This window comes from Kurthia gibsonii (assembly GCF_006539985.1).
GTDB lineage: Bacteria > Bacillota > Bacilli > Bacillales_A > Planococcaceae > Kurthia > Kurthia gibsonii.
The window spans coordinates 1-47,550 of sequence record NZ_BJOB01000019.1 but is presented as its reverse complement, the minus strand read 5'-3'; the positions used below and the strand labels follow the sequence as shown (position 1 = coordinate 47,550).

41 protein-coding genes, 1 tRNA gene, 1 pseudogene and 1 other annotated feature are annotated in these 47,550 nt (G+C 36.5%); of the genes and pseudogenes, 10 read left to right on the top strand and 33 right to left on the bottom strand.

Annotation, left to right across the window (positions count from 1 at the left end; genetic code table 11):
• Nucleotides 1-42 precede the first annotated feature (42 nt).
• The 10 genes from minD to pilM all read right to left on the bottom strand — a co-directional run bounded on the left by minD (nucleotide 43) and on the right by pilM (nucleotide 7,838).
• Nucleotides 43-840, bottom strand: coding sequence for a septum site-determining protein MinD (minD, locus tag KGI01_RS07760; RefSeq protein WP_068452281.1), 798 nt, complete (start codon nucleotides 838-840; stop codon nucleotides 43-45).
• Nucleotide 841: 1 nt separating this feature from the next.
• On the bottom strand, nucleotides 842-1,513 hold the full coding sequence (locus KGI01_RS07755) for a septum site-determining protein MinC (RefSeq protein ID WP_141274223.1): 672 nt from the start codon (nucleotides 1,511-1,513) through the stop codon (nucleotides 842-844).
• Between the two features lie 18 nt (nucleotides 1,514-1,531).
• Complete coding sequence (mreD, locus tag KGI01_RS07750) at nucleotides 1,532-2,059, bottom strand: rod shape-determining protein MreD (RefSeq protein WP_068452275.1); 528 nt, start codon at nucleotides 2,057-2,059, stop codon at nucleotides 1,532-1,534.
• Nucleotides 2,059-2,961: a rod shape-determining protein MreC gene (gene mreC / locus KGI01_RS07745; protein ID WP_141274222.1), complete on the bottom strand. Its 903-nt coding sequence runs from the start codon at nucleotides 2,959-2,961 to the stop codon at nucleotides 2,059-2,061. The genes mreD and mreC overlap by 1 nt, the downstream gene beginning before the upstream one ends.
• A gap of 16 nt (nucleotides 2,962-2,977) precedes the next feature.
• Nucleotides 2,978-3,997, bottom strand: a complete 1,020-nt coding sequence (locus KGI01_RS07740; protein WP_068452268.1) for a rod shape-determining protein — start codon at nucleotides 3,995-3,997, stop codon at nucleotides 2,978-2,980.
• Nucleotides 3,998-4,090: 93 nt separating this feature from the next.
• Nucleotides 4,091-4,783 (bottom strand): RadC family protein, encoded by a 693-nt coding sequence (gene radC / locus KGI01_RS07735; RefSeq protein WP_141274221.1) that lies wholly within the window; start codon nucleotides 4,781-4,783, stop codon nucleotides 4,091-4,093.
• Nucleotides 4,780-5,349: a hypothetical protein gene (locus KGI01_RS07730; RefSeq protein ID WP_141274220.1), complete on the bottom strand. Its 570-nt coding sequence runs from the start codon at nucleotides 5,347-5,349 to the stop codon at nucleotides 4,780-4,782. Before KGI01_RS07730 ends, radC begins: the two co-directional genes overlap by 4 nt.
• A 217-nt stretch (nucleotides 5,350-5,566) precedes the next feature.
• Nucleotides 5,567-6,268: a hypothetical protein gene (locus KGI01_RS07725; protein ID WP_141274219.1), complete on the bottom strand. Its 702-nt coding sequence runs from the start codon at nucleotides 6,266-6,268 to the stop codon at nucleotides 5,567-5,569.
• The gene (locus KGI01_RS07720; protein ID WP_141274218.1) at nucleotides 6,268-6,861 is read right to left on the bottom strand and encodes a PilN family protein; all 594 of its coding nucleotides are present in this window, start codon (nucleotides 6,859-6,861) and stop codon (nucleotides 6,268-6,270) included. The genes KGI01_RS07725 and KGI01_RS07720 overlap by 1 nt, the downstream gene beginning before the upstream one ends.
• The gene (pilM, locus tag KGI01_RS07715) at nucleotides 6,858-7,838 is read right to left on the bottom strand and encodes a type IV pilus biogenesis protein PilM (protein WP_141274217.1); all 981 of its coding nucleotides are present in this window, start codon (nucleotides 7,836-7,838) and stop codon (nucleotides 6,858-6,860) included. Before pilM ends, KGI01_RS07720 begins: the two co-directional genes overlap by 4 nt.
• A gap of 358 nt (nucleotides 7,839-8,196) precedes the next feature.
• On the opposite strand from pilM, the gene KGI01_RS07710 reads away from it, so the two are divergent.
• A complete protein-coding gene (locus KGI01_RS07710) occupies nucleotides 8,197-9,741 on the top strand; it encodes a hypothetical protein (RefSeq protein ID WP_141274216.1) in 1,545 nt (514 codons plus the stop codon).
• A gap of 71 nt (nucleotides 9,742-9,812) precedes the next feature.
• On the opposite strand, the gene KGI01_RS07705 is transcribed toward KGI01_RS07710, so the two are convergent.
• A complete protein-coding gene (locus KGI01_RS07705; protein ID WP_141274215.1) occupies nucleotides 9,813-11,057 on the bottom strand; it encodes a bifunctional folylpolyglutamate synthase/dihydrofolate synthase in 1,245 nt (414 codons plus the stop codon).
• Between the two features lie 95 nt (nucleotides 11,058-11,152).
• Here KGI01_RS07705 and KGI01_RS07700 point away from each other — a divergent pair, with 95 nt between their 5' ends.
• Both KGI01_RS07700 and KGI01_RS07695 read left to right on the top strand, forming a co-directional pair.
• Nucleotides 11,153-12,019 (top strand): ATP-grasp domain-containing protein, encoded by an 867-nt coding sequence (locus tag KGI01_RS07700; protein WP_141274214.1) that lies wholly within the window; start codon nucleotides 11,153-11,155, stop codon nucleotides 12,017-12,019.
• A gap of 7 nt (nucleotides 12,020-12,026) precedes the next feature.
• On the top strand, nucleotides 12,027-12,848 hold the full coding sequence (locus KGI01_RS07695; protein ID WP_141274213.1) for an ATP-grasp domain-containing protein: 822 nt from the start codon (nucleotides 12,027-12,029) through the stop codon (nucleotides 12,846-12,848).
• 140 nt (nucleotides 12,849-12,988) lie between these two features.
• Here KGI01_RS07695 and KGI01_RS07690 read toward each other — a convergent pair whose 3' ends face one another.
• From KGI01_RS07690 to KGI01_RS07610, 17 genes are all read right to left on the bottom strand, one after another.
• Nucleotides 12,989-15,637 carry a valine--tRNA ligase gene (locus KGI01_RS07690; protein WP_141274212.1) on the bottom strand — a complete coding sequence of 883 codons (2,649 nt, stop codon included), beginning with the start codon at nucleotides 15,635-15,637 and terminating at the stop codon, nucleotides 12,989-12,991.
• 65 nt (nucleotides 15,638-15,702) lie between these two features.
• Nucleotides 15,703-15,916 (bottom strand) — a binding site (T-box leader).
• A gap of 99 nt (nucleotides 15,917-16,015) precedes the next feature.
• On the bottom strand, nucleotides 16,016-17,308 hold the full coding sequence (hemL, locus tag KGI01_RS07685) for a glutamate-1-semialdehyde 2,1-aminomutase (protein WP_141274211.1): 1,293 nt from the start codon (nucleotides 17,306-17,308) through the stop codon (nucleotides 16,016-16,018).
• Nucleotides 17,309-17,310: 2 nt separating this feature from the next.
• On the bottom strand, nucleotides 17,311-18,294 hold the full coding sequence (gene hemB, locus KGI01_RS07680) for a porphobilinogen synthase (RefSeq protein WP_141274210.1): 984 nt from the start codon (nucleotides 18,292-18,294) through the stop codon (nucleotides 17,311-17,313).
• 1 nt (nucleotide 18,295) lies between these two features.
• Nucleotides 18,296-19,054: a uroporphyrinogen-III synthase gene (locus KGI01_RS07675; RefSeq protein WP_141274209.1), complete on the bottom strand. Its 759-nt coding sequence runs from the start codon at nucleotides 19,052-19,054 to the stop codon at nucleotides 18,296-18,298.
• A complete protein-coding gene (gene hemC / locus KGI01_RS07670) occupies nucleotides 19,044-19,976 on the bottom strand; it encodes a hydroxymethylbilane synthase (RefSeq protein ID WP_087680357.1) in 933 nt (310 codons plus the stop codon). The genes KGI01_RS07675 and hemC overlap by 11 nt, the downstream gene beginning before the upstream one ends.
• Before the next feature lie 18 nt (nucleotides 19,977-19,994).
• A complete protein-coding gene (ccsA, locus tag KGI01_RS07665) occupies nucleotides 19,995-20,825 on the bottom strand; it encodes a cytochrome c biogenesis protein CcsA (RefSeq protein WP_141274208.1) in 831 nt (276 codons plus the stop codon).
• Between the two features lie 86 nt (nucleotides 20,826-20,911).
• Nucleotides 20,912-22,276: a glutamyl-tRNA reductase gene (hemA, locus tag KGI01_RS07660; RefSeq protein ID WP_141274207.1), complete on the bottom strand. Its 1,365-nt coding sequence runs from the start codon at nucleotides 22,274-22,276 to the stop codon at nucleotides 20,912-20,914.
• A 145-nt stretch (nucleotides 22,277-22,421) separates the two neighbouring features.
• Nucleotides 22,422-23,027 (bottom strand): precorrin-2 dehydrogenase/sirohydrochlorin ferrochelatase family protein, encoded by a 606-nt coding sequence (locus tag KGI01_RS07655; RefSeq protein WP_141274206.1) that lies wholly within the window; start codon nucleotides 23,025-23,027, stop codon nucleotides 22,422-22,424.
• A gap of 62 nt (nucleotides 23,028-23,089) precedes the next feature.
• A complete protein-coding gene (gene yihA, locus KGI01_RS07650; protein WP_068452215.1) occupies nucleotides 23,090-23,671 on the bottom strand; it encodes a ribosome biogenesis GTP-binding protein YihA/YsxC in 582 nt (193 codons plus the stop codon).
• A 1-nt stretch (nucleotide 23,672) separates the two neighbouring features.
• Nucleotides 23,673-26,000, bottom strand: a complete 2,328-nt coding sequence (gene lon, locus KGI01_RS07645) for an endopeptidase La (RefSeq protein ID WP_141274205.1) — start codon at nucleotides 25,998-26,000, stop codon at nucleotides 23,673-23,675.
• 108 nt (nucleotides 26,001-26,108) lie between these two features.
• Nucleotides 26,109-27,377, bottom strand: a complete 1,269-nt coding sequence (gene clpX / locus KGI01_RS07640) for an ATP-dependent protease ATP-binding subunit ClpX (RefSeq protein ID WP_068452210.1) — start codon at nucleotides 27,375-27,377, stop codon at nucleotides 26,109-26,111.
• A gap of 208 nt (nucleotides 27,378-27,585) precedes the next feature.
• A complete protein-coding gene (tig, locus tag KGI01_RS07635; protein ID WP_068452206.1) occupies nucleotides 27,586-28,872 on the bottom strand; it encodes a trigger factor in 1,287 nt (428 codons plus the stop codon).
• A 105-nt stretch (nucleotides 28,873-28,977) separates the two neighbouring features.
• On the bottom strand, nucleotides 28,978-29,976 hold the full coding sequence (locus KGI01_RS07630) for a tetratricopeptide repeat protein (RefSeq protein ID WP_141274204.1): 999 nt from the start codon (nucleotides 29,974-29,976) through the stop codon (nucleotides 28,978-28,980).
• A gap of 387 nt (nucleotides 29,977-30,363) precedes the next feature.
• On the bottom strand, nucleotides 30,364-31,557 hold the full coding sequence (locus tag KGI01_RS07625) for an NAD(P)/FAD-dependent oxidoreductase (RefSeq protein WP_141274203.1): 1,194 nt from the start codon (nucleotides 31,555-31,557) through the stop codon (nucleotides 30,364-30,366).
• Nucleotides 31,558-31,594: 37 nt separating this feature from the next.
• A complete protein-coding gene (locus KGI01_RS07620; protein ID WP_141274202.1) occupies nucleotides 31,595-32,020 on the bottom strand; it encodes a DUF1641 domain-containing protein in 426 nt (141 codons plus the stop codon).
• A 692-nt stretch (nucleotides 32,021-32,712) separates the two neighbouring features.
• Complete coding sequence (locus KGI01_RS07615; RefSeq protein ID WP_170214756.1) at nucleotides 32,713-33,753, bottom strand: AbrB family transcriptional regulator; 1,041 nt, start codon at nucleotides 33,751-33,753, stop codon at nucleotides 32,713-32,715.
• A 65-nt stretch (nucleotides 33,754-33,818) separates the two neighbouring features.
• Nucleotides 33,819-35,237, bottom strand: a complete 1,419-nt coding sequence (locus tag KGI01_RS07610; protein WP_255314760.1) for a SulP family inorganic anion transporter — start codon at nucleotides 35,235-35,237, stop codon at nucleotides 33,819-33,821.
• Between the two features lie 99 nt (nucleotides 35,238-35,336).
• Between KGI01_RS07610 and KGI01_RS07605 the strand changes: the two genes are divergently transcribed.
• Nucleotides 35,337-35,870 carry a recombinase family protein gene (locus tag KGI01_RS07605; RefSeq protein WP_141274199.1) on the top strand — a complete coding sequence of 178 codons (534 nt, stop codon included), beginning with the start codon at nucleotides 35,337-35,339 and terminating at the stop codon, nucleotides 35,868-35,870.
• Nucleotides 35,871-36,010: 140 nt separating this feature from the next.
• Here KGI01_RS07605 and KGI01_RS07600 read toward each other — a convergent pair.
• Nucleotides 36,011-36,084: transfer RNA gene (locus KGI01_RS07600), tRNA-Arg, on the bottom strand.
• Nucleotides 36,085-36,139: 55 nt separating this feature from the next.
• Entirely contained in the window at nucleotides 36,140-37,345 is a 1,206-nt protein-coding gene (sstT, locus tag KGI01_RS07595) for a serine/threonine transporter SstT (RefSeq protein WP_141274198.1), read from the bottom strand.
• Between the two features lie 404 nt (nucleotides 37,346-37,749).
• Between sstT and KGI01_RS14265 the strand changes: the two are divergent.
• Nucleotides 37,750-38,268 (top strand): annotated as a pseudogene (locus tag KGI01_RS14265) (protoglobin domain-containing protein); the annotation flags it as partial.
• Between the two features lie 138 nt (nucleotides 38,269-38,406).
• The gene (locus KGI01_RS14260; protein ID WP_458859446.1) at nucleotides 38,407-39,039 is read left to right on the top strand and encodes a methyl-accepting chemotaxis protein; all 633 of its coding nucleotides are present in this window, start codon (nucleotides 38,407-38,409) and stop codon (nucleotides 39,037-39,039) included.
• Between the two features lie 140 nt (nucleotides 39,040-39,179).
• Here the strand turns inward: KGI01_RS14260 and mqo are convergent, their stop codons facing one another.
• Nucleotides 39,180-40,658 carry a malate dehydrogenase (quinone) gene (mqo, locus tag KGI01_RS07585; RefSeq protein WP_141274196.1) on the bottom strand — a complete coding sequence of 493 codons (1,479 nt, stop codon included), beginning with the start codon at nucleotides 40,656-40,658 and terminating at the stop codon, nucleotides 39,180-39,182.
• A gap of 541 nt (nucleotides 40,659-41,199) precedes the next feature.
• Between mqo and KGI01_RS07580 the strand changes: the two genes are divergently transcribed.
• From KGI01_RS07580 to KGI01_RS07570, 3 genes are all read left to right on the top strand, one after another.
• Entirely contained in the window at nucleotides 41,200-41,700 is a 501-nt protein-coding gene (locus tag KGI01_RS07580; RefSeq protein ID WP_068452175.1) for an Lrp/AsnC family transcriptional regulator, read from the top strand.
• Nucleotides 41,700-42,872: an aminotransferase gene (locus KGI01_RS07575; RefSeq protein WP_141274195.1), complete on the top strand. Its 1,173-nt coding sequence runs from the start codon at nucleotides 41,700-41,702 to the stop codon at nucleotides 42,870-42,872. The genes KGI01_RS07580 and KGI01_RS07575 overlap by 1 nt, the downstream gene beginning before the upstream one ends.
• A 152-nt stretch (nucleotides 42,873-43,024) precedes the next feature.
• Entirely contained in the window at nucleotides 43,025-43,750 is a 726-nt protein-coding gene (locus KGI01_RS07570) for a 3-ketoacyl-ACP reductase (protein WP_141274194.1), read from the top strand.
• A gap of 115 nt (nucleotides 43,751-43,865) precedes the next feature.
• Here the strand turns inward: KGI01_RS07570 and KGI01_RS07565 are convergent, their stop codons facing one another.
• Both KGI01_RS07565 and pruA read right to left on the bottom strand, forming a co-directional pair.
• Complete coding sequence (locus KGI01_RS07565) at nucleotides 43,866-44,168, bottom strand: antibiotic biosynthesis monooxygenase family protein (protein ID WP_141274193.1); 303 nt, start codon at nucleotides 44,166-44,168, stop codon at nucleotides 43,866-43,868.
• 163 nt (nucleotides 44,169-44,331) lie between these two features.
• Nucleotides 44,332-45,876, bottom strand: coding sequence for an L-glutamate gamma-semialdehyde dehydrogenase (gene pruA / locus KGI01_RS07560; RefSeq protein ID WP_141274192.1), 1,545 nt, complete (start codon nucleotides 45,874-45,876; stop codon nucleotides 44,332-44,334).
• Nucleotides 45,877-46,057: 181 nt separating this feature from the next.
• On the opposite strand from pruA, the gene KGI01_RS07555 reads away from it, so the two are divergent.
• The gene (locus KGI01_RS07555) at nucleotides 46,058-47,386 is read left to right on the top strand and encodes an AAA-type ATPase lid domain-containing protein (protein WP_141274191.1); all 1,329 of its coding nucleotides are present in this window, start codon (nucleotides 46,058-46,060) and stop codon (nucleotides 47,384-47,386) included.
• Nucleotides 47,387-47,550 lie beyond the last annotated feature (164 nt).

Below are 47,550 nucleotides of genomic sequence, written 5' to 3'. Positions count from 1 at the left end.
GCCGAATTTCTAAACCTAAAACGGTGAAATTCGCTCGCATCTTTATTTTGAAAATAAAGCTTTAAATTTAGTGAAGATTCCTTGCTTTTCTTTTTCTAGTGTCATTAATGGTACAGACTCCCCCATTACACGTCTCACGATATTACGATAAGCTTTCCCCACTTGTGTAGATGGTTCTAACACAATCGGTTCACCCTTATTCGAAGATGTAATAACACGATCATCATCTGGAATAATACCAATTAAATCGAGTGATAGATGCATTGTAATCTCATTAATATCAAGTGTTTCGCCGCGATCCATCAGGTGCGTACGAATACGATTAATAATTAATTTCGGTGGCTCGATATTTTCTTGCTCTAATAAACCAATAATGCGATCTGCATCTCGAACAGCTGAAATTTCTGGCGTTGTCACAACAATCGCTCGTTCAGCACCCGCAATTGCATTGCGGTAGCCTTGTTCAATTCCTGCTGGGCAGTCAATTAAAACATAGTCAAATTGTTCTTTTAACTCATCGATTAAATCTTTCATTTGTTGCGGGTTAACCGCATTCTTATCCGCTGTTTGTGCAGCAGGTAATAAGTATAGTAATTCTTCAAATCGCTTATCTTTTACAAGTGCCTGATGAACTTTACATCGTCCTTCAATCACATCAACTAAATCGTAGATAATACGATTTTCTAACCCCAATATAACATCTAGGTTACGTAGTCCGATGTCTGTATCGACTAAACAGACGGACTTGCCTTGCAGTGCCAATGCAGTTCCTAGATTGGCAGTGGTTGTTGTTTTACCAACTCCACCCTTACCGGAAGTAATTACAATAGCTTCTCCCACATTAGCTTCCTCCCTTAAACGTAGACAAATTCGGTCTAATAATACGCAGTTCTTGAAGCCTTTTAATGCCAATTGTCTCGTCATCAAGTAAATAAGCACATTCCATTTCTGGTGTTTCAGCCAACTCTTGCTTTTCATTCGTCATGATTTCAAGAACATGACCAATTGCTAAATGTGTAGCGGATAAAAATGACGCTCCAATAACTGCCTCACAGTTGCCATTTTTCCCTGCATGTGCTCTTCCTTTTAACTTTCCTAAGACATAAATACTTCCGCCTGCTGTAACTTGTGCATTCGGATTTACATCTCCAACAATGACAAGATCTCCTTCTGAACTGACAGTTTGACCAGAGCGTACAATCCCAATATATGTAGAAGACTGACTTTCCATTATACGCTGGTTCGATTCTTCAATCGTAATGACGTCACTTTTCACTTTCGATACGCGAACATTTAATGCTTCCTGTACTGCTTGAAGCAATTCATTCATTTGTTCATCTGTACAATAACGGTTTCCGATTGCAATCTGGACCTCTACTTGTTCATCAAGACGATCTTCTGCAAGCTTTCCTTCCAATTCACGCAATAATTCCTCATAGCCACATTGGTCGTCTAATTTGAGGACAAAACCTTCTTTTGTCCCCTTTAGACTGATAAGTTGTTTCGTTGTCAAAAAAGCCACCTCACTCCATTAAATTATTGACTGATTTGCTTTTTCTAGAACCCTTGCTTCAAGTAAGTACTTAAACGTCCAACCAAGCATAATTAAAAATACAGAGTTGGCAATCATTGTCGGTACTAAACGATGATTTAAAAATTCTGTAAAAGAAATATCAGTATAACCTATGAGTAAGAAAAATTGATGCAACGCAATTTCCAGAAGTGCTACGAGCAGTAATGATAATGTTGTTGTGACAACTAGATGCTGATGTATATATTTTACTGTAGAACCAGCAATAAAACAAATGAACGGATAAAGGAAAGTGTACAAACCGATAATATCAATGTAAAAAATATCGTACACGAGTCCAAAAACAAGTCCATAAATCATCGCGCGCTTCTTATCATAATAGATAGAGAGAAAAATTAAATAAAGAATGACAAAGCGAGGAACTAAATATTCTCGTTGACCATTAATATCAATCGGTGAAAAAAGTGAGAATTCTGTTTCTAAAAAGAATAGAATGACGGCGACAGCAGGAATTAAATACTTCGCCATTACTTGTCATTCCCTTCTGAAGAAAGGTTTTTATTCGTAGCATCACCGTCTGAGCCATCCACTTGGATTGCTTGACGTTTTGCAATAATTACATGATCAATCATTTGGAAATCAGCTGCTGGTTTAACATACGCTAATTTTGTTAGACCGAAATCATCCGTTGTCACTTTTGTTACTTCTCCAATTAAAATACCTTTAGGGAAAATACCCCCTAAACCAGAAGTTGTTACTTTATCACCTTTTTTAATTTTCAATTTTGAATCAATACGTTTTAGCATTAATTCGCCTCTTTTTGCATCATAACCTTCAATTAAACCACGCGCTTCTTTGCCTTTACTTGAGACAGTAGCCGATACGCGGTAATTTGTATTATTCGTTGATAATAATTCTACTTCTGATGTGTAAGGTGTTGTTTGAACAACCTTCCCAACTAAGCCCTCAGATGTTAAAACAGCCATGTTATTTTTCACGCCATTTGAAGATCCTTCATTTAGAATTAACTTCTCTTCCCATTGGTCAGGATTTCGCGCGATAACATTCGCTTGAATTGGATCATATACGCGAAGATCTGTTTTTTTATCTAATAACTTTTGAAGCTTTTTATTTTCAACTTCTAACTCATTTACTTCTGCTTGAAGTGTACCAAACTCTTCTAATCGTGATTTAAGACGCTTATTCTCATCATATGTGTTCAATAAGTCATCTACACTATTAATAAGCCCTGTAACATAACCAGCCGGCTTAGCAACAATATTTTGTCCTAAGCCGACTGTATCTTTAATAATTTGTTCAGGGAGTGATACCTTATCGCGATCGCTTAAGGTCCAACTGATCAATGCCACTAACAGAATGACTCCGATAAGAAGAAATATTAATCGTTTATTCGATAAGAATTGTGGCATTGCCGATTTCCCTCCCTTAAATTGTTTGCTGTTGTTTTAATGTATCGATTTGGTCTAATGACATACCTGTTCCAATCGCTACACAATCTAATGGATTTTCTGCAATAAATACAGGCATGTTTGTTTCATCACTAATTACTTTATCTAAGTTGCGAAGTAATGCTCCGCCACCTGTTAAAACAATACCGCGCTCCATAACATCAGCTGAAAGCTCTGGTGGTGTTTGTTCTAAAGTTTTCTTTACACCATCAATAATTGCTGAAATCGATTCACGTAATGAATCTGCAATTTCAATAGAAGAAATTTCGATTGTTTTTGGTAAACCTGTTACAAGGTCACGTCCACGAATCTCCATTTTTTGCTCTTCATCCATTGAACTTGTCGCAGAACCAATCTCCATTTTAATTGTTTCAGCTGTACGCTCACCAATTGTTAAGTTATATGATTTACGGATATATGCAATAATCGCTTGGTCCATTGCATCACCTGCTACGCGTACAGATTCACTGATTACGATACCACCAAGTGAGATTACTGCTACTTCTGTTGTACCGCCACCGATATCTACAACCATACTACCTGTAGGTTCTGATACTGGTAAATTTGCGCCGATAGCTGCTGCAAATGGTTCTTCAATTACGAACGCTTCACGAGCACCCGCTTGACGTGCTGCATCAATGACTGCACGCTTTTCTACTGACGTAATACCATATGGTACACATATAACAACGTTTGGTTTTTTGAATGAACTACCTACTACTTTTAAGGCATTTTGTAAGTAATGCTTAATCATTGTTGTTGTAATATCAAAATCTGCAATAACGCCATCTTTCATTGGACGAATTGCTACGATTGATCCTGGTGTACGACCAATCATATTTTTAGCCTCGTTACCTACTGCTACTGTTGTGTTTGTTTGCGTATTTTTCGCTACAACAGATGGTTCACGTAGTACGACACCCTTCCCTTTAATAAATACAAGTGTGTTTGCTGTGCCAAGGTCAATACCGACATCTTTTCCACCTAATCCGAACACGTTAATTTCTTCCTTTCCTTAGCCGTTTATAATAACTAGCTGTCATAAAATCATACGTTTCATTATAACGGAAAAATATAAAAAGGAACAGTATCAGAAGAAACCTTTTCCTTTCATACTAATATACCGATAATCGCCGATGATAATATGATCTAGTAAATCAATTCCAATAATTCCTCCGGCTTCCGCTATTCTCTTCGTTACTTCTATATCTTCAGGGCTTGGAGTTGGATTTCCTGACGGATGATTATGCGCGCATATAATTGATGCTGCCGAGCGCTTTACCGCTTCACGAAAAATCTCTCTCGGATGAACAATGCTCGCATTTAAGCTACCGATAAAAATCGTCTGCTTATGTATGATTTCATTTTTCACATTGAGAAATAGAACGACAAAATGCTCTTGCATTAACTGTGCTAAATCAGACATTAGATAGTCTGCTGCATCATCTGGATGTTTCACAACCGTTCGCTCTAAACGATTCGGAAGATGACTTCTTCTTCCTAGTTCAAAAGCCGCCAATAAATACATCGCTTTAACGCGACCAATTCCATCGACTGCTTGCAGTTCTTCAATTGTGGCATGCTTCAAATTGAGTAATGTTTCAAACTGATTTAGTAATCGTGTTGCAATATCAAGAACAGATTCTTTTTTCGTTCCTGAGCCAATTAAAATCGCTAATAGCTCATGATTCGAAAGTTGTTCTGCACCAAACAAAACCAATCGTTCTCTCGGTCGTTCTTGTGTCGCTACTTGCTGGATACAATGATTGACTTTTTTCATCATGACATCACCTCATCAAGATGTTCCATTTCCGCCAACTTTCTCAGCATCATTTCAACCCTTTGGAATGGCAATTCAATTGCATGCGTGAAAATATATTCATTACCGTCTTTACAAGTTTGCCCTTCTCCTACCCTATTATAACTAACATCATCTAAAAAAGGTTCCTTAGTTTGAATATATTTTTGAAGGTTTTTTATTTGTGGTGGTAAAGAACGAACAGGCGTTTCGTAAACATCCGTTAAAATATATTGACGATATTTAAGTAAAATCATCGTCGTTACTTTTGTTTTTGCAAAAGGATGTTTTTTTACATAAAATAACCATTGTTCATACGTAAGCTTTTTCTTTTCTACTTCAAAAAAGTGGTGATAGGCTAAACGATATACATCATAAATACCTGTTAGTAATTGGTATAAATAAAGATGCACTTCACTTACTTGTTGATGTTCATGTATATACTCATTAGGCAATTCAAATGTTTGATATGACATATATTCAAAATATTTTTGCCATATACTCTTTTCATAAGGGTTAGAACTTATAATATGGATTGGTGTGGGGTTCATATAATTCCTCCTTTTTCCATAAAGTATAGCGTATGGTTAAAAAGGGCTCTTTGTACTATTCACTTTATTTACTAAAAACAACCCTTTATTTAACTCTTTTTTTATAAAAAACTTATTTTTCTTTTTAGATTTAAAATAAAGCGACTTTCAAAAAAGTACACCCTTGCATCATCTAGATTAATGAGGGGTGTACTTTTATAAATGCGCATAACATCAATTATTTACTCACGGTCTTTTGCTCATTCGCTATTTTAGTTGTTTCTTTTTTACTTTTTGTTTCTACATAAAATGTTGTCGCTTGTATTTTTGCTGTAACTAAACCTTCTTTTTCGTTCGTATTTTCATACTTAACTGCATCCACAATGAATAAACGCGACAAATTTTCTATTTTATTAATAAAGCGATTCAAATCTTTTACATCATATGCACTCACAGATAAATCCATTGTTATTAACTTCAAGTGTTCTGGCTTTTTCTGATTTGCTAATGGAGAAATTGGTAATTCATTTTCATCTGCTTGGAATAGCTCTGCTTCTGTTAGACTCGTGTTTTTTTCATCAAGCACCTCTTTCGTCTCTTCTTCATAGTTATTAAAACGAATATTTGTTACAGTTGCTGAACTTGCATACTCCACTTCATCTAAAGCATCTACAATACTTTGTAAATCCGCATTTGCAGGAATTTTCGATTCAAGTGACTTCATCGTATGTGCACGTTCAACTTCTTTTTTTGCTTGACTTTGTTCAGTCGATAATTTCGTTAAGTACTTTTGTTGTTCAGTATATTTTTGATTAAGTGAATCGTATAAAGCCATTTCTGGTTTCAACGCATAGTAATATAATCCCACACCAACCGCTATAACGAGGAGAATGGATAATGTGTACACAAATGAATTATTTTTCTTCTTTTTTGCACGCATTATTTCGCACCCCCTGTTTTAGTAGTTGCTGATGGATCTAATGTCGTAAGAATAATCGCTTTGTACTGTGCATTCTCATTCATTGTCTGTTCTTCACCAACATTATCCACATCTACTTTTGTAAAAGTCGAAGCTGAATCAAGTTTTACTGTTTTGAAGATTGACTCATTATCTAAATTACGAATAAATGTCGAAGCTTCATTTAAATTATCAAAATACACGATAAATTCAACCTGATCATCTTTATAATCTAACCCTGCTAATTCACCAGAACCTGGCATATATTTATTAGCGACTTCAATAATATTTGATATAGGTGTTTGGTATTTCTCAGCAAATTGTACAGACGTTGCAATCGCATAAGATGGATTACTTTGTACTTGTGTTAACGTTTTTTCTTCTGTTTGAATTTGTGTCGCTAACTGATCCGTTTTCTTCTCCATTTTCGCAATATCATTACTTAACAAATAATAGTTAATACCATAAAAAATAATTACGATAAGCAATAAAACAATAATGATTAGTTTCATTAAACTATTTTTTCTTTTGGGTGGATACTGATCTTGCGGCAGGAGGTTAATATTTGGAATCATACCATCGAAGCCTCCTTCATCTCTAATCCAAGTAAACTGCAATGTTTTAATTGATACGTTGTAAAAACTTCCCCTACTTGTTCATCTGTTATTTGAACTACTTCTAATGGGAATTTCACGCGCAATAACTCTGTAATCTTTGGCAACATTGGATGATCGCCTAATACAATGAGTTGTTGAACTTGCTTCATTCCTTTATTTAAAGATATTTCGTAAAACTGGCATATATGTTGAATTTCAACGAATGCATGACTGAGTTCATCCATATACATCTCAATATGATTAGACAATGTATGTGTAAAACTGTGTGCTTCTTGTTCTTTTAACATCCAATCTGACTGTGTTGTTGGAATTGTATGCGTGCGCAATAATTTAACATGATGATTTTCAACAATCGACATCGTCACTTCATTGATGGACCAATCTAATATCATCGATGTTTTTTCAGTATAAGAAGGCATTACTTTTTCTAATGTACGTAAGTTTGCTAAAGATTTAATATCGACTACTTCTGGGATTTGACCTAGCGATTCCACAACTTCAATAATTTTATCGACTTCATTACGCTCTGTTGCAAAAAGCATCGCCTCACCATCCGTTGGATCTTCATCATAAACATCTACAACAGGAGCTTCAAATGCTAAATGAATCGACTTGCCAATCTCGTTAAATATATAATTATCAATTTCGTCGAACGTTGTTAAATTCTCTGGAACTGCAATACGCTTCATCTCAACATCACGATTCGGTACAATAACACGCACATGGTACTTTTTAATTTTTAAGTTTTTTAAAGGCGTTTGTAAAGCGCGATAAAAAGCATCTGGGTCTAAAATACGTCCATGCTGTACGATTCCTTCCTGCAGAGGAATCTGATATGTAATTCCCTTACTCAAATCGCTGCCTACCACCGCTAATATACTCACCAAAAAGTCATTGTAAACAATAGATAAACTCTTTTTCTTATTGCCTAACATTTTGGGTACCTCCTCTTTTTCTCTCTTTTAATTATACACTTTACATGTTATCACTCGGATACATACCCTATTTTTTACATAACGAATACATTTTCAGGAAAAAAGTAGAATTTATTTTTTCTTTCATATATTTTTTCATTATAATACTTTTGGAGTGTAAAATAAATATATTGCCCTAAAAATTAACAAGAAAGCTATTGAGTACATTTTTTGTAAATTGTATGATAGTTACGTGAGAAAAAACGATTATTACTATAATACATCAAAAAAGAGCTGAAATAGAAAAAAATGGGTATATTATAAATAACATGACTTTTTACATACACAGAAATCAAATTGATTAACCGGGGTGAATTACGTGAGAAAAACAAACAAGCGACCTTCACAGAAATCAAATAGGTCGCTCATTGCGATGTTATTGATTAGTTTATTCATTATTTCTGCCTTTATTGTGAATAAAGCAGTTGAAGGAAAACAAGTTCCTCTTGTCACAACAGCAAATACAAAAGGGAGTTATCTAGTTGCGACTGAAGGATTAGACTATGCAAGACTAGAAATAAAACAACAAATGATTCAAATTTATCAAGATGTTCAAAAACGATATGAACGATTAAGTCCATCTGAAAAAGCGGCGTTTGATGTAAAAAAAATTACGCTTTATAAAATTCAAACTTTATTAAACCGTAAATCAGGTATCCCGAAAACATGGGATACACATCAAAAAGTAGATGATATACAGCCGATCTCTACCACACTCATTATAAAAGATTCAAAACCAAATCAATATACAATTCAATCGACTGGACGTATCGGTGGAGAGCAGACAAAATTAAAGCAACCCCTTCAATTAGACTTAGAAATGGATACAACGATGAGGCAAGGTCGCTATGAGCCACCTTATGCCATTCATGCATCCAAGGAAATTGTTGTCCAGAATGCTTCAAAAGTATGGGGATTAATGGCGAGTAAAAATCCACGTAACATTCAAATAGATGGTTCTTCTTGTCAATATGAATTGACTGGAACAAGCTTTTTGAATGAATGTTTCAATGATGGGAATACAGAAGCATCGGATTTAAAAATTTGGAATGAACAAAATTTCAATAATTTTCTACCAATCTTCCCGATGAATGAATTAAAAACAATTGATGAACAACCATACAATGAAGAAGAAAAATATGTAACTGAAATTATTCCAAATCCAGACCCTGAAAAAAAAGATAAGAAAATCAATTACTATTATTTACAAAATAGCACTATGACCGTAACGGATAAAACACAAGAAGACTTTTCAATAGACACACCTTATCAATTCACGTCTTCTGAAGAACGCCTTCAAGAGTTAACACTAGATGGTGTAGATGCTTATATTGACATTGGTGACGGTGTTCAAACACTTCGCTTGGATACACTGAATTTAAATGGTGGTGCAAAACTACATATTTTAGGTAGTGGAACACTCAAATTATTTATTCAAGAAATGGGTGAATCTGAAGGTGAAATTGTAGCAGAAGAAGCAAAAATTGCTACTTATTTTGATGGTGATGCAACATTAGAATTCTCACAAAACTTCCGTAGTAGCGGGTTTATCTATAGTAAAAAAGCAGATATTACTTTACGCACAAATACGTATAAAGGCAATATTTTATCAGGTGGAAAGCGTGTTGTAATCAATGGCGGCAAATCAAATACAGGGAAGTTATTACTTGCACCGAAAGCAAATATTGAATTAAAAGACAAAACAAACTTTAAAGGTTCTATTCTTGGTCAAGCCATTGTCGTTACTGACTCAACTGTGCAGCATAAACCGTTAAAAGACAATGTTAATATTCCGATTCAATATGCAGTATATGATAAACCGAAACATTTTGCTTTGTACGGACAAATTAAACAGTTTGAATAAAAGACAAAAAGTCAACACCATGCTACAAGCGTGATGTTGGCTTTTCTTATATTCAGTTAGAATAAAATTCTTCATCCTAATACTCGCTGTAAAATCGGACGCCACTGCGCTAAAAGATAGAGTGAACCTGTTACGACTACAGGCCCTTCTTTTTGCTTCTCTTGAACAGCTTGTAAAACAGATGGTGCAATTCGTTTGCGCTTTGCATGACTCAACTTCATTAATTCTTCTGGAGGCATTAATCTCTCTTGTTCACGCTCAACTGCTACAAAAATAAAATCATTTGACACTTGTTCAAGCTCACGTAGTACCGCTTCTACATCCTTGTCTTTTAAAATCCCAACAACCATTGTCACTTTTTCGCCTTTCAATACTTGTTGAATGGTTTTTCGCAAGCTCCTTGCACTTGCTGGATTATGCGCTCCATCTAACCAAACTTGTGGAGCGAGTTGTTCAAAACGCCCTTCAAGATTAGTAGTTGCTACAGCTTGTTGAACTCTATCTTCTACTAATTCAATATGCAGTACTTTCGCCACCTCTATAAATGCTTGAATCGCGAGTGCCATATTCCCTTTTTGGTGTTCGCCTTTTAAGCTTGGATGTAATCCTGACATACAGATTACTTCATTCGACCACGTATCATCTAACACTTTAAAATCTTTGCCATTTATTTTAATCGTTGCTTGTTGCATATGCGCTTCTTCTTCGATTACTTTTTGTGCAGCTTCAGGTATTTCACCTATTACAGCATAGCCATTCTTTTTAATAATCCCAGCTTTATGCCATGCAATCTTTTCTAGTGTATCACCTAAAAAATTCGTATGCTCGAGTGCAATACTTGGAATGACTGATACAATGGGCTCAACCACATTCGTACTATCAAAACGCCCACCCATACCACTCTCGATCATCGCAAGGTCTGGTTTAGCTTGGCGAATGGCAATAAAAGCGATAGCTGTTAATAATTCAAATTCTGTCAATAAGCCACTTAGCCCTGCTTTTTTTGCTTCTTCGAACGCTCGATTCATCTGCTCTGGTGTAATCGATTGTCCATTCAACCGAATTTGATCGTGGACATTTTCGATACAGGGTGACATAAATGTTGCAGTCGTCAAACCATGTTCCTGTGCGATTCGTTCTATCATGCGAATTGTAGAACCTTTGCCATTTGTACCTGCGACATGAATGGTTGGTATAGCAAGTTGTGGATTGCCTAACTTCTCCATCGCTACTTGAATCGCTTCAAGACCAGGCTTAATCTCATTTGCACTCTCAATTTTGTATGTATTTTGATATTCTTCAAACATTGGAATCATGGAATTTTCCCTACCTATTCATTTTCTACGTAATTCGTGCTAAAATTTGTATTGATTGTTTTTATTATAACACTGTTATTCGGAGGTTTGAACGTATGAAGACATGCTGGATTATTTACAATGGTAGTCTTGTATCGGATAAATTTTTAGACCAAGCAAGACTCATGGCTGAAGCCTGTCAAAATCATGGCGTTCAACCGTTTATTTATAAAAATTATGAAATTCAAATGCATTCCGCTAAAAAGTTAGAACAAGCACCTGACTTTGTCATCTTTTTAGATAAGGATATTTTGCTCGCTACGTATTTAAAAAATCAAGGAATTCCCGTTTTCAATGATCCTGAAGTGATTGAAACATGTGACAATAAAGCAAAGCAATACATACAATTAGCCAAAGCAAATATTCGTATGCCAAAAACGATTATCGCGCCGAAAGTCTACCCTAAATTCACAATTCGTGAAAGTGGTTATTTTGAAGGTGTATTAGAAGAACTTGGACTACCCCTTATTATTAAGGAGGCACATGGTTCATTTGGTATGAAAGTGTATTTAATTGAAACACAAGAGGACTTTTTCGAAAAGGTAGATACACTACGTGGTGTTGACTTCATCTTCCAACAATATATCGCATCAAGCTATGGACGTGATATTCGTGTCAATACGATTGGTAATGAAGTCGTCGCTGCGATGTATCGTCACTCTGAAACAGATTTCAGAGCGAATATTACAAATGGTGGTAAAGCCGAAACGATTACATTAACAAAAGAACAGGAACAATTAGCGCTCGCAGCAGCCAAAGCTATTGGTGCTGACTTCGCTGGTGTTGACTTACTGTTTGATGAACAAGAACAGCCACTTGTATGTGAAGTCAACGCAGCTTCACATATTCGAAACATTTACAATGTAACAGGTATTCACGTGGGCGATGCATTCGTTCAGTATATTTTAAAAAAGTTAGGATGAGAAGATTTTGAAACGCGCATATCTTGTATATGACGCAGCTGATGCAAAAGTGAATATAGCCTTTATCGATCAGCTCGTCGTATCTGCAAAAAAACAGATGATTGACTTGCAACTTGTGCTGTTAAATGACTTCTCTGTTCCAGAATTAGTCGAACATTGCCAAGATGCTTGTTTTGTATTTTATCGTGCTCGTAACTGTGACTATGTTACTTCATTGGAACAAGCAAATATTCCGGTTGTAAATAGCAGTCACGTGAACGCACTCGCAAATAATAAATATATGACTTTACAATTTGCTCGAACACTTGGCATTCCAACTGTTCCACTCTATCAACAAGCTTCAGATTATGAGTATCCACTTGTATTTAAAACAATTGATGGACATGGTGGCTCAGAAGTCATGCTTTGTCAGGATGAACAAGAGTTAAATGCTTATCAAAAACAGTTTGAAAATCGTTTAACACTGGTTCAACCTTATATTGAATCCAATGCGACAGATGTTCGCGTTTGGGTGCTCGGTAACCGTATTATTGGTGCGGTTAAACGTCAAGGTCGTGCTGATTTTCGTTCGAATGTCACATTAGGTGGTTCGATTGAAAAATATGAACTTGATTCACTTCAAATGGACCATGTACTTGCGATGCAAAAAGCCATTCGTAGCGATTATATCGGTATGGACTTCTTACTACTAGAAGATGGTACATGGTTATTGAATGAAATTGAAGACCCTGTAGGTGCTCGTTCATTCTATGATTTATTCGATGAATATTTACCTGATTTACTCATGGATTATTTAGTGAATCATTATGTAAACGCAACAATTTATTAAAAAAGATACTGAGATAAAATATTTCATTTTCTTTTTAGAGTTCGCAACAAAAAACCAGAATCGCGCCACAGTGCGATTCTGGTTTTTATTATGCTCATATGAGACGGTGTTTTTACACATATGTCCCAGGTTATTTTTTATTACATTTCTTTTAGTTCTGCAATACGTTTTTGAACAGTTGCTTGTTTTTCAAGATAGTCTGCTTCTTTTTCACGCTCTGCTGCAACAACTGCTTCAGGTGCGCTTGAAACAAATTTCTCGTTGTTCAATTTACCTTGAACACGTTTTACTTCTTTATTCCACTTATCTAACTCTTTTTCAAGACGTGCAATCTCATCTTCTAAGTTGATTAAACCTTTTAGTGGTAAGAATAACTCTGCTCCTGAAATAACTGCTGACATCGTTTTACCTTCTGGTTCTACGTTTAAGCCAATTGTTAATGTTTCTGGGTTACAGAATTTTTCGATATATCCTTTATTCGCTTCAAGTACAGCTAATTCTACATCTGATTTTGCTGAGATGAACATTGGTACTTGTTTGCTCATTGGTGTATTTACTTCTGCACGAATGTTACGAACTGCATGGATAATATCCATTAATAGCTGCATGTTTTTCGCTTCTTCTTCAAAATGAAGATCTTCGCGTACTGTTGGCCATGCTGCATTGACGATTGTGTCGCCTTCGTGTGGTAAGTGTTGCCAAATTTCTTCTGTGATGAATGGCATTAATGGGTGTAATAGACGCATCGTTTGATCTAATACGTAAGCAAGTACTGAACGAGTTGTTTTCTTTGCTGCTTCATCTTCACCGTATAATGGTAATTTCGCCATTTCGATATACCAAGAACAGAAATCATCCCAGATAAAGTTATTTAAGTAACGACCTACTTCACCAAACTCATACTTCTCAGCAAGCTCTGTTACTTTTTCGATTGTTTCATTTAAGCGTGTTAAAATCCACTTATCTGCAACTGATTTTTCACCTGTTAAATCAATCTCATCATATGTCATGCCTTCCATATTCATTAATGCAAAACGTGAAGCATTCCAAATTTTGTTTGAGAAGTTCCAAATCGCTTCTACTTTTTCAGTTGTATAACGTAAATCTTGACCTGGTGATGAACCTGTTGCTAAGAAGAAGCGTAATGAGTCTGCACCGTATTCTGCGATGACGTCCATCGGATCAACACCGTTACCAAGTGATTTCGACATTTTGCGACCTTCACCGTCACGTACTAAACCATGAATTAATACGTCTTTGAATGGACGCTCGCCTGTGAATTCAAGTGATTGGAAAATCATACGAGATACCCAGAAGAAGATGATGTCATAACCTGTTACAAGTGCACCTGTTGGGAAGTAGCGTTTGAAATCTTCTGATTCAACGTCTGGCCAACCCATTGTTGAAAACGGCCATAATGCAGATGAGAACCATGTATCTAATACGTCTGCATCGCGTGTCCAGTTTTCTTCATCAGCTGGCGCTTCTGTACCTACATATAATTCACCTGTTTCGTTATGATACCAAGCTGGAATTTGATGTCCCCACCATAATTGACGTGAAATACACCAGTCATGGATATTTTCCATCCAACGTGTATACGTATTTTCAAAACGTTGTGGCACGAAGTTTACTTTTTCATCTTCTTTCGCTTGTAAATCAAGTGCCTCTTTTGCTAGTGGTCCCATCTTAACAAACCATTGTTTTGATAAATATGGTTCAACTACTGCACCAGAACGCTCTGAGTGACCTACTGAGTGTAAGTGATCGACAATTTTAATTAATACACCTTGTTCTTGTAAATCTTTTACGATTTCTTTACGGCATTCAAAGCGGTCCATACCTGCATATTTGCCAGCCATATCATTCATCGTACCGTCGCCATTCATCACCATAATGCGCTCTAGGTTATGACGATTACCTACTTCAAAGTCATTCGGGTCATGTGCTGGTGTCATTTTTACAACACCTGTACCGAATTCCATGTCTACATAGTCATCTGCAACGATTGGTAATTCACGACCTACGATTGGTAGAATTGCCGTTTTACCGATTAAGTGTGCGTAACGTTCATCATTCGGGTTTACTGCAATCCCTGAGTCACCTAACATTGTTTCTGGACGTGTTGTAGCGATTTCTACTTTTTCGTCGCTATCTTTGATTGGGTATTCCATATGGTAGAATGCACCTTGTACATCTTTATAAATTACTTCGATATCTGAAAGTGCTGTTTGTGCTGCTGGGTCCCAGTTGATAATACGTTCACCGCGGTAGATTAGGCCTTTTTCGTATAATTTTACGAATACTTCTTTTACCGCATCTGATAAACCATCATCTAATGTGAAACGTTCGCGTGAGTAATCTAATGCTAAACCTAGTTTCGCCCATTGTGCACGAATTGTTTCAGCATATTCTTCTTTCCATTCCCATGTTTTCTCTAGGAATTTTTCACGACCTAAATCGTGACGAGATACGCCTTGTTCGCGTAATTTTGCTTCTACTTTTGCTTGTGTTGCAATCCCTGCATGGTCCATACCCGGTAACCATAATGCATCATAACCTTGCATACGCTTCATACGAATTAAGATATCTTGTAGTGTTGTATCCCAAGCGTGACCTAAGTGTAATTTACCTGTTACGTTTGGCGGTGGGATTACGATTGAATAAGGCTCTTTACCACTTTCTGGTTGTGCTTTAAAGCAATCTTTTTGTAGCCACCACTCGTAGCGACCTGTTTCAACAGCTTGTGGGTCATACTTCGTTGGCATTGAAATTTCTTGTTCTGACATGTTTTCGTCCTCCTTCATTTCTTGACCATCCATTTTAGGCATAAAAAAAATCCTTCACATCCTCAAAAAAGGACGAAAGAATTCGCGGTACCACCTTTATTCCAGCACAGTTGACTGGCACTTCATTGGATAACGGTCTCTAAACCGAATTTCGCTACTAAAATCTGTTCACGAAATTTGCTCATGGGCTACCTTCAGACATCTACTTGAGAAACTTTCACCAACCGTTTCCTCTCTCGACAAGTAAGAATGCTTACTCCTCCCAATCATTGCAATTGTTTATTTGAATAAGCTAATTGTATATGAATTTATGGCTTTTAGCAATACAGTGCATAAAAAAACTTCGACACATATACTGTGCCGAAGTATCTCTTAAAATTAACGACGTAATTGCTTAAATACTTTTTGGAAAGCTGCAATTGTTTGGTCGATATGTTGTTCTGTATGCGCTGTTGATACGAATACACCTTCGAATTGTGATGGCGGTAAGAAAATTCCTTCTTGTGCCATTAAACCGTAATATTCAGCGAATAATTCTAAATCAGATGTTTTCGCTGTATCGAAGTCGATTACTTTTTCATTTGTTAAGAAGTAACCAATCATTGAACCTGCACGATTCACTGTATGTGGAATATTGTATGTTTCAGCTGCTTCTCTAAAACCAGCTTCTAAACGATCCCCTAATTTTTCAAAGTGTTTATATGAATCCTCTGTTAAATGTTGAATCGTTTCAAGTCCTGCTGTCATCGCAAGTGGGTTACCTGATAGTGTACCTGCTTGATAAATTGGACCAGCTGGTGCGATTTGTTCCATAATATCACGACGACCACCGAAAGCACCTACAGGTAGTCCTCCGCCAATTACTTTACCAAGACATGTTAAATCAGGTGTTACACCGTAGTAACCTTGTGCTGAATGGTAGCCTACGCGAAAACCTGTCATGACTTCATCAAAGATTAATAGAGAACCTGCTTTTTTCGTCAAGTCACGTAAACCTTCTAAGAAGCCTGGAAGCGGTGGTACACAGCCCATATTCCCAGCAACCGGTTCAACGATTACCGCTGCAATCTCTTCACCGAATGCTTCAAACACTTGTTGAACAGCCTCTAAATTATTATAAGGAACTGTTAACGTATTTTGTGCAATAGACATTGGAACACCAGGGCTATCTGGTAAACCAAGTGTCGCAACACCTGAACCTGCTTTGATTAATAGTGAATCACCATGTCCATGATATGAACCTTCAAATTTCAAGATTTTATCGCGACCTGTGAAACCACGTGCTGCACGAATTGCAGACATTGTAGCCTCTGTACCAGACGATACCATACGAATCATCTCAACAGAAGGTACACGATGAATCACTTCTTTCGCTAAGTCGTTTTCAATACGTGTTGACGCACCAAATGATGTACCCGTAGTAGCAACTCGTTGAATCGCTGCTACTACGTCTGGATGTGTATGACCGATAATGAGTGGACCCCAAGATAAAACGTAGTCGATATAATCATTGCCATCGACATCTGTAATAATCGCTCCATGACCTTTTTCCATAACGATTGGCTCTTGTTTAACAGCTTTGAACGCACGAACAGGACTATTTACGCCACCAGGCATTAAATCTACTGCTTCTGCAAAAACTTTACGTGACTCTTCAAAAGAACGTGTCATCTCTATCTCTCCTCCAACCAACGTGCCGCATCTTTTGCATGGTACGTCATGATTAAATCTGCACCTGCACGTTTCATACTTAATAATGTTTCTAAAACGGTTTGCTTTTCATCCATCCAACCATTTAATGCTGCTGCTTTGACCATTGCATATTCGCCTGATACATTGTAAGCAACAACTGGCATGTCATGGTTATTACGTACATCACGTATAATATCTAAATACGATAATGCTGGTTTAACGATTAAGAAGTCAGCACCTTCTTCAACATCTGAAGCTGCTTCACGCATCGCCTCTAAACGATTTGATGGGTCCATTTGATACGTTTTACGATCACCAAACTTTGGTGCACCATCTGCTGCTTCACGGAAAGGTCCGTAGTAAGCAGAAGCATATTTTACTGCATAGGACATAATCGGTGTATCTTCAAATCCAGCTTCATCTAATCCTTTACGAATCACCGCAACAAAACCATCCATCATGTTTGAAGGTGCGATAATATCAGCACCTGCTTTTGCTTGTGAAATAGCTGTTTGTGCTAATAAATCAAGTGAAGGATCATTTAAAATACGTTCATCTTCTGACACAACACCGCAGTGACCATGCGATGTATATTCACATAGACATGTATCTGCAATGACCATGACTTCTGGATAGTTCTCTTTTACAAAGCGAATCGCTTTTTGAATAATCCCATGATCATGATAAGCTTCTGACCCAACTGCATCTTTCTCTGCAGGTAAACCGAATAAAATAACAGAAGGAATACCTAGGGCAACAACCTCATCCATTTCCTCATGTAAACGATCTAATGAGAATTGATAAATTCCCGGCATAGAAACGACAGGGTTCTTAACATTCTCGCCTTCCATTACAAAAATAGGGTAGATGAAATCTTCTTTATGTAGATACGTTTCTTTTACCATTGCACGCATCGTTGCATTTTGTCGTAAACGTCTGTGTCTTTTAAATTGTAAGTTTGTCATATTAAGATTCCTTTCTTCTTGCTATTTCTTCAATTACCTGTTGCATCGTGTATGTTTTTGGCTGGATAATATCCCATGCGCCAAGTGCGATTAATGCTTTCTCGGTTACATGACCAATCGCTGCCACTTGGATTTCGTCCCAATCGTGTAGAGGTAATATTTCCTCAGCATACACACGCACAGCCGAGGGACTTGCAAAAACAACCGTACAATTTTTATGTTGAATTTGCTCTTTCAATTCTGGAATTGACTTTTTTGTTGGACGTGTTTCATAAATTGTCCATGTTTCTACTCGACATTTGAGACCATTTGGAATCGTGTCTTTCGCCATCGAACCTCGCATAAATAGACAGGTCGTCTCAGGCTGTAAAAAACGATTAAACTCTTTCACCATTGTATCTGCACTATACGTTGTCGGAACAAAATGAATTGAAAAACCTGCCATTTCTAAAGCTTCAGCTGTTTTTTCACCTACAACTGCAATTCGCTGTTCTATCCATAAACTTGCATCCTGTTCATATTGTTCCATTTTTCTAATGAATGCATGTACTGCATTTTGACTTGTGAAAATTAGCCAATCTACTTGCTGACTACGCTGCAAAAATAAGCCATCATCATTTGACTGTACATCGGCCACTTCAATCAAAGGTAAATGAAGTGCTTCTCCACCTAGCGCCTCGATTTGTGACTGAGCTTGACCTGTAATCGAGGTGCCTGTTAACACAATGGTATCATGTTGAAGCGGTTGATTATTGCTCATTTTGCTCCGCTTTTACTTTTTGAATCAATTCATACGCACCTTGCTCAGTCAGTTGTTTTGCTACTACTTCTCCTACTGTTTTTGCATCTGTGTGTGTGGCTTTTTCATGGTAGAAGACAGAAGCATCTGGTGCAGCAACAAGTCCTTCAAAATGTAATTGTCCTGCTTCATATGTTGCATATCCAGCAATTGGTACTTGACACCCGCCATCCATCGCCGCTAAAAAAGCACGTTCTGCATGTGCTGTTTCCCAAGTCGCCTGGTCTGTCATTTTTGCCAATGCCGCTAACAATTCGGCATCATCTGCTCGACATTCAATTCCTAATGACCCTTGTCCTACAGCAGGTACACAAAGATCAGTTGATAAATATTCAGTTACAACATCATCTGACCAACCAAGTCGTTTTAACCCAGCAGCAGCTAAAATAATCGCATCATATTCGCCAGCTTCTAATTTAGCTAAACGTGTGTCTACATTTCCACGAATCCATTTAATCGTTAAGTCTGGGCGTGCTTTTAATAATTGAGCACTACGACGTAAGCTTGATGTACCGACAACCGCACCTGCTGGTAAATCCATGAATTTTACATGATTTTTTGAGATGAAGGCATCACGCGCATCTTCACGTTTTGGAATACAGCCAATTACTAAACCTTCTGGTAGAACCGCTGGCATATCTTTCATACTATGTACAGCGAAATCAATCTCTTGGTCGAATAAGGCTTGTTCAATCTCTTTTACAAACAAACCTTTTCCGCCAACTTTTGATAACTGTACATCTAAAATACGATCGCCTTTTGTCACAATCTCTTTGACCTCAAATTCAAACGGTGCACCTGTTTTCTTTAATTCTTCGATGAACCAATTTGTTTGAGTTAAGGCTAACTTACTTCTTCTTGAACCAACAATAATTTTACGCAAAATAATCCTACCCTTCTGTTAATACCAAAAATGGAAACCTGATAAGCTACTTCCTAAAAAGAAATTAATAATAACCAATAAAAAAGCACATATGTTGACCCATGCCAATCGAATTGAATGTAGTTGATCGCGACGATTCAATAAAACAATCGTACAATAGACAAACAATGTAATGAATGAACCGATGATTTTTACATCAAATACATTTAAATTATCGACGGTGATATAAGCCCACATAAACCCTAAAATCAGACTGATAAAAAGAATGGGAATCCCAATTACCATTGCCCAATTTGAACTACTTTCTGCTTGTCCAAGCGATGGTAGCCTCGTCCACTGCTTCGTCCATTTTTTCTTTTTTAATACATTGTATAAAATAACGTACAATGTCGAAAAAACAAAAGATAATGAAAAAGCAACATAAGACAAAATCGCAAACATCACATGAATAAATAATAACTCAGAAACTAAATTCTCACCTACAGGTGATTGCGCCACTTGGTTTGGTGCAAATGTATGAATAACCATAAAGATAAACCCGAGAATATTAATAAAGAATACAGGTAAATCGGCTCGATAAACACAATGCAGTAAAATCGAGATGGATACTAATAACCAACTATAAAAATAAATCCCTTCAAATAGTGTCAGAATCGGGAATCGATGCGTTTGAATAATATATACAATTAAAAAAACTGATTGTAAAATCCAAACAACCGAAACAAACCAAAAAGCGATTCGACGTGACTTTGCATCTTTTTTTAAATAATCTACAAAGTAAAAAATTATCCCGATTGCGTATAGCACAACGATTGCTTCGTGCAATCGGGTCATTGCTAAATCGGTCATATACGACGCTCCTTATATATCATGAAAAAAACGCTCTCGCATCTATATTTTAACACATAGATACGAAAACGTTCTTAAATCAGCTCTTAAAAAGTAAATTTAGGTTCTGCAACGACTTCTTCTGCTACTCGTTTTTGATAGCGCTCTTCTGCTTGTAGTTGTTGCTGCTCAATTTGAGCCTGTGTATCTTCTTCAATCCCAAAAATACGTTGGAACAGTTCCAATTGCTTCGCTGCATTTGGAGAACCTGCCAATTCTTTTGCTTGTAGAATTGGTTCTTTTAATAATTGGTTGACGATTGATTTGGTATGCTTACTTAAAATTTTTCGTTCACGTTCTGTTAAATTCGGCATTTTATTTTCAATACTTTGCATTGTTTCAGCTTGAATTGTCGCTGCTTTTTGACGCAATGCTGAAATAACTGGAACAACGCCAAGTGTTCCCATCCAATCTTTGAATTCATGGATTTCTGTATCAATCATCTGTGTAATTTCATTAGCAGCACGTTCACGTTCTGCTAGGTTCGCTTCGACAATTCCTTGTAAATCATCAATATCATATAAGAAAACACTTTGAAGTTCACTAATTTTCGGATCGATATCACGTGGTACTGCGATATCTACCATGAATAGAGGCTTCCCTTTACGCATCTTCTCCACATAACGCATTAAATCATAATCAATGACATAATCTTTTGCACCAGTTGATGTAATCAAAATATCTGCCTCAAGTAATGTACATTGTAATTCTTGCATCGACTTCGCTGTACCTTGGAATTTATCAGCCAGTGTTTCTGCCTTTTCCATCGTACGATTGACAACAGTGACTTTTCCTACACCACTACCATATAAGTTTTCCATAGCAAGTTCGCCCATCTTACCAGCACCAAGAATTGCGACATGTGTTTTGTCCAGTGTATTGAAAATTTTCTTTGCAAGCTCAACAGCCGCATACGATACAGATACTGCATTTTCACCAATCGCCGTTTCGCCATGTGCTTTTTTCGCAAATGTTACACTTTGTTTAAATAAACGATTAAACAATGTCCCTGTTGTACCTATTTGCTGTGCCTCTAAGAAGCTATGCTTTACTTGACCAAGAATTTGTGTTTCTCCTAGAACCATTGAATCAATTCCAGAAGTCACTTTGAATAAGTGTTGCATCGATTGATCATTTTCACGAATGTAAAGATGATTTTCGAATTCTGCAACCGGCATATTAAACCAATTCGCTAAAAATTGTTTAATATAATGACGACCAGTATGTAGTTGATCAACGACAGCATACACTTCTGTACGATTACATGTCGAAACAATTACATTCTCTAATATACTTTTTTCATTTTGTAATGCTCGCATTGCCTCAGCTAGTGCTTCTTCTGTTATTGAGAATTTTTCACGAACTTCGACAGGAGCTGTTTTGTAGTTCAAGCCTACTACAATTGTATGCATGACGTCATACACCTCTCACGTTCTATAATTATCGTCTATGATTATACCATACTCTGTCACTTTATATTTACAAAGTCTTATATAATTGCGATTACTGTCATATTTATATACAATCCAGCATATTTCCAGAATCATTTTAACAAATTCAGTTACGTTCTTCAAACAGGTTGTTTACAAATTGTTGTAATGTCTCGTTTCTCTCTTCGTCTGTCATATGAACATATATCTCATTCGTCACTTCTTCAAGTACTTCTTTTTGTCCTTTATACTGCATGCGTACATGCTGTAAAAAAGCAATGTAGCTTTCATAATGCGCATCAAACTGTTGTGACAACTGCTTTTTGATTTTCCTAGAAAAAATTGGACTTGCACCGTTTGTTCCAATACTTAAAACAAAATCACCACGCTGTACAACTGCCGGTAGTACTCCATTCCCCTTTTTTGCGTCATCTACTCGACAAATAATTGCTTGGCTATCTTGTTGAATTTGTTCGTTCACTGTCGTTTGATTCGTTGCAGCTATCACCAACTCATATTGTGCTGCCTCACCTAATTCATACAATCTTTTATGTAATGGTATTTGTTGTTCCGTTAAATAATGTTCAAATTCAGGTAATAGTTGTTGCGCAATCACCGTAACTTGTCCTCCTGCTTCGACCAATGTACGACATTTTCGGTAAGCAATCTTTCCACCACCTACAATTAAAATGCGAATCTGTTCACTATTCAAATAAATTGGTATTTGTCCCATAGCAATCCCCTTTTTAGATGTGAAAAAGCAGATCAAGTGGTATCACTTCATCTGCTTATTCTTTACATACGTTTTTCAATTTCTGCCCATGCTTCATCAAATCCCATACCTGTTTCAGATGAGAAAAGAATGAGTGGGTCAGATGGGTCCATATCAAGTGTTTCTTTTACCACTTTTTTATGTTGTGCCCATTTTCCTTTTTTTACTTTATCTGCTTTTGTCGCAATGATAATGCAAGGAATGTTGTAATGCTTTAAGAAATCGTACATCATGCAATCATCGTCTGTTGGTTCATGACGTAAATCAACAATCTGCACAACTGCTTTTAATATTTCACGACTTGTAAAATATTCTTCAATCATTTTCCCCCATGCTTCACGCTCTGATTTTGATACTTTCGCATAACCATAGCCTGGAACATCTACGAAAAATAATTGTTCTTCAATTTTATAAAAGTTTAATGTTTGTGTTTTACCTGGTTTTGATGAAATACGTGCTAAACTTTTACGACCAATCATCTTGTTAATAAAAGATGATTTACCGACATTTGAGCGACCTGCAAGTGCAAATTCTGGATACCCGTCCTCTGGGTACTGGTTTGGTCGAACTGCACTGATGACCATCTCGACATTATGGACTTTCATGTTATTCTTTCCCTCCGTCTAACGCTATTTTCAATACCTCGTCAGCGCTTGACACTAGCTTAAATGTTAGCTCTTTTCGTACACTCTCTGGTATATCTTCAATATCCGCTTCGTTTTTCTTTGGAACGATAATCGTTGTTAAACCAGCGCGGTGTGCACTTAACGACTTCTCTTTTAAACCACCGATTGGTAGAACGCGTCCGCGAAGTGTCACTTCACCCGTCATACCAACTTCTTTACGGACTGGTGTCTCCGTAATCGCTGATACAAGAGCTGTTACCATTGTCACACCTGCTGATGGACCATCTTTTGGTACAGCGCCTTCTGGTACGTGAACATGAATATCATGCTCATCAAAGTAAGATTGCTCTACCTTTAATAAGTCTAATTTAGAACGGACAAAAGATAAAGCAGTTTGTGCAGATTCTTTCATCACATCACCTAATTTACCTGTTAAGATCAGCTTTCCTTTACCTGGTGTAATCGATACTTCGATTTGTAATGTATCACCACCAACTGTTGTGTAAGCAAGACCTGTTGCTACACCAATTGGATTTTCTTCTTCCATTTGACCATGCGACACTTTACGTTTACCTAAGTAGTCCGCTACATTTTTCGCTGTAATAACAACTCGTTTCTTTTCTTCCATGACAATCTGTTTCGCTGCTTTTCGACATACGGATGCAAGTGTACGCTCTAACCCTCGAACACCCGCTTCTCGCGTATAGTAACGAACGATTTCCGTTAAACCATCTTCTCTAAATTGAATTTGTGATTTTTTCAAACCATTTTCTTCAATTTGTTTAGGTGCTAAATGGTTTTTCGCAATTTGAATTTTCTCTTGTTCTGTATAACCGCCAATTTGAATGACTTCCATACGGTCATAAAGCGGTCCTGGAATACTACTTAAATCATTTGCTGTCGCGATAAATAAAACATTTGATAAATCGTATGTTTCTTCAATATAGTGATCACTAAATGTGTTATTTTGCTCTGGATCTAACACCTCCAACATCGCTGATGAAGGATCTCCACGGAAATCATTCGACATTTTATCAATCTCATCTAGTAAAAATACAGGGTTAATCGTTCCTGCTTTTTTCATCCCTTGAATAATACGTCCTGGCATAGCACCAATATACGTTCTACGATGACCTCGAATTTCCGACTCATCACGTACGCCACCTAGTGAAATACGCACAAATTCACGATTTAAAGAAGTCGCAATCGATTTAGCTAATGATGTTTTACCAACCCCTGGAGGTCCTGCTAAGCAAAGAATCGGTCCACGTAATGAATCTTTTAATTGTGTCACTGCTAAATATTCTAAAATACGATCTTTTACTTTTTCAAGGCCATCGTGATCATGGTCTAAAATATCTTTTGCTTTTTTAATATCTTTACGATCTTTTGTCTTTTTAGACCAAGGTAAATCAATCAACCAATCTAAATAGTTACGAATAATACCACTTTCAGCTGCTTGTGCTGGCAAACGTTCATAACGCTTCAACTCTTTTAGTGCTGCTTTTTCAGCGTGTTCAGGCATTTTCGCTTCGATGATTTTTTTCTTTAATTCATCAACCTCAGATATTTTACCTTCTGTTTCACCCAATTCATCTTGAATCGCCTTCATTTGCTCACGTAAATAAAAATCTTTTTGAGATTTTTCAACGGAACGTTTTACTTTTGTATGGATTTTTTTCTCCACATTTAAAATTTCCTGTTCATTAAAAATACGTTGAACAAGAATTTCCAATCTTTTTTGAACATCAACTGTACGTAAGATTTCTTGTTTTGCAACCATTTTCAATGGCAAATGACTAGCAATGGTATCAGCTAGTAAACCAGGCTCTTCAATTTCTTCTGATGTTTCAATGACTTCAGGGGAAATTTTGCTTGAAGCTTTCACATAGCGTTTAAAAGCATCTAATAAAGTACGCATCAATGCTTCTAATTCAACAGTTAATGTCGGATCGTCTTCAAATACTTCTACATCAACTACCGTCATTTTTTCTTCTTCGATATAATCAATGGCTTGCGCACGACAAATACCTTCTACTAATACACGTGAGGCGCCATTTGGTAGCTTAATCAATTGCTTAATTTTCACGAGTGCACCCATACGATAAAAATCATCTGAGTCTGGTGATTCTTTTGCAATTTCTTTTTGTGTTACAACATATAGGATACTGTCATCATTTAGTGCTTGTTCTACAGCTGCAGTTGATTTTTCACGACCCACATCAATATGTAACAGCGTTTTAGGATAGATTACTAGACCTCTTAGAGGCAGCAATGGAATTCGATACGTTCTTAATTTTGTTGTCATGCAAACTTGCACCTCCACATAAACTTTAACACTTTATTCATTAAAAAAACTGACTTCAAAACAGTGCAATATAAGCACTCCATCGAAGTCAGCTAAAATCCTTTTAAATTAGGCTGATGTTTTTTCGTTATCTGAATCTTTCACTTCAGTGCCATCTTCTAATAAAAGTTTTGGATGAGCCTTTTCAGTAAGTGTTTCTTTCGTAATTATACATTTCGCAATGTCATCACGAGATGGTAATTCAAACATCACATCAAGCATTACATTCTCAATAATCGAACGTAATCCACGAGCACCTGTTTTACGTTCAATCGCAAGTTTTGCAATTTCGTATAATGCATCTTTTTCGAACTCTAATTGTACATTATCCAATTCAATCATTTTTTCATATTGTTTTGTTAATGCGTTTTTAGGTTCTGTTAAAATCTGTACAAGTGCATCTTCGTCTAATTGCTCTAAACTTGCCAATACTGGTAAACGACCGATAAATTCTGGAATTAAACCAAATTTTAATAAGTCTTCAGGAATCAGATGTTTCATTAAGTTTTTATCATCTGTTTCTTGTTTATCTGCAGTACCGAAGCCGATTACTTTTTGACCCATACGACGTTTAATAATTGACTCGATTCCATCGAAAGCTCCACCTACGATGAATAAGATATTCGTCGTATCAATTTGTAAAAATTCTTGGTGTGGATGTTTACGACCACCTTGTGGCGGAACGCTTGCAACCGTACCTTCTAGAATTTTTAGTAAGGCTTGTTGAACACCTTCACCCGATACATCACGTGTGATTGATGGATTTTCAGATTTACGTGCGACTTTATCGATTTCATCGATATAGATAATGCCACGCTCTGCTTTTTCGATATCATAATCCGCAGCTTGAATTAACTTTAAAAGAATATTTTCAACATCTTCCCCAACATAACCTGCTTCTGTTAATGAAGTCGCATCTGCAATGGCAAATGGCACATCAATAATACGTGCAAGTGTTTGAGCTAGTAATGTTTTACCACTACCAGTAGGTCCGATTAAAACAATGTTTGATTTAGATAATTCTACGTCGTCCACTTTACTTTTTGAGTTGACGCGTTTGTAGTGATTATATACCGCAACAGATAGGGCTTTTTTAGCACGCTCTTGTCCAATTACATAACTATCCAAAGTACCTAAAATTTCTTTCGGTGTTGGAATGTCTTTCAGTTCAATTTCTTCTTCTGTTCCTAACTCTTCTACAACGATTTCTGAACATAAATCAATACATTCGTCACAGATGTAGACACCAGGACCAGCTACAAGTTTACGTACTTGCTCTTGTGGTTTCCCACAGAATGAACATTTTAAATTACCGTTTTCATCATTAAATTTGAACAATTATTTCACCCCTATTCAAGCAACAATATTACAAGATTCTATTAATATTATCAAACATTACGTCTTGCTTGTCTATTATTAACTCTTTTTTTCTGTGTTATGTACAGGTTATTTTTTAACTATGATAAAAACAAGGTATGGGAAGTCCATACCTTGCTCCATTCGTGCATCGTATTTAAGCAAATTCGACTTACGAACTTGTTAAATCTTACTCAGAAATTTTAGCTTGGTCAACTAAGAACTCAACTGTATTTTGGATTTTAATGTCGTGTTCTAAGATGCTCGTACCACCTAAAGCAGCTTTGATTTGTTCAGCGTCCATGTTGAATTGTGCTGACATTTTTTCTAATTCTGCTTCAAGAGCTTCTTCTGTTACTTCAAGAGCTTCAGCTGCTGCGATTGCTTCAAGTACTAATGAAACGCGTACGCGGTTTTCAGCGTCAGACTTCATTTGCTCGCGTAATGCTGCTTCGTCTTGACCAGAGAATTGGTAGTAAAGATCAAGGTTCATACCTTGTGTTTGTAAACGTTGTTCGAATTCTTGTAACATACGGTTGATTTCTGTTTGAATCATACCGTTTGGAATGTCGATTTTAGCATTTTCAGCTGCTTTTTCAACTAATTCGTCACGTAATGCCGTTTCAACTGACATTTCTTTTTCAGCTTTCGCTTGTTCAGTTAACTTTGTACGTAATTCATCTAAAGTTTTTACTTCAGCATCGATTTCAGTTGCTAATTCATCGTTAAGCTCTGGAAGTTCTTTTGCTTTTACTTCGTGAACTGTCACTTTGAATGTAGCTGGTTTACCAGCTAATTCAGCTGCATGGTATTCTTCTGGGAATGTAATTTCGATATCTTTAGATTCGCCAGCTTTTACGCCTACTAATTGCTCTTCAAATCCTGGGATGAATGAACCAGAACCGATTTCAAGTGCGTAGTTTTCGCCTTTTCCGCCTTCGAATGCTTCACCTTCGTGGAAACCTTCGAAATCGATTACAGCAGTATCGCCGTTTTCAATTGCAGCATCTTCTTTAACTACAAGTTCAGCAAGACGTGCTTGGTGACCTTCGATGATTGCATTGATTTCTTCTTCTGTTACTTCAGTAGAACCTTTTTTCACTTCTAAGCCTTTGTATTCGCCAAGTTCAACTTCTGGACGTAATACTAATTTAGCTGTGAATGTGAATGGTTCGTTTTTCTCGATTTTTTCGAAATCGATTTCTGGTTGATCTACTGGCTCAACACCTGCTTCGATTAGAGCTGTTGGGTAGTTTTCGTTGATTAAAATTTCAAGTGCATCTTGGTATAAAGATTCAACACCGAATTTTTTCTCGAACATTGCACGAGGCATTTTACCTTTACGGAAACCTGGTACGTTGATTTGTTTTACTACTTTTTTAAATGCTTGATCTAATGCAGCATTTACTGTTTCAGCAGGAAGCTCAACTGTTAATAAACCGTTGTTTCCTTCTTGTTTTTCAAATTTAACTGACATGAATATAACCTCCAAAAATAAATTCAAAGTGCTTTAAAAGCGTTCGTTATTACGACTTTGACAACTGTTTTAGTATATCATAGTTCTACATAGTTTCAACAGATTTCATACTTCTGGTATATCTGAAAATTTTTCAAGTTGTTGGATGAGTTCCATCACCTTGTTATCTGTTTCACTTTCATCGGATATTTCTTGTCCTAATAAAGAATGAACATAATGAATATATCCCTCTGATACCTTTTCAGCAGAAGCCCCAAACCATTCAAAAGGATAAGTAACTAAAATGTGACGTGTCAAAACATATTGTACCATTTCTAATGTGCTACTTTCCTTCTCTAGCCGTTCATTTACGATTTTTTTTACAGATTGTGTGACAGGCAGCTCATCTGGAGTAGGTAATGTCATTAGATTAACTGTAAGTGTTTGCTCAAACTTACGAATTGTTAAGTCACCATTCACCTCTTGCTCTACTAATAAGCAAAGTGCCACACTGCGAACAATCGGATGTACTTCTTCCGTTTCAATGATTGTGCGAATTTCATCTATTAAAGGTCGAACGTTCATTTCTGATAAAGATTGAAGACGATGCAGCTGTTCGTATACTGGTAAGTATAAAAAAACCTCTAATGATAACACGACCTCTGCTGCTTCTTCCTCTATACTTTGTTCTGAATGCGATAACTTTAATAACTTTTCACTCAAATTATAAATACTTGTGAAACGTTCGATTGAAGAGTTTGGCACAATATTTTCTTCCAATAAAGAACGAACAATTTGTTGTACATGCTGAAAATCGCGTAGCTCCATACAAATTGATAAGTACAGCTCCATCGTTTCAATATATTGACTCGGACCTTGTGCTAATAGAGACTCCACTACTTCTCTAGCCTGTTCAAATTGTCTTGTTTCGTGTAAACAGTAGGCGTACACATGAAGCGTATGTTCATCCATTTCCTCATATTGAAGAATATCTTGAAAACATTGAATAGCTTCATGATATTCAAACTTCTCAGCATAAGCGTGACCTTGTTGAAGAAGTCGTTCCACCGTTCCAGGAAACATGACGATTTTTTCGTTCTGATATATCTTCTGTTTTCTTTTCAACTTCGTCACTCTCCTCATTCTCCCATAGTTTATCATATGTGCTTTTACTGAACACGCAAAATCATGAAACAATTCGTGTTGGTAGGTTTACAACGCTTTCATCGGGGTATTTTATTATTAGAAATTTCTTTATTGGTGAAATGAGATTGTGTTCAACCCCAATGGCTCACTCGGCATTCCCCTTCTGAGTGAGCTTACATAGACCCTCTATATAAATAGAATCGATTCCCCAAAACTTTACTCAAATGTAATAGTTGAGTCCCCGCCCATGCTTTAGGAGAAGCAACGTCCTCTAAAGCATTTTTATTTTGTCTCAACAAATGTATTGAAACAACAAAAAACGACTTCATGAGAACATTCTCATGAAGTCGTTTTATACATTTCGGCTTAGTATACGATACCGTATAATGCTTTGATGTGTGATAAGTAACGAATGTTTGAAGCTTCTTTCATCAATGTTGCTGGTAAGCCACGTAATTCCGTGTTGCTTCTACCAACAGTTGCTACAGCATCTTTACGACCTAAAGATGCTAATGTACCAGAGTTAACTGGAGCGAAGGTATTCATTTCACTGCCTTTTAAGTATGCGAATACATTGTATCCAACTAATTCGCCCATTTGCCAAGCGTTTTGAGCTGTTGGGGGGTATGGACGATCTGTTTCTTTGTTTGCACCTGGAGGGTATGCAGCTGCAGCGTCACCCACTACGAATACATCTTTATGTGATTCTGATTGTAGGAAGTCGTTTACTACTGCTTTACCACGGTTACATACAAGACCTGATTCTTCTACGATTGGGTACTGAGCTACACCACCAGTCCAAACAAGTGTGTTTGCAGTAATTGTTTGACCGTCTTTAAGAGAGATCACATTACCTTCAACACCTGTTACAGGAAGGCCTGTTAAGAACTCTACACCACGATTTTCAAGCGATTTTGTTGCGCGCTCGATTAACTCGTCTGGTAATACAGGTAAGATTTTTGGACCTGCTTCAACTAGCTTGATTTTTAAATCTGCTGGTTGTACGGCGTATTTAATTGCTTCTTTCGTCATGTGGTCAACGATTTCACCAACAAGCTCAACGCCTGTTAAACCACCGCCGCCGATTACGATTGTAGCATCTGCTTCGTTGCGAGTTTTTGCGTATTCTTTAATACGACCAATGATGTGCTCGCGAATTTTGTTTGCATCTTCAACTGATTTAAGAACCATTGAGTTTTCTTCTAGTCCTGGGATACCGAAGAAACCTGTTTTAGAACCTACAGCTACTACTAATACATCATAAGTTAAAGTTTCGCCAGTTGATAATTTAACTGTTTTGTCGTCAGCTGAGAATGCATCCGCTTTTGCGATTTTAATGTTGATGTCTTTTCCTTTGAAAAGTTTAGAAAGTGGGAATGCTACCGCTTTCTCTTTAATAGTACCACCAGCTAAACGGTGTAATTCAGTGATGATTTGGTGAGTTGGGAATTGGTTCACAACTGTGATTTCTACTTCTTCTTTAGTTGCAAATTGACGTAACGTTAATGCAGATAATACGCCGCCATAACCTGCACCTAGAATGACGATTTTTTTTGACATTATAGTTAAACCTCCATGTTACTAAGTGTTTTAAAAATTATTTTGAAGCTTTGTTTTCTTTTGAAACTTCTAAGAATGCGTTTGCAAAACGGAAGACACCTTGTACTTGTGGGTCTTTTAACAGTTTTAAAATACCGAATAAACCGATTGTTTCGTTGCTTTCAGCAGCACGATCTTTTGCTTCAATTGCAGTAGCAGCAAGTGATTTAGCAGAGTTCACGACTGGTTGAGCCATTTCTGTTACAGCACCAACAGCATCGCTACGGAATACATCATCAGTAGCTAAAGTTTGTGCTACGTCATATGCTTTTGTTAAAGTTGTTACCATTTCTGTTAACTTTGGTAATTGGTCCACTAGTTGAGTTAGTGATTCTTGTACTTCAGGTTTTAATAATTGATCTAAAACGTCTAATTGTTGTTGGCTTGCTGCCGGTTGTACTGATTGAGTAGTCTGTTCTGACATATCCAATTCTCCTTTACAATAGCTATTTCTTCTGTCGGGAATTCCCGAACATTTTACTTACATAAGAGTCATATTATTCATACAATTCTCATCTTACTATTACATGATGCCATGTAATGGTAGCAACTGCAACATCTGTTTTCTAGACATATTTATTGCTTTTAAACACCTATAAACTAAAGAACTATACTGTCATATTTCTTTAATACCCTTTTTCGATTTATCATAAAAATATATGACGTATTTTTATTGAAAAATGAGAAAAATTCATATAAAAGAAAGAGAATTTCGAACTTAAATTTTATAGTGTGTTCACTTCATTTATAGCTTCCATGTTGCATTATACACCTCAATTTCAGGAATTCCAATAGAACTGGAAGCTTTTTTTCGCTCAACTATTCTATGACTTTATTCAAAGTTTCACAAACCCTCACAACCATGCGTTTTCAAGCCACTGTTTATTCCTAAAAAATATTTTAACATTAAAGAATCTTAGACATTCTAAATGATTTTCTCACTCTTTCCCCTAAAAAAACATGTATATATGTTATAAAGCTCACACAAAAATGTCACTTGCTTTTTTCATTAAAAAAATGATACAAACCTTGTATTCTCAACATTCTGAAATGTTGAAATGTGTTTAAACACTATAAAAAAACTTCCATACATAGATGAAAGTTTTCTTACTTTATTTATTTAATAATTTGTTTGGGTAAAAAATAGGCAATAATCGGTTGAATAACGAATAAAATATAAAAAGCACGAAATACTTGATATCCCGCAACAATTGATAAATTTGCATGAATCGCATGCGCAATTGCCCCCATTTGATCCATACCACCTGGCGCTAAACTTAAAAGTGCTGTCGCGTAATCTAAATGATTTACTTGTGCAAAAATAATACCTAATAGCATCGCTACAATAAATAATGCAGTTGCACTTGTTACAGCGAGCACAATCGTCCGTCCTTTTTGCTCTAACTCTCTCGGCTTCATCATCATACCGATATTAATCCCAATCATGAATTGTGCAAATGACAAAATCGGATTCACTAATTCCACACCTACAACACCTATATTTTGTAAAATAGCGGTAACGAGCGCTGGTACAAGTAAAAAAGCGGTCGGAAATTTATATTTTTTACCTATAAAGGCTAATAATATACAAATAAGTAGAATTAGCACTGTTTCAAATGACATCCATTCCGATACATGCTCTGTTTGTGTAGGGACTGTTGTTAAATGAAATGTTGTCAACAAGAGTGGCATTCCAATGACAATAAATAATAAACGAATCGTTTGTGTCACGGTGACAACAGTTAAATTCACACTTTTCATTTCCTCAGCCATCATAATAATTTGCGTCATACCGCCTGGAATACTACTTAGGAGTGCTGTAGGATAGTTCACTGCTGACTTCTTTGATACAACCCATGCAATGCCTGCACTAAGTAAAATAAGTAAAGTCGTCATACCAAACATATATGGTAATTGCCTGCCAATCTCTCGTACAGCCTCTCCTGTAAGTGCCTGACCGATTGTATAACCAATTAACACCATTCCAATACTTTTATATGATTTAGGCCAATAAAACCATTCTGAACGTAAACTATTACCTATCAAAACAAAGAGTAATGGTCCGAGTAGCCATGGTACAGGTATATGAAGTTGTGAAAATAGTAATCCTCCACATATGCCGACAATTGCTGTAAGTAAAATTCTTTGAAGTTTCAAAATCTCGTCGCCTCTTTTCAACTTTTACGTTATCACATTCTTTCGTGACTGAAAATAGTTGATGTTTATTTAATCGGTGTAAGTCGCTCGAGTAATTGCTGGCTTTGTAGATCGAGACCAGTAAATGTTACGTGTACTCCTTCTTGTTCCAATTGATTCTTGATTTCAAGAACTTTCGTTACAGCTGTTTCATCCCAAATGCGACTATCTGAAAAATCAAATTCTAGCTTCTTTCCCTTAAAGTTCTCTAAAGTAGGTGCTAACTTTTCAGCTGAGGCAAAAAAGAGTGGACCTTTAATTGTACATGTTTCGTCTGAAAGTAAAAAAGTTGGTGTTGCACTTTTTGCCATAAAACAAATAGCGCTCATCAACACGCCCACACCTACGCCAATCGCTAAATTATGCGTTACCAAAATCACAATCACGGTTGTAATCATAATAAAGCTCTCTGACTTCGGTGCTTTTCGTATGAAGCGAATCGTTTTAAAATCGAATGTTGTAAAACTCACCATAATCATGACACCTACTAAAACAGGCATTGGAATTTTAGAGACGACATCACCGAGAACCAAAATTAGAAATAACAGAAAGATACCTGCTGTTAAAGTTGAAAGACGACCTCGACCACCAGATTTCACATTAATAATAGATTGACCAATTAAAGCACAACCAGCCATACCACCGAAAAAGCCATTTACAATATTTGCGATTCCTTGACCGCGTGATTCTTTATTTTTATTTGACGTAGTTTTTGTATAACCGTCTAAAACTTGTGCAGTAAGTAAAGATTCAAGTAATCCAACAACTGCCAGTGCTAAAGCATACGGTAAAATAATTTGAAGTGTTTCAAAATTCAAAGGGATATCTGGTAAGAAGAAAGTCGGTAGTGTTGTTGGCATTGTGCCTAAATCACCAATTGTTAATAATGAAAAGTTCCCAAATATCGCGAGCGATGTCATGATAATAATCGCAATGAGTGGTGCTGGAATTATTCGAATAAATCTTGGTATCACATAAACTAGAATCAATGTAACGATCGCAAAAGCATAAGTTGCAACTGAACCATTCTTTAAATATGGTAATTGCGCTAAGAAAATCATAATGCCCAGTGCATTAACGAATCCTAACATGACTGAATTAGGTATGAAGCGCATTAGTCTTGCAACTCCAAAAACACCCATAAAAAACTGTATAATACCCGTTAAAATGGTTGCAGCAAGTACATATTGTAACCCGTGATTCGCCATTAGCGTGACGAGTATGAGCGCCATTGCTCCAGTCGCTGCAGAAATCATTGCGGGTCTTCCTCCGACAAAAGCCGTCATGACAGCCATTGTAAATGAAGCGTAGAGTGCGACTTTCGGATCGACACCGACAATGAACGAAAAGGCTAGAGCTTCTGGAATTAGCGCTAAACCTACTACAATCCCTGCTAAAACATCAGCACGAATAGATGAAAACCATTGTTCTTTTATAACTTGCAAAAAAATCACCTTTCTCATATAGAATAAAAATAGCGTACAATAGAAGTAATCGTAACAAAAATAGTTTCATAAGTATATACTTTTAGGAAGGAGATTATTATGCGATATGGTTATAAAAGACCAACTGTTTGTGATAACGACGTTACACAACAGTTGGTACAAGTAAATTTGGATGATGTACATGAAGAGAGGCACGGTTTAGCAAAAAATAGAGAGGTATTTGAAGAACTTCTCATGCAATTAACAACAGGTGATGAGTTATATGTTCAAAACATTGAGGTGTTAGCAGATTCTACACAACAATTAATCGATATCTTGCAAATTGCTGAACGAGATGAATTTACAATTATTTTCTTGGATGAATGTATGTGTTCAACAGAATTATTTAAAAAATCATTATTAGATGGTTTACGTTACTTTTCGAAATTACAATCTATCTTTAAACGCCATACTTCAACTTTCGCATTACAAGAGGCAAAAAAACGCGGAACTGTTATTGGGAGACCTAAAAAGTCAGATGTACAGATGCAACGTGCAATTGAAATGTATTATAGTAAACAATATACATTACACCAAATTAAAGAAGAAACAGGGATTTCAAAATCGACGCTCTACCGTCAACTCGATCAATAACATGGACATAATAAAACACGCTGAAACAAATTTTTAGTGTTCACAACGAAAAACTGGAACCGCGCCATAGCGCGATTCCAGTTTTTATTATGCTTATGTGGGCACAGTGTTTTTACACGTATATCCCAGTCTGTTTAAAATGTCCCAGATAGGAATTGAACCTACGACCTACAGCTTAGGAGGCTGTTGCTCTATCCTACTGAGCTACTGAGACAATATACAACAAATAAGTATATGCCTCTTTTTGTAAGCATTCAAGAGTGTTTTTATTACTTTTTACGCTCTGCCGCATATTCAGCTGTTGCTGTAAATACAACATCTGATGAAGAGTTTAATGCGGTTTCACAAGAATCTTGAACAACACTAATAATTAAACCCACACCAATTACTTGAACAGCTAAATCATTTGGAATACCTAACAAACCACATGCTAAAGGAATTAATAATAATGAACCACCTGGAACACCTGAAGCACCTGCAGCCGAAATTGCTGTTACAACCATCAAGATGATTGCTGTTGCGATATCTACATGTACATCTAATGTATAAGCAGCTGACATCGTTAAGACAGAGATCGTAACTGCTGCTCCCGCCATATTAATAGTTGCACCTAACGGAATCGACATCGCATATGTGTTTTTATCTAAACCTAACTTTTCACAAAGTTCCATATTCACTGGAATATTTGCTGCTGAACTACGTGTAAATAAGGCTGTTAAACCACTCTCTTTTAAAGACGCCCATACCAATGGATATGGATTACGACGCGCTACAACAAAAACAATTATCGGATTGATAACAAGCGCGATTAATAACATCGAGCCAACTAAAATGATCAGCAATGTACCATAATGCTTTAATTCTCCAAAACCACTTGTCACAATTGTGTTATACATAATCCCAATAATACCGAATGGCGCTAAGTTGATTACCCAGTGAACTACTTTTGAAACAGCTTCTGATAAGTTCGTAATCACTGTTTTTGTCGTACTGCTCGCTGCTTTTAATGCTAATCCTAAAACAATCGCCCATGCAAGAATACCTATGTAATTTGCATTCATTAATGCATCTACTGGATTCGATACAATATTATTTAAAAGTGTTTCCATAACGCCCCACACATTTTCTGGTGGTTGTAAATCTGCATCCACTTCTTTAAACGTTAATTTAACAGGGAATAATTTAGCGGCAATTACACCGACTGCTCCTGCAATGAATGTTGCAAATAGATATAAGAAGACAATGCCCTTCATATTTGTTTTTTGTCCACTGACATGGCTTGCTAATGCATTAATAACTAACACAAAAACTAAAATTGGTGCTACTGCTTTTAATGCACCTACAAATAATGTACCGAGCATCGCTAACCAAGTTGCACTTGGGAAGGCAACTGCTAAAACTGCACCGAGGATGATCCCCATGACGATACGCAATACTAAACTTGTATCGCTCCACTTTTGAAATAAATTTCGCATATTTTTTCCTCCAAAATTATACAAATATAAATAATAAATTCATTTTTCCACCTGAGAAAACACAATGTATTCTCATAGAATACAGTTTAACATAAACAATTTAAGTTTTATAGATTATTTTTTATATTAGAATGTATTTTTTTCGTTTTTTCTTTTTACATAATTAATTATTCTGTAAAAACAAAATATTTTACACTATTTAAAAAGTGTAAAACTGAAAAAATAAAGTTCTTTTGAACTAATATTTATATGCTCTTTTAAATTTATGTGTATTTTTTTACAAATATATCTACATGTTTATTCATTTTTTTTGAAAAATTTACATAAATACAGTATTTTAAACACGATTTTTATATTCAATAATGGTACTATAGATACAAATATAAAAAAAGGGGGTGTTTTCCATGTTTTTCTTAAAATCAAAAGCAGCCACAGCTACATTGCAAACGAATGTAGAGCATGTTGGCATTTCACTGACTGATTCAGACTATCTGTTACAACTCGATATGATTGATTTAAAAAAACATGATTTGCAAATCGTTCACGCACTTCATTCTTATATGTTGCCGCACATACCAAAAATTGTAGAGCATTTCTATAAAGCGATTTCTACTCCACCACACCTAGCTAAAATGATTCAAAATCATAGCTCAGTTGAACGACTAAGCCAAACACTTTATAGGCATATTGAGCAAATGTTTGCTGGGAAAATTGATACGGCATATATTCAAGCACGAAAACAAGTAGCACATGCCCATGTGAAAATTGGTTTATATCCTAAATGGTATTTAGGTGCTTTTCAAAAATTAGAATATGAAGTACGCCAAATTATAAAAACGCTTCCAATACCTATACATGAACAGTTCCAAGCAATTGACGCATTCGGTAAAATCTCTAGTTTCGAGCAACAACTCGTTTTAGAAGAATATAATCGTTATTCGGATCAATTAATTGAACAACAGCGCGAAGAAGTAAATCGAAAAGTACGTGAAGACTTAGGCTCTGTTGCTGATCACTTAAATACACAAGCATCTCATACATCAGAAGCTGTAAATGAATTAATGAATCATACAGTATGTGTAGAAAACAGCGTGAAAACAACAGTAAAAGAGTCCCTAGATACAAAAGAAGCATCTGATAAAGGACTTGCACAAATGCAGCACCTAAGTGAACAAACTGAGGCAATCCATGTTAAGACAAATGAAATGACTTCTATGGTTCAAGCACTGAATAATTCTTCTACTGAAATGAAAGATGTAATCGAGATGGTTAAATCCATTGCAAACCAAACAAATTTACTGGCACTTAACTCTGCAATTGAAGCTGCGCGTGCTGGAGAATATGGAAAAGGTTTCGCAGTTGTTGCTGAAGAAGTACGTAAATTAGCCGATCAAACAAAAACATCTGTTGAGCAAATTGCTCTCTTAATAGAAGAATCCAATGAAGTAACAAGTGAAGTTGTGGAAGTGATTCATCAAATCCAACAACTTGTAATCCAAAGTACAGAACAAAATGAAGTACTCAAAGAATCCTTTGATGATATTTCAAGTAATATTACAAAAACAATTGGTGATATTAAGGAAGTTGGCGAACAAGTAAGTGAATTAGCAAGCGGTATTTCTTCCATGTCTTCCACTTCAAGCGAACTACGAAATTCAGCGAAAGAACTAAATGATACCATTCATGCATTTTAAAATAAAAAAGAAAATGAGAAAAATTTCATTTTCTTTTTTAGCGTTCGCAATGAAAAGCCGGAATCTCGCTGTAGCGAGATTCCGGCTTTTCTTGTACTCATATGTGATGAGATTTTTACACTGATGTCTCATCACCATTTTTAGTCTTCTAATTTTAAAGATTTTGCAGTTGATGCATGTAATTCTTTGAATAGAGCTTCATCTTCCACTAATTGTTTACCGTATGAAGGAATCATCTCTTTAATTTTTGGTTCCCATTCGTTCATTTTTTCTGGGAAACATTTGTTAATTACATCTAGCATAACTTGTACAGCTGTAGAAGCACCTGGTGAAGCACCTAATAAAGCTGCTACTGAACCATTTGCGCCAGTGATTACTTCTGTACCGAATTGTAGTGTACCTTTACCCTTGTCTGTGTCTTTGATTACTTGAACACGTTGACCAGCGATAACGATTTCCCACTCTTCATCTTTTGCTTGTGGAACGAATTTACGTAATTCTTCCACACGTTGTTTTTTATTTAACATTAATTGTTGAATTAAGTATTTTGTTAAGCCCATTTCTTTTGCACCACATGCAAGTAACGTGAAAATGTTATTCGGCTTAATTGATGTGAATAAGTCTAAGTTTGAACCTGTTTTTAAGAATTTTGGAGAGAATCCTGCGAACGGTCCAAATAATAAAGCTTTTTTACCATCGATATAGCGTGTATCTAAGTGAGGTACTGACATTGGAGGAGCACCTACTTCAGCTGTACTGTACACTTTACCGTGATGTTGATCTGCTACTTCTTGGTTATTACATACTAACCAAAGACCACTTACAGGGAAACCACCGATGTGTTTACTTTCAGGAATACCTGTTTTTTGTAATAAGTGTAAGCTACCGCCACCAGCACCTAAGAATACAAACTTCGCTGTTTGCGTAATGATTTTACCATCAGCTGTTTTCACTTTTACTTCCCAACGACCGTCAGCATTTTGTTTAATGTTTTCAACTGAAGCATTGTAAGTTGCTTCTACACCATTTTGTTCTTCAAGACTAGACATTAAAATGCGTGTTAATGCACCGAAGTTAACATCTGTACCTGATTCAATACGTGTTGCAGCGATTGGTTCGCTACTTGTACGACCATTCATGATTAATGGAATCCATTGTTTTAATGTTTCTTGATCTTCAGAGTATTCCATTCCATCGAATAAATGGATTTTTGACAGTGCTTCAAAACGCTTTTTAAGGAATGCTACATTATCTTCGCCTTGTACCATACTTAAGTGTGGAATTGGTTTAATGAATTCTTCTGGTTTTTGGATATGACCATTTTCCACTAAATAAGACCAAAATTGACGTGACACTTGGAATTGTTCATTTACGTTGACTGCTTTAGAAGTTTCAACAACACCATTTTTTTCAGGTGTGTAGTTTAACTCACATAATGCCGAGTGACCTGTACCCGCATTATTCCATTCATTTGAACTCTCAAGGCCTGGTTTATCAAGTTTCTCAAATACTTTAATGTTCCAGTCTGGTGCTAATTCTTTTAAAATTGTACCGAGAGTTGCACTCATGATACCAGCACCAACTAAAATAACGTCAGTCGAAGTTTGTTTGTTACTCATGCTTACCATCCTTATATACTAAATTTTGCCGAAAAAATGTATGCGCTAACACAAAGGGTCTTAACAAATTACATACTTACTACATTGCATACAATTTTCAATATCAAAAATATCCTTTTCCTAGTGTATCACAATTATTTTTAGAATAACACTAGACCGAAACAAGTGATAATTCTGTGAACAAGAATCAACAAAAAACATACATAACATAGATTTTTTTACCATTTAACTAACATAATTTGTGAATATATAATGGAAAAAATGTGATAAAAAGCGAAGAATAGACATTCGTTTTTTGAATGACTGTTCATCAAGTTTGTTCAATGACCTTATTTTTTCACTTAAATTTATTATGAAATGTAGCAATTAAAGTTATATAACGATATAAATTCACATAGGTATAACGTCTTATTTCCCAACAAATTACTACTGCTCTATAACAGATAGACTAATTTTAGAAAATTTCTATTTTTTATGTTCCTATAAGCTTTTCTTGTATTATAATAAGAAAAAATAAATGTTATACATGAGGAGATTTTATATGAAACTAAATGCTCAACAGATTGAGATTATTGAAATTTTAGAAAAAGATGCACGTATGCCTTTAGAAGATGTAGCAAAAATGGTGGGGTTCTCTTTAGAAGAAACAACAGCGATTGTCAAGCAATTAGAAGATGAAAAAATCCTTGTTCGCTATATCTCACTTGTTGACTGGACAAAGGTTGAAGAACACCCGGGTGTGCGTGCAATGATCGATGTGAAAGTAACGCCAAAACAAGGTGTGGGCTTCGATGATATCGCAGAACGTATTTATCGTTTTGACCAAGTTCAATCGGTTTATCTTATGTCAGGTGTCTATGATTTATCTGTTATAGTGGAAGGTAAATCAATGAACGAAGTTGCAAACTTTGTTTCACAAAAACTTTCAACACTTGATTCTGTCATTTCAACAACAACACACTTTATCCTAAAAAAATATAAACATGATGGCACTGTTTTAGAGACGGGTAAAGAAGATCAACGAATCGTGGTGTCACCTTAATGACATTAACCAAAAAATCTTACGTATCGAAAATGGTGAATGAACTTAAGCCATCAGGTATTCGCCGTTTTTTTGACCTTGCTGCAAGCATGGAAGGTGTCATCTCACTTGGTGTAGGTGAACCTGATTTTGTTACGCCTTGGCATGTGCGCGAAGAAGCCATTCGCTCTCTTGAGATGGGTTACACAGCCTATACTCCAAATGCAGGGCTATTTGAATTACGTCAAGAAATTGCACATTATATGGAGAAAGAATTTGATGTTTCATATCATCCTCAGAATGAAATTATCGTTACAATTGGCGCAAGCTCCGCAATTGATATTGCGATGCGTACCATTTTAGATCCAGGAGACGAAGTCATTGTTGTTGAGCCATGTTTCGTATCTTATGTTCCAATGGTCGAACTTGCTGGTGGTAAAGCCATCACAGTTCAAGCAACAAAAGAACATGATTTTAAAATCTTACCGAGTCAATTAGAAGCAGTCGTTTCTGAGCGTACAAAAGCCATTATGTTATGCTCTCCTAATAACCCAACAGGTACAATGTTGAATAAAGCCGAGCTTAAAGCTATTGCACAGTTTGCAATTGAGCACGATGTACTAATTATTGCCGATGAAATTTACGCTGAACTTGCTTATGATGAAGACTACACAAGTATGGCAGCCATTCCAGGCATGCATGAACGCACGATTTTAGTATCGGGCTTCTCAAAAGGCTTTGCAATGACTGGTTGGCGTCTTGGCTTTGTCTGTGCACCAAAACCAATTGCTGAAGCAATGCTGAAAATCTTCCAATATCAATTAATGTGTGCTTCTACGATGTCGCAATATGCGGCAATCGAAGCGCTGAAAAATGGTCGTTCCCAAGTTGAAAAGATGGTGAAAAGCTATCGTCGCCGTCGTAATTTCATCGTCCAATCTTTCAATGATATGGGGCTTACATGCCATAACCCAGGCGGTGCATTCTATGCATTCCCTTCAATTAAATCCACTGGACTAACATCACAGGAGTTCGCTGCACAACTTTTACAGCAAGAAAAAGTAGCTGTTGTACCAGGTGATGTTTTTGGTGAAAGTGGAGAAGGTCATATTCGTTGTTCATATGCTGCTTCACTTGAACAGTTACAAGAGGCTTTAAAACGCATCGAACGTTTTATTCAAAACTTTAAATAAGCACGATTATTCCGATTTTTTGTGTAGTCATATTGAATGCAAGTATGGATAAATGATGTATTTCATGCCAATTCATAAGCATATTTCTTTTTTTTATTTCCAGAAAAGCATATACTACTAAGTGTAGAACAGAAGCGAAAGGATTGATAAATTTGCCACAATCACTAGAAGGTAAAGTAGCATTCATTACAGGAGCAGGACGAGGTATTGGTCGTGCTGTAGCAGAAGCATTAGCAAAACAAGGTGTAACAGTTGGGCTACTTGCTCGTACAGAACAACAAGTGAAAGAGGTAGCTGAAAAAATCATCGCTGATGGTGGTAAAGCTGCTTTTGTAACTGCAGATGTGACAAATTTAGAAGAAGTCGATACAGCTATTGACTCATTAACAAAACAAACAGGTAAAGCAGATATTCTAATTAACAATGCAGGAATCGGTGAGTTCGGTACACTGTTAGACCAAGACCCATTAATGTGGAAGAAAATTGTTGATACAGGCATTTTTGGTACGTACCATGTAACCCATGCAGTACTACCACAATTAATCGAGAAAAATGAAGGCGATATTATTAATATCTCGTCTACAAACGGTCTAAATGGCGCAGCAACATCTACTGCTTATTCAGCTGCTAAATTCGGTATTATCGGCTTAACTGAGTCATTAGCTCAAGAAGTACGTAGTAATAACATTCGTGTTACAGCACTTGCACCAAGTACGGTTGTAACAGAATTAGCACGCGAATCTGGTTTAATTGATGAATCAAAAGTAGATCGCATGATGCATCCTGAAGACTTTGCAGAAGTAATTGTTAACCAATTAACATTACCAAACCGTATTTATGTAAAACAAGCAACAATTTTAGGTACAAATCCATACTAAAAAAGAAAATACAATCTCTTAAGCATTAAAAACTGGAATCGCGCTGTGGTGCGGTTCCAGTTTTTCGTTGCGAACGCTAGTGAAATATCTTGTCCCAGCTTGTTTTTTATTTGCTTTATTGTACTTCATACATTGCAACGTCTACGTTTACAATATATTCTGGCTTTTCTTTACCACGATTATTGCGGTGTCCCGCAATGTGTTCTGGGCTTTTCTCCCATGCTTTCCATGCTTCTTCTGACTCCCAACGTACCATCATAATTACTTCTTCTTCACCACGACGTACTTTCTTTTGAAGAACGGTTTTATCAATAAAGCCAGGTTGTTGCTCCACTAATCCCCCACCCTGCTTAAATTTTTCAACTACAAGATGGCCATTTCCTTCTGTTACAGTAAAGCGACGTAATTGTACAATCATATGTAATCTTCCCTTCTTTTCCAATTATCTTTATCTTACTAAATAAATTGAATCACTGTCAATGAAAATGATTATCATTATTATTTAAAGATAGTTAGTTTGAGTTTCTACCTATTATATATACAAAAACTAGCATCGTAAAAATACGATGCTAGTTACATGATTAAAACATTTCTGAAGTTGTTTTAGCTTGCATGTGTAATTGTAAGTAATCTGGTCCGCCTGCTTTTGAGTCTGTACCTGACATATTGAAACCACCGAATGGTTGGTAACCTACAATCGCACCTGTACAACCGCGGTTGAAGTAAAGATTTCCAACATGGAATTCTTTACGTGCTTTTTCTTGATTTAAACGATTTTTCGTAATAACTGCACCTGTTAAACCATACTCTGTATCGTTTGCAATTTGAATTGCTTCATCAAAGTCTTTTGCTTTTGCAATCGCTACTACTGGTCCGAAGATTTCTTCTTTCATAATACGTGCACTTGGCGCTACATCTGCAAATACTGTTGGATGTACAAAGTAACCAACTGAATCGTCTGCTGTTCCACCTACTAATAATTTACCTTCTGTTTTACCAATTTCGATATATGAAGTAATCTTTTTAAACGCTGCTTCATCAATTACTGTTGCCATGAAGTTATCTGGGTTTGTTGGATCACCAATTGTTAATTCTTTTGTTAATTCTGCTACACGCTCTACTACTTCATCGTACACATCTTCTACGATGACTGCACGAGAACAAGCTGAACATTTTTGACCTGAGAAACCGAATGCTGATTTCACAATTGATTGTGCAGCTAATTCTAAATCTGCCTCTTTATCGACAACAATTGTATCTTTACCACCCATTTCAGCGATGACACGTTTAATCCAAATTTGTCCTTCATTCAGTACTGAAGCACGTTGGTTAATGCGTAAACCAACATCACGTGAACCTGTGAATGATACAAAACGAGTACGTGGGTGATCTACTAAGTAGTCACCTACTTCTGCGCCAGAACCTGGTACATAGTTCACAACACCGGCTGGAAGACCTGCTTCTTCCAATACTTCGATAAATTTATAAGCAACTACTGGTGTTGTAGAAGCTGGCTTTAATAATACTGTGTTACCGGTTACAACTGCTGCCACTGTTGTACCAGCCATGATTGCAAACGGGAAGTTCCATGGTGAGATTACAATCCCTACCCCTAGAGGAATGTAGTCGTAACGGTTGTATTCGCCCATGCGGCTCTCTACTTTTTGACCGTCTTTTAAACGAAGCATTTGGCGTGCATAATATTCTAAGAAGTCGATTGCTTCTGCTGTATCTGCATCTGCTTCATTCCACGGCTTACCTGCTTCTAAAGTTAATAGTGCCGAGAATTCAAATTTACGACGACGAATAATTGATGCCGCTTTGAATAATACATCTGCACGAATTTCTGGTTCTACTTGACTCCACATTTTGAATGTTTCATCTGCTACTCGCATCGCTTTTTCAGCTAAATCTTTCGTTGCTTTTGAAACTGTACCAATTACTTCTGTTTTCTTTGCTGGATTGTAAGAAGTGATTTGATCTTCAGTCGTTACACGTTCGCCACCAATAATTAATGGATATGCTTGACCTAAGTAACCTTCTACTGTTGCTAATCCTTTTAAGTACGCTGCTTTATTCTCTTCTTTTGAAAAATCTGTAAATGGTTCGTGTTTGTATGGAATCATGTATATTTCCCCCTTGTTTTTGAAGTGCCAAATTATTTTGCACATAAATTTCTCAACTAAGTATATAATGCAATATTACTTAGCATTAATCAATAGGAATTTTCTAAATTTTTTAAAATCCCCTCAAAATTTTTAAACAGATGGTAAAATAAAGGGAAGAAGTGCGATACAGGAGGAACATATGGAAAAGCAAAAACTATTACATATCTATCAATACATTATCGAACAAGGTGATACAGGAATCCGTGTTGTAGATGTAGAAGGAAACCTCGTCATCTATAATCTAAAGATGCGTGAACTTGAAGGCATCGAAACGATTGACTTCGAAAATCACCGCGCTCATGAAATTATTGATTTCGAAAATGAGCAAAGTGAAATTTACCATGTACTACAATCTGAAAAGCCATTAATTAACCATAAAAAGACATTTTGGAACAAGAAAAATCAAGAAGTCACCTATATTAGCAATATCTATCCCCTGTATGAACAACAAGAATTAATCGGGGCTGTAGAATTCGCACGCGATATTACACAACTCGAATTTATGATGTACCGTCCTCTTCGAAGGTACGGTGCGCCACTAACATTTGATATTATTACAGCTATTTCTACTGTCATGAAAGATGTCATTCAAAAAGCGAAAATTGTGGCACTAAGTAAGATGCCTGTTCTACTCATTGGCGAATCAGGAACAGGAATTGATATGATTGCGGAAGGCATTCATCATGATTTACAGCACCCAAACCAAGCATTTGTTACGATGATTTGTCGTCGCGATGAAGAAACCATTTTAAAACAGTTTGAAAAATATATCGCAAAAGAAGAGCACACTACGTTCTTCGCTGAGCGCATTGAATATTTATCTATTGAGGCACAGGAGAAAATTGTAGCTTTATTTGAACAACATCCAAACCATGGACATATGATGATTGCGAGTGTTGGTAAAGATCCAATTGATTTAATTCAGGAACAGGCACTTTCTAAAAATCTGTATCGTCTTTTTTCATCAATTACAATCTATATTCCGCCACTACGTGAGCGAAAAGAAGATATTATGCCGTTCATTAACGATTATTTCCAGCGTCATCGCGATCAATATGGCTCGTCCATTGAAGCACTCTCTCCTGAAGTAACGGAACTATTTTTAAATTATGATTGGCCTGGTAATTTAAAAGAGCTTGAAGTTCTTCTTGATGAAATGACGAACATCATTACAACTGAAACCGTCATTGATGTAAACTTACTCCCACCTCATTTCAAGTGGAAAATTCAAAATAGCTTACCGACGGAAGAACAAAATTCAAGTGAGTTATTTATTATTGAAAACTCGAACGACCTTCGCCCCCTCGACCACTACATGAAAGAAGTTGAGGCATATTACATTACAAAAGCGCTTGAAATGTATGATGGGAATATTTCTAAAACCGCCGAAGCACTTGGCATTCGCCGTCAAAGTCTCCAATATCGCATGAAAAATTTTCAAATTGACGCAAAACAGTTTGTGAAGTAGTAGGGTTTAGAGGAATTAGAAGACTTCAATTGACTAGTTTCATGTGAATTCGAACATTCATCCAGCAAAATGGGGCATTCGAGAGCGGTGTTGGGACATTCGCTCGGTGGTTCGGGACATTCGTCGATCAAAACGGGACATTCGAGAGCGGAAATGGGTCACTC

Coding starts and splice junctions, on each gene's coding strand:
- mreD (WP_068452275.1), bottom strand. CDS start 2,059: ATGGCGAAGTATTTAATTCCTGCTGTCGCCGTCATTCTATTCTTTTTA.
- mreC (WP_141274222.1), bottom strand. CDS start 2,961: ATGCCACAATTCTTATCGAATAAACGATTAATATTTCTTCTTATCGGA.
- radC (WP_141274221.1), bottom strand. CDS start 4,783: ATGATGAAAAAAGTCAATCATTGTATCCAGCAAGTAGCGACACAAGAA.
- KGI01_RS07730 (WP_141274220.1), bottom strand. CDS start 5,349: ATGAACCCCACACCAATCCATATTATAAGTTCTAACCCTTATGAAAAG.
- KGI01_RS07725 (WP_141274219.1), bottom strand. CDS start 6,268: ATGCGTGCAAAAAAGAAGAAAAATAATTCATTTGTGTACACATTATCC.
- KGI01_RS07720 (WP_141274218.1), bottom strand. CDS start 6,861: ATGATTCCAAATATTAACCTCCTGCCGCAAGATCAGTATCCACCCAAA.
- pilM (WP_141274217.1), bottom strand. CDS start 7,838: ATGTTAGGCAATAAGAAAAAGAGTTTATCTATTGTTTACAATGACTTT.
- KGI01_RS07705 (WP_141274215.1), bottom strand. CDS start 11,057: ATGATTCCAATGTTTGAAGAATATCAAAATACATACAAAATTGAGAGT.
- KGI01_RS07700 (WP_141274214.1), top strand. CDS start 11,153: ATGAAGACATGCTGGATTATTTACAATGGTAGTCTTGTATCGGATAAA.
- KGI01_RS07690 (WP_141274212.1), bottom strand. CDS start 15,637: ATGTCAGAACAAGAAATTTCAATGCCAACGAAGTATGACCCACAAGCT.
- hemL (WP_141274211.1), bottom strand. CDS start 17,308: ATGACACGTTCTTTTGAAGAGTCACGTAAAGTTTTTGCAGAAGCAGTA.
- hemB (WP_141274210.1), bottom strand. CDS start 18,294: ATGACAAACTTACAATTTAAAAGACACAGACGTTTACGACAAAATGCA.
- KGI01_RS07675 (WP_141274209.1), bottom strand. CDS start 19,054: ATGAGCAATAATCAACCGCTTCAACATGATACCATTGTGTTAACAGGC.
- ccsA (WP_141274208.1), bottom strand. CDS start 20,825: ATGACCGATTTAGCAATGACCCGATTGCACGAAGCAATCGTTGTGCTA.
- hemA (WP_141274207.1), bottom strand. CDS start 22,276: ATGCATACAATTGTAGTAGGCTTGAACTACAAAACAGCTCCTGTCGAA.
- KGI01_RS07655 (WP_141274206.1), bottom strand. CDS start 23,027: ATGGGACAAATACCAATTTATTTGAATAGTGAACAGATTCGCATTTTA.
- yihA (WP_068452215.1), bottom strand. CDS start 23,671: ATGAAAGTCCATAATGTCGAGATGGTCATCAGTGCAGTTCGACCAAAC.
- lon (WP_141274205.1), bottom strand. CDS start 26,000: ATGACAACAAAATTAAGAACGTATCGAATTCCATTGCTGCCTCTAAGA.
- tig (WP_068452206.1), bottom strand. CDS start 28,872: ATGTCAGTTAAATTTGAAAAACAAGAAGGAAACAACGGTTTATTAACA.
- KGI01_RS07625 (WP_141274203.1), bottom strand. CDS start 31,557: ATGTCAAAAAAAATCGTCATTCTAGGTGCAGGTTATGGCGGCGTATTA.
- KGI01_RS07620 (WP_141274202.1), bottom strand. CDS start 32,020: ATGTCAGAACAGACTACTCAATCAGTACAACCGGCAGCAAGCCAACAA.
- KGI01_RS07605 (WP_141274199.1), top strand. CDS start 35,337: ATGCGATATGGTTATAAAAGACCAACTGTTTGTGATAACGACGTTACA.
- sstT (WP_141274198.1), bottom strand. CDS start 37,345: ATGCGAAATTTATTTCAAAAGTGGAGCGATACAAGTTTAGTATTGCGT.
- KGI01_RS14260 (WP_458859446.1), top strand. CDS start 38,407: ATGAATCATACAGTATGTGTAGAAAACAGCGTGAAAACAACAGTAAAA.
- mqo (WP_141274196.1), bottom strand. CDS start 40,658: ATGAGTAACAAACAAACTTCGACTGACGTTATTTTAGTTGGTGCTGGT.
- KGI01_RS07580 (WP_068452175.1), top strand. CDS start 41,200: ATGAAACTAAATGCTCAACAGATTGAGATTATTGAAATTTTAGAAAAA.
- KGI01_RS07575 (WP_141274195.1), top strand. CDS start 41,700: ATGACATTAACCAAAAAATCTTACGTATCGAAAATGGTGAATGAACTT.
- KGI01_RS07565 (WP_141274193.1), bottom strand. CDS start 44,168: ATGATTGTACAATTACGTCGCTTTACTGTAACAGAAGGAAATGGCCAT.
- pruA (WP_141274192.1), bottom strand. CDS start 45,876: ATGATTCCATACAAACACGAACCATTTACAGATTTTTCAAAAGAAGAG.
- KGI01_RS07555 (WP_141274191.1), top strand. CDS start 46,058: ATGGAAAAGCAAAAACTATTACATATCTATCAATACATTATCGAACAA.